52 protein-coding genes (1 of these 52 only partly in view) are annotated in these 56592 nt (G+C 62.5%); 29 read left to right on the top strand and 23 right to left on the bottom strand.

Features of this window, described 5'->3' with window-relative positions:
- Window positions 1-220, top strand: a 220-nt coding sequence (locus BT179_RS26860) for a hypothetical protein (RefSeq protein WP_256343849.1), incomplete at its 5' end; no start/stop codon positions are given.
- A 196-nt stretch (window positions 221-416) separates the two neighbouring features.
- Here the strand turns inward: BT179_RS26860 and BT179_RS16490 are convergent.
- Together BT179_RS16490 and BT179_RS16495 are read right to left on the bottom strand one after the other, a co-directional pair.
- Window positions 417-1910: a CoA-acylating methylmalonate-semialdehyde dehydrogenase gene (locus BT179_RS16490; RefSeq protein ID WP_072397784.1), complete on the bottom strand. Its 1494-nt coding sequence runs from the start codon at window positions 1908-1910 to the stop codon at window positions 417-419.
- 72 nt (window positions 1911-1982) lie between these two features.
- On the bottom strand, window positions 1983-3332 hold the full coding sequence (locus tag BT179_RS16495; protein WP_072431746.1) for an omega-aminotransferase AptA: 1350 nt from the start codon (window positions 3330-3332) through the stop codon (window positions 1983-1985).
- Window positions 3333-3454: 122 nt separating this feature from the next.
- Here BT179_RS16495 and BT179_RS16500 point away from each other — a divergent pair, with 122 nt between their 5' ends.
- The 3 genes from BT179_RS16500 to BT179_RS16510 all read left to right on the top strand — a co-directional run bounded on the left by BT179_RS16500 (window position 3455) and on the right by BT179_RS16510 (window position 5770).
- Window positions 3455-4375: a LysR family transcriptional regulator gene (locus tag BT179_RS16500; protein ID WP_072397786.1), complete on the top strand. Its 921-nt coding sequence runs from the start codon at window positions 3455-3457 to the stop codon at window positions 4373-4375.
- A 133-nt stretch (window positions 4376-4508) separates the two neighbouring features.
- Window positions 4509-5159, top strand: coding sequence for a TetR/AcrR family transcriptional regulator (locus tag BT179_RS16505; protein WP_072397787.1), 651 nt, complete (start codon window positions 4509-4511; stop codon window positions 5157-5159).
- Window positions 5160-5167: 8 nt separating this feature from the next.
- Window positions 5168-5770 (top strand): IMPACT family protein, encoded by a 603-nt coding sequence (locus tag BT179_RS16510; RefSeq protein WP_072431745.1) that lies wholly within the window; start codon window positions 5168-5170, stop codon window positions 5768-5770.
- A gap of 301 nt (window positions 5771-6071) precedes the next feature.
- On the opposite strand, the gene BT179_RS16515 is transcribed toward BT179_RS16510, so the two are convergent.
- Window positions 6072-6500: a hypothetical protein gene (locus tag BT179_RS16515; RefSeq protein ID WP_072397789.1), complete on the bottom strand. Its 429-nt coding sequence runs from the start codon at window positions 6498-6500 to the stop codon at window positions 6072-6074.
- An 80-nt stretch (window positions 6501-6580) separates the two neighbouring features.
- On the opposite strand from BT179_RS16515, the gene BT179_RS16520 reads away from it, so the two are divergent.
- The 3 genes from BT179_RS16520 to BT179_RS16530 all read left to right on the top strand — a co-directional run bounded on the left by BT179_RS16520 (window position 6581) and on the right by BT179_RS16530 (window position 9239).
- Window positions 6581-6931 carry a MerR family transcriptional regulator gene (locus BT179_RS16520; RefSeq protein ID WP_072397790.1) on the top strand — a complete coding sequence of 117 codons (351 nt, stop codon included), beginning with the start codon at window positions 6581-6583 and terminating at the stop codon, window positions 6929-6931.
- A 24-nt stretch (window positions 6932-6955) separates the two neighbouring features.
- The gene (locus tag BT179_RS16525; RefSeq protein WP_072397791.1) at window positions 6956-7642 is read left to right on the top strand and encodes an SDR family oxidoreductase; all 687 of its coding nucleotides are present in this window, start codon (window positions 6956-6958) and stop codon (window positions 7640-7642) included.
- Between the two features lie 238 nt (window positions 7643-7880).
- Complete coding sequence (locus BT179_RS16530; protein ID WP_072431744.1) at window positions 7881-9239, top strand: 8-oxoguanine deaminase; 1359 nt, start codon at window positions 7881-7883, stop codon at window positions 9237-9239.
- 43 nt (window positions 9240-9282) lie between these two features.
- Here the strand turns inward: BT179_RS16530 and BT179_RS16535 are convergent, their stop codons facing one another.
- Window positions 9283-10374 (bottom strand): calcium:cation antiporter, encoded by a 1092-nt coding sequence (locus BT179_RS16535; protein WP_072397793.1) that lies wholly within the window; start codon window positions 10372-10374, stop codon window positions 9283-9285.
- A 196-nt stretch (window positions 10375-10570) separates the two neighbouring features.
- Here BT179_RS16535 and BT179_RS16540 point away from each other — a divergent pair, with 196 nt between their 5' ends.
- Window positions 10571-11524: an adenosine deaminase gene (locus BT179_RS16540; RefSeq protein WP_072431743.1), complete on the top strand. Its 954-nt coding sequence runs from the start codon at window positions 10571-10573 to the stop codon at window positions 11522-11524.
- A 76-nt stretch (window positions 11525-11600) separates the two neighbouring features.
- On the opposite strand, the gene BT179_RS16545 is transcribed toward BT179_RS16540, so the two are convergent.
- The 3 genes from BT179_RS16545 to BT179_RS16555 form a co-directional block, all read right to left on the bottom strand.
- The gene (locus BT179_RS16545; RefSeq protein WP_072431742.1) at window positions 11601-12977 is read right to left on the bottom strand and encodes an MFS transporter; all 1377 of its coding nucleotides are present in this window, start codon (window positions 12975-12977) and stop codon (window positions 11601-11603) included.
- An 86-nt stretch (window positions 12978-13063) separates the two neighbouring features.
- Window positions 13064-13798, bottom strand: a complete 735-nt coding sequence (locus BT179_RS16550; RefSeq protein WP_072397796.1) for an ArsR/SmtB family transcription factor — start codon at window positions 13796-13798, stop codon at window positions 13064-13066.
- A gap of 243 nt (window positions 13799-14041) precedes the next feature.
- The gene (locus BT179_RS16555; RefSeq protein ID WP_072431741.1) at window positions 14042-14971 is read right to left on the bottom strand and encodes a LysR family transcriptional regulator; all 930 of its coding nucleotides are present in this window, start codon (window positions 14969-14971) and stop codon (window positions 14042-14044) included.
- 112 nt (window positions 14972-15083) lie between these two features.
- On the opposite strand from BT179_RS16555, the gene BT179_RS16560 reads away from it, so the two are divergent.
- Entirely contained in the window at window positions 15084-16097 is a 1014-nt protein-coding gene (locus BT179_RS16560; RefSeq protein ID WP_072431740.1) for a zinc-binding alcohol dehydrogenase family protein, read from the top strand.
- A 192-nt stretch (window positions 16098-16289) separates the two neighbouring features.
- Window positions 16290-16460 (top strand): hypothetical protein, encoded by a 171-nt coding sequence (locus BT179_RS26780; protein WP_165887848.1) that lies wholly within the window; start codon window positions 16290-16292, stop codon window positions 16458-16460.
- Between the two features lies 1 nt (window position 16461).
- Here BT179_RS26780 and BT179_RS16565 read toward each other — a convergent pair whose 3' ends face one another.
- Complete coding sequence (locus BT179_RS16565; protein ID WP_072397799.1) at window positions 16462-17655, bottom strand: multidrug effflux MFS transporter; 1194 nt, start codon at window positions 17653-17655, stop codon at window positions 16462-16464.
- Window positions 17656-17751: 96 nt separating this feature from the next.
- Window positions 17752-17949 carry a heavy-metal-associated domain-containing protein gene (locus BT179_RS16570; RefSeq protein ID WP_072397800.1) on the bottom strand — a complete coding sequence of 66 codons (198 nt, stop codon included), beginning with the start codon at window positions 17947-17949 and terminating at the stop codon, window positions 17752-17754.
- 149 nt (window positions 17950-18098) lie between these two features.
- On the opposite strand from BT179_RS16570, the gene BT179_RS16575 reads away from it, so the two are divergent.
- The 3 genes from BT179_RS16575 to cueR all read left to right on the top strand — a co-directional run bounded on the left by BT179_RS16575 (window position 18099) and on the right by cueR (window position 21442).
- Complete coding sequence (locus tag BT179_RS16575) at window positions 18099-18482, top strand: hypothetical protein (protein WP_072431739.1); 384 nt, start codon at window positions 18099-18101, stop codon at window positions 18480-18482.
- Window positions 18483-18647: 165 nt separating this feature from the next.
- Entirely contained in the window at window positions 18648-21029 is a 2382-nt protein-coding gene (locus BT179_RS16580; protein WP_072431738.1) for a heavy metal translocating P-type ATPase, read from the top strand.
- Entirely contained in the window at window positions 21029-21442 is a 414-nt protein-coding gene (gene cueR, locus BT179_RS16585; protein WP_072431737.1) for a Cu(I)-responsive transcriptional regulator, read from the top strand. Before BT179_RS16580 ends, cueR begins: the two co-directional genes overlap by 1 nt.
- Window positions 21443-21568: 126 nt before the next feature.
- Here the strand turns inward: cueR and BT179_RS16590 are convergent, their stop codons facing one another.
- Together BT179_RS16590 and BT179_RS16595 are read right to left on the bottom strand one after the other, a co-directional pair.
- On the bottom strand, window positions 21569-22462 hold the full coding sequence (locus BT179_RS16590) for a PA4780 family RIO1-like protein kinase (protein ID WP_072397804.1): 894 nt from the start codon (window positions 22460-22462) through the stop codon (window positions 21569-21571).
- A 212-nt stretch (window positions 22463-22674) separates the two neighbouring features.
- Entirely contained in the window at window positions 22675-23466 is a 792-nt protein-coding gene (locus tag BT179_RS16595; RefSeq protein WP_072397805.1) for an AraC family transcriptional regulator, read from the bottom strand.
- A gap of 78 nt (window positions 23467-23544) precedes the next feature.
- Between BT179_RS16595 and BT179_RS16600 the strand changes: the two genes are divergently transcribed.
- The gene (locus BT179_RS16600) at window positions 23545-24573 is read left to right on the top strand and encodes a bile acid:sodium symporter family protein (RefSeq protein ID WP_072431736.1); all 1029 of its coding nucleotides are present in this window, start codon (window positions 23545-23547) and stop codon (window positions 24571-24573) included.
- On the opposite strand, the gene BT179_RS16605 is transcribed toward BT179_RS16600, so the two are convergent.
- Window positions 24560-25837, bottom strand: coding sequence for an acetyl-CoA C-acetyltransferase (locus BT179_RS16605; RefSeq protein ID WP_072431735.1), 1278 nt, complete (start codon window positions 25835-25837; stop codon window positions 24560-24562). The genes BT179_RS16600 and BT179_RS16605 overlap by 14 nt on opposite strands.
- A 258-nt stretch (window positions 25838-26095) precedes the next feature.
- Here BT179_RS16605 and BT179_RS16610 point away from each other — a divergent pair, with 258 nt between their 5' ends.
- The gene (locus tag BT179_RS16610) at window positions 26096-27448 is read left to right on the top strand and encodes a 3-oxoacyl-ACP reductase (RefSeq protein WP_072431734.1); all 1353 of its coding nucleotides are present in this window, start codon (window positions 26096-26098) and stop codon (window positions 27446-27448) included.
- A gap of 2 nt (window positions 27449-27450) precedes the next feature.
- On the top strand, window positions 27451-28305 hold the full coding sequence (locus BT179_RS16615; RefSeq protein ID WP_072431733.1) for a MaoC family dehydratase: 855 nt from the start codon (window positions 27451-27453) through the stop codon (window positions 28303-28305).
- Window positions 28306-28477: 172 nt separating this feature from the next.
- Here BT179_RS16615 and BT179_RS16620 read toward each other — a convergent pair whose 3' ends face one another.
- From BT179_RS16620 to BT179_RS16635, 4 genes are read right to left on the bottom strand one after another with little or no spacing between them, the layout of a single operon-like run.
- A complete protein-coding gene (locus BT179_RS16620) occupies window positions 28478-29035 on the bottom strand; it encodes a DUF4136 domain-containing protein (protein WP_072431732.1) in 558 nt (185 codons plus the stop codon).
- 20 nt (window positions 29036-29055) lie between these two features.
- Complete coding sequence (locus BT179_RS16625) at window positions 29056-29673, bottom strand: DUF4136 domain-containing protein (RefSeq protein ID WP_072431731.1); 618 nt, start codon at window positions 29671-29673, stop codon at window positions 29056-29058.
- A 12-nt stretch (window positions 29674-29685) separates the two neighbouring features.
- Window positions 29686-30435, bottom strand: coding sequence for a methyltransferase domain-containing protein (locus tag BT179_RS16630; protein WP_072431730.1), 750 nt, complete (start codon window positions 30433-30435; stop codon window positions 29686-29688).
- On the bottom strand, window positions 30435-30737 hold the full coding sequence (locus BT179_RS16635; protein WP_072431729.1) for a MazG-like family protein: 303 nt from the start codon (window positions 30735-30737) through the stop codon (window positions 30435-30437). The genes BT179_RS16630 and BT179_RS16635 overlap by 1 nt, the downstream gene beginning before the upstream one ends.
- Before the next feature lie 164 nt (window positions 30738-30901).
- Here BT179_RS16635 and BT179_RS16640 point away from each other — a divergent pair, with 164 nt between their 5' ends.
- Entirely contained in the window at window positions 30902-31195 is a 294-nt protein-coding gene (locus BT179_RS16640; protein ID WP_072397814.1) for a hypothetical protein, read from the top strand.
- Between the two features lie 124 nt (window positions 31196-31319).
- Window positions 31320-32669 (top strand): MATE family efflux transporter, encoded by a 1350-nt coding sequence (locus BT179_RS16645; protein WP_072397815.1) that lies wholly within the window; start codon window positions 31320-31322, stop codon window positions 32667-32669.
- A gap of 4 nt (window positions 32670-32673) precedes the next feature.
- Here the strand turns inward: BT179_RS16645 and BT179_RS16650 are convergent, their stop codons facing one another.
- The 6 genes from BT179_RS16650 to BT179_RS16675 all read right to left on the bottom strand — a co-directional run bounded on the left by BT179_RS16650 (window position 32674) and on the right by BT179_RS16675 (window position 39299).
- On the bottom strand, window positions 32674-33471 hold the full coding sequence (locus BT179_RS16650) for a DUF4123 domain-containing protein (protein WP_072397816.1): 798 nt from the start codon (window positions 33469-33471) through the stop codon (window positions 32674-32676).
- Window positions 33468-34781, bottom strand: a complete 1314-nt coding sequence (locus BT179_RS16655) for a type VI secretion system Vgr family protein (protein ID WP_072397817.1) — start codon at window positions 34779-34781, stop codon at window positions 33468-33470. The genes BT179_RS16650 and BT179_RS16655 overlap by 4 nt, the downstream gene beginning before the upstream one ends.
- A 303-nt stretch (window positions 34782-35084) precedes the next feature.
- A complete protein-coding gene (gene speA / locus BT179_RS16660) occupies window positions 35085-36998 on the bottom strand; it encodes an arginine decarboxylase (protein WP_072397818.1) in 1914 nt (637 codons plus the stop codon).
- A 130-nt stretch (window positions 36999-37128) separates the two neighbouring features.
- Window positions 37129-37500, bottom strand: coding sequence for a translation initiation factor Sui1 (locus tag BT179_RS16665; protein ID WP_072397819.1), 372 nt, complete (start codon window positions 37498-37500; stop codon window positions 37129-37131).
- A gap of 170 nt (window positions 37501-37670) precedes the next feature.
- On the bottom strand, window positions 37671-38228 hold the full coding sequence (locus BT179_RS16670) for an NUDIX hydrolase (protein WP_072431728.1): 558 nt from the start codon (window positions 38226-38228) through the stop codon (window positions 37671-37673).
- Window positions 38229-38231: 3 nt separating this feature from the next.
- Window positions 38232-39299 carry a DUF2333 family protein gene (locus BT179_RS16675; RefSeq protein ID WP_072397821.1) on the bottom strand — a complete coding sequence of 356 codons (1068 nt, stop codon included), beginning with the start codon at window positions 39297-39299 and terminating at the stop codon, window positions 38232-38234.
- Window positions 39300-39573: 274 nt separating this feature from the next.
- Here BT179_RS16675 and BT179_RS16680 point away from each other — a divergent pair, with 274 nt between their 5' ends.
- From BT179_RS16680 to accC, 5 genes are all read left to right on the top strand, one after another.
- Entirely contained in the window at window positions 39574-41244 is a 1671-nt protein-coding gene (locus tag BT179_RS16680; RefSeq protein ID WP_072431727.1) for a diguanylate cyclase, read from the top strand.
- Window positions 41245-42474: 1230 nt separating this feature from the next.
- On the top strand, window positions 42475-43242 hold the full coding sequence (locus BT179_RS27230) for a methyl-accepting chemotaxis protein (protein ID WP_371264406.1): 768 nt from the start codon (window positions 42475-42477) through the stop codon (window positions 43240-43242).
- A gap of 185 nt (window positions 43243-43427) precedes the next feature.
- A complete protein-coding gene (gene aroQ, locus BT179_RS16690; protein ID WP_072397824.1) occupies window positions 43428-43880 on the top strand; it encodes a type II 3-dehydroquinate dehydratase in 453 nt (150 codons plus the stop codon).
- A 48-nt stretch (window positions 43881-43928) separates the two neighbouring features.
- Window positions 43929-44393: an acetyl-CoA carboxylase biotin carboxyl carrier protein gene (gene accB / locus BT179_RS16695; protein WP_072397825.1), complete on the top strand. Its 465-nt coding sequence runs from the start codon at window positions 43929-43931 to the stop codon at window positions 44391-44393.
- Between the two features lie 17 nt (window positions 44394-44410).
- A complete protein-coding gene (accC, locus tag BT179_RS16700) occupies window positions 44411-45766 on the top strand; it encodes an acetyl-CoA carboxylase biotin carboxylase subunit (protein WP_072397826.1) in 1356 nt (451 codons plus the stop codon).
- A gap of 76 nt (window positions 45767-45842) precedes the next feature.
- Here the strand turns inward: accC and BT179_RS16705 are convergent, their stop codons facing one another.
- Window positions 45843-49673, bottom strand: coding sequence for a dermonecrotic toxin domain-containing protein (locus BT179_RS16705; protein WP_256343850.1), 3831 nt, complete (start codon window positions 49671-49673; stop codon window positions 45843-45845).
- A gap of 321 nt (window positions 49674-49994) precedes the next feature.
- Here BT179_RS16705 and prmA point away from each other — a divergent pair, with 321 nt between their 5' ends.
- The 6 genes from prmA to purD all read left to right on the top strand — a co-directional run.
- Window positions 49995-50873, top strand: a complete 879-nt coding sequence (gene prmA, locus BT179_RS16710; RefSeq protein WP_072397828.1) for a 50S ribosomal protein L11 methyltransferase — start codon at window positions 49995-49997, stop codon at window positions 50871-50873.
- Between the two features lie 30 nt (window positions 50874-50903).
- Window positions 50904-52133, top strand: a complete 1230-nt coding sequence (locus BT179_RS16715; RefSeq protein ID WP_072431725.1) for a DUF3426 domain-containing protein — start codon at window positions 50904-50906, stop codon at window positions 52131-52133.
- A 184-nt stretch (window positions 52134-52317) separates the two neighbouring features.
- Window positions 52318-53325 carry a tRNA dihydrouridine synthase DusB gene (gene dusB / locus BT179_RS16720; protein WP_072397830.1) on the top strand — a complete coding sequence of 336 codons (1008 nt, stop codon included), beginning with the start codon at window positions 52318-52320 and terminating at the stop codon, window positions 53323-53325.
- A complete protein-coding gene (fis, locus tag BT179_RS16725; protein WP_025211617.1) occupies window positions 53322-53642 on the top strand; it encodes a DNA-binding transcriptional regulator Fis in 321 nt (106 codons plus the stop codon). Before dusB ends, fis begins: the two co-directional genes overlap by 4 nt.
- Before the next feature lie 83 nt (window positions 53643-53725).
- On the top strand, window positions 53726-55333 hold the full coding sequence (gene purH, locus BT179_RS16730) for a bifunctional phosphoribosylaminoimidazolecarboxamide formyltransferase/IMP cyclohydrolase (protein ID WP_072397831.1): 1608 nt from the start codon (window positions 53726-53728) through the stop codon (window positions 55331-55333).
- 154 nt (window positions 55334-55487) lie between these two features.
- Window positions 55488-56592 carry the 5' portion of a phosphoribosylamine--glycine ligase gene (gene purD / locus BT179_RS16735; RefSeq protein WP_072397832.1) on the top strand. Its footprint extends 191 nt past the window's final position, so only the first 1105 of its 1296 coding nucleotides appear in the window; the start codon lies at window positions 55488-55490; the stop codon falls past the right edge of the window.

Below are 56592 nucleotides of genomic sequence, written 5' to 3' on the forward strand. Positions count from 1 at the left end.
CCCCGTACATCTGTCAAGTGGTTATTTTCAGAAGTTTTCAAAGTTTCCTTTGCAACTTCAACCACTTGCGCTTTCGATCTCTCGTCAGCGGGAGGCGAATTCTACAGCGTTAGCCGCTGCTGTCAACACCTCTTTTCCAGCGTCTTCGATCGTGAAGATCGAAGTGCCGACGGGACTTGACTGCAACCCTGTCGACCCCTTCCGGACTTCGATGATTTGAAGCCCTGCACACCCGAAAACTTCATAACTTATTGAATCTCAAGAAGTTTTCCGTTTCGACTGCGCCGGAAGTGGGGCGAATTATAGAGACTCAGAATCTGCCGTCAACAGCTATTTTCATAATTCTGTCATATCGGTTAAAAAGCCGTGAAAACACAGAGGCCGGCGCCCTGCGGCGCCGGCCTCTGTGTTTTCAATTACAAGCTGGGAAACGCGAACTGCGAAGCCTCATGACTGGCGCGCTGCGGCCAGCGCTGAGTGATGGCCTTGCGTCGAGTATAGAAACGCACGCCATCCGGGCCGTAGGCGTGCAGATCGCCAAACAGCGAACGCTTCCAACCGCCGAAGCTATGGTAGGCCACTGGCACAGGCAACGGTACGTTGACGCCCACCATGCCGACCTCGATCTCATCGCAGAACAGCCGCGCCGCCTCACCATCACGGGTGAAGATGCAAGTGCCGTTGCCATATTCGTGATCATTGATCAGTTGCATGGCCTCTTCCAGGCTATTGACCCGAACAATGCACAGCACCGGCCCGAAGATCTCTTCCTTATAGATGCGCATCTCGGGCGTCACGCGATCGAACAGGCAACCTCCGAGGAAGAAACCTTCTTCGTGCCCGGCCACACTCAAGCCACGACCATCGACCACCAGCGTCGCACCCGATGCCACACCGTCCTCGATATAACCGCTGACCTTGTCGCGATGCTGTCCAGTCACCAACGGCCCCATGTCCAGACCGCACGAGGTGCCGGCGCCAATCTTCAGCGCTTGGATCTGCGGAACCAGCTTGCTCACGAGCGCATCCGCCACCTGGTCACCGACACAGACAGCCACCGAAATAGCCATGCAACGTTCGCCGCAGGAACCATAGGCAGCCCCCATCAAGGCACTGACCGCATTGTCCAGGTCCGCATCCGGCATCAGCACCGCGTGGTTCTTCGCTCCGCCCAGCGCTTGGACGCGCTTGCCACGCCGAGTGCCCTCGGCATAGATGTATTCGGCAATCGGCGTCGAACCGACAAAACTCAGCGCCTTCACTTCCGGCGCTTCGATCAGCGCATCCACCGCAACCTTGTCGCCATGCACCACGCTCAATACGCCCTTGGGCAGCCCGGCTTCCAGAAGCAGTTGCGCAATCAGCAAGGTCGAGCTCGGATCGCGCTCGGAGGGTTTGAGGATGAAACAGTTGCCGCAAACGATCGCCAGCGGGTACATCCATAGCGGGACCATCGCCGGGAAGTTGAACGGAGTGATGCCCGCCACGACACCCAGCGGTTGAAAGTCCGACCAGGCATCGATGTTCGGGCCTACGTTGCGGCTGTATTCGCCCTTCAGAATTTCCGGTGCGGCGCAGGCGAACTCGACGTTTTCGATACCACGCTTGAGCTCACCAGCCGCATCTTCCAACGTCTTGCCATGCTCCTCGCTGATCAGTTGCGCGATACGCGACTCGTTCTGCTCAAGCAGTTGCTTGAAACGGAACATCACCTGGGCACGCTTGGCCGCCGGCGTCTTGCGCCAGGCAGGGAATGCCGCATTGGCTGCGTCGATAGCCTGTTGGATGGTGGCACTGTCGGCCAATGGCACTTTATGGATCGCCTGGCCGGTGGATGGGTTGAATACATCGGCCGTACGAGCACTGTCACTCAACAACTCGCCATTGATCAAATGCGGGATGAGGCTCATGGAGATCTCCGAAAATTATCCACAGGCGCCCGTGCCCGGGCGCCCATCATTGAATGTATAAAGAAGAGAATGTCAGTCCAGCTTGTTCAGCACTTCACCAACCGCATCGAATAGACGATCCAGGTCCTGAGGCTTGCTGTTGAACGTCGGCCCGAACTGCAGGGTATCGCCGCCGAAGCGGACGTAGAACCCGGCCTTCCACAGCGCCATACCCGCCTCGAACGGACGTACGATTGCATCGCCATCCCGCGGTGCAATCTGGATCGCTCCCGCCAGGCCGAAATTGCGAATATCGATGACGTTCTTCGCCCCCTTGATGCCATGCAGGGCATTTTCGAAATGCGGCGCGACCTCGGCCACGCTCTGCACCAGGTTTTCCTTCTGCAGCAAATCCAGCGCCGCCAGGCCCGCAGCGCACGCCACTGGGTGTGCCGAATAGGTATAACCGTGGGGAAATTCCACCGCGTATTCGGGGGTCGGTTGGTTCATGAAGGTCTGGTAGATCTCGGAACTGGCGATGACCGCGCCCATGGGAACAGCACCGTTGGTGACTTGCTTGGCAATGCACATCAGGTCGGGGGTCACTCCAAAGCTATCTGCACCGAACATCGAACCGGTACGGCCGAAACCGGTGATAACCTCGTCGAATACCAGCAGGATATTGTGCTGGTCGCAGATGTCCCGCAGGCGCTTGAGATAACCTTCAGGCGGCACCAGCACACCGGCGGACCCGGCCATCGGTTCGACGAATACTGCGGCGATATTTGAAGCATCGTGCAGCTCGATCAGCTTGAGCAGCTCATCGGCCAGAGCGATACCGCCCTCCTTCGGCATGCCACGGGAATAGGCGTTGCTTGCCAACAGGGTATGGGGCAGATGGTCGACATCCTGCATGGGCTGGCCGAACAACTTGCGGTTGCCGTTCACGCCACCCAGGCTGGTGCCCGCGATGTTGACGCCGTGATAACCACGGGCTCGGCCAATCATCTTGGTCTTGGTCGCCTGACCCTTGAGGCGCCAGTAGGCACGTACCATTTTCACGGCGGTATCGGCGCACTCGGAACCCGAGTCAGTGAAGAACACGTGGTTGAGGTTGCCTGGCGTCAGGCTGGTGATTTTTTCCGCCAACTGGAACGACAGCGGGTGGCCGTACTGGAAACCTGGCGAGTAATCGAGAGTTCCCAGCTGTTTGGCGACCGCCTCCTGGATCTCCTTGCGAGTGTGCCCGGCGCCACAAGTCCACAGCCCCGACAGCGAGTCGTACACCTTGCGCCCCTTGTCATCGACCAGCCAGCTGCCTTCGGCCGCGACGATCAGACGAGGATCGCGCAGAAAATTGCGGTTGGCGGTGTAAGGCATCCAGTGGGCATCGAGCTTGAGCTGGCTGGCCAGTGAAGCACCAGCGTGTTCGGGCATGTTCATCGACAAAACCTCGCAAGGAATAGACTGCATGAAGACGGAAGTGTGGTTGCGACTACGTTGCCACGGGGATAAAGTCGGTGAAATTCAACTTTTCTAACCTTCAGTCAGCGGTTCACTAAACTATGAGCGTTCGCCGCCCCGATCCGTTGGCCCAGGTCAGCGATTTCGATATCCGCTTGCTGCGCATCTTTCGAAGCGTAGTGGAATCCGGAGGATTTTCTGCGGCGGAAACCGTGCTGGGTATTGGCCGCTCGGCCATCAGCCAGCAGATGAGCGATCTTGAGCAAAGGCTGGGGCTGCGCCTGTGCCAGCGCGGAAGAGCCGGCTTCTCGCTGACGGAAGAAGGTCGCGAGGTGTATCAATCGGCGCTGCAGCTACTGAGCGCGCTGGAAAGCTTTCGTACCGAGGTCAACGGCCTCCACCAGCACCTGCGTGGCGAACTGATCATCGGCCTGACCGACAATCTCGTCACCCTGCCTCACATGCGCATCACCCATGCCCTGGCTCAGTTGAAGGAGCGCGGGCCCGACGTACAGATCCAGATTCGCATGATTGCCCCTAACGAAGTCGAGCAGGGCGTACTCGACGGGCGCCTGCATGTCGGCGTAGTGCCCCAGGCCAGCCCCCTTTCCGGGCTGGAGTACCAGCCGCTCTACAGCGAACGCTCGCTGCTTTACTGCGCCGTCGGGCATCCGCTGTTTTATGTGGATGACCTGCAGCTCGACGAAGCGCGCCTGAACAGCCAGGATGCCATCGCGCCGACGTTCCGCCTGCCTGCTGAAATCCAGGCCCGTTACCAGGCACTCAACTGCACTGCCAGCGCATCGGACCGCGAAGGGATGGCGTTCCTGATTCTCACCGGGCGCTACATCGGCTATCTGCCGGATCACTACGCCAACCTCTGGGTCCAGCAAGGCCGGTTGCGCGCCCTGAAACCCAGGGAACGCTTTTATGACCTGAGCCTGGTGACGGTGACGCGCAAGGGCCGACGTCCTCATCTGGTGCTGGAGAGTTTTCTCGAGAATCTCGCGGCTACCCGCTGACACCTCGCAGATGCGTGGACAGGGTTTGCCCAGCGATAACTGAAAGGCTTTTGTCACAACGGCACTTGTCGGATCATCGCCGGTGCGCTATCAACGCATTTGCTTGCCCCACAGACCCAGTTCGGAAACGTCCATGACCTTCGAAGTCCCTGCCCACGGTGGCAAGCCCACCGGCCGAATTCGTCAAAAGAACGAAGAGACCATCCTCAAGGCCGCTGAAGATGAATTCGCCCGGCACGGATTCAAAGGCACAAGCATGAACACGATCGCCCTGAATGCCGGACTGCCCAAAGCGAACCTGCACTATTACTTCACCAATAAACTCGGGCTGTATGTCGCAGTCCTGAGCAACATCATCGAATTGTGGGACAGCACCTTCAACACCCTCACGGCTGAGGATGATCCGGCCGAAGCCTTGACCCGTTACATTCGCGCCAAGATGGAGTTTTCCCGCCGCCACCCCCAGGCCTCGCGGATCTTCGCCATGGAAGTGATCAGTGGCGGCGAATGCCTGACCGAATACTTCAACCAGGACTACCGTGCCTGGTTCAAGGGTCGTGCAGCGGTGTTCCAGGCCTGGATCGATGCCGGCAAGATGGATCCGGTCGATCCGGTACATCTTATCTTCCTGCTATGGGGCAGCACCCAGCACTACGCCGACTTCGCCACCCAGATATGCCGCGTGACGGGACGTAGCAAACTGACCAAACAGGACATGATCGAGGCCGGCGACAACCTGATCCGCATCATTCTCAAAGGCTGCGGCCTTACCCCCATCCTCTGAGTTCCAGCATGCCTTTTACCCTTGTCGGCCTTTGCGAGTACCGCGAAGAAATTCGCAAAAGCCGCTTCATTACATTCGCCGCCCCCATCACCAGTCCCGCCGAGGCCCAGGCCTTCATCGAGCAGCACAGCGACCTGGACGCAACGCATAATTGCTGGGCGTGGAAACTGGGCGATCAATATCGCAGCAACGATGATGGGGAACCGGGTGGAACCGCTGGAAGGCCGATCCTGGCCGCCATCGAAGCCCAGGCTTGCGATCAGGTCGTGGTGCTGGTGATCCGTTGGTACGGCGGGATCCAGTTGGGCACGGGCGGGCTGGCGCGGGCTTATGGCGGCGGCGCGAACAAGTGCCTGCAGAGTGCCGACAAGACAGAATTGATCAGCCGCGTGGCGCTGCATTGTACCTGCGCGTTCGCAGAGCTGGCCCTGTTGAAGCTGCGTGTCGCCGAATCTGGCGGACTGATAAACAACGAATCATTCACCGCCAACGGTGTGGAGTTGCAGCTGGCGGTAGCCGAAGCCCAGATCCAGACCTTGCAGGCACAACTGGCCGACTTGAGTCGCGGCCGAATTGTGCTGGTGCGAACCGACGGCGCTGATAATACCTGATCAAAATTGCCCACAACCACTTTGCAGCCGGCTGTGGATAACCTGAGCACATTCCTTTGCAACCCTTCTGTCATGCGGCTTTGCGAGGGTTGCTCATTTTTCGTCCAAGCGCCTGGCCAATCCAAATTCCATCCATAAAACAAACGCTTGCAGGGGGTTATCACTTTTGGAAGAAAGCCGGCCAACGCTTATGCCCGAGTCTCGGGCTTTCACACAATAACTGTGGAGCAAGCTGTGGATAACCCGTTCATGTCTCCCGCGACCCCAGGAAATGCATGGTTCTCAAGCGCTTGCTCACTTTTTAACCATTCCCCCCATGGACAAAACGAGCTTGCTCGCCACGTACAGGCAACAGCTGGACGACGGCCCACATCAACTCGAAAAACAGAAATACCCACACCAGCGCGCTGGCGCCATGCAGCAGCGCGTAAAGCATCCAGGTCGCAAACAGCAACCGCCCCACGGCGTCATACCGCCCGTACAGTGGCCGCGGATCCCGAATCCGCAGTACCGACCATACACAAACGATCGAGCCCAAGAGATTGGCCACCAACAGGTGCATGACCCCAAACGGGGGCAACTCTCCAGGCAGGCCGAGCATCTGGGTCGCGCCCAGCAACCAGCCGTGCAGAGCGGCGAAACTCCATGGCGTGGCGAATGCCGCAGTGACGATCAGGTCGTACCAGGCGCCACCGAGCACCACGCGACGAAATTGCAGTGAAGTCCACATAGGCATTGCTCCAGATAATCAAGGAGCGAAAAGACTAAAGCCTGGGGTAAGCTCCAGGGTCAAGCTTTCCGGAGATTGCCATGCGAATCGGTGAACTAGCCCAGGCCTGTGCCGTGAGTCGTGACACGCTGCGCTTCTACGAGCAGCGCGGACTGATTGCGGCGGGCCGCAGCGCCAATGGGTATCGCGACTACCCCGCCGACATGGTGCAACTGGTGCTCTATATCAAGACAGCTCAACGCCTGGGCTTTACCCTCGGCGAGATCGGCAGCAGCGTCGCCGCCCTGCGGCAGGCACCTGACCCGGACCGCGCCGTGGCTCAACTGCTGCAGAACAAACTGAACCTGATCGAAACCCGCATGAACGAACTCGACGCTTTGCGTCACGAGCTGAAACAACGGCTCGGGCAACGTTGTCCATTAAATCCGTGACCATTTCTTTCTAGGATGCTCCCCATGAATTCGGCAAAAAACGCACTGATCATTGGCGCCTCTCGGGGGCTGGGCCTTGGCCTGGTGAAAACGTTGCTGAGCGATGGCTGGAACGTGACCGCCACCGTACGCAATCCGCAGAACGCGCAGGCATTGAAGGCGCTGGGCCCGGTTCGAATAGAAAAACTCGACATGGATGACCAGCAAGCCGTAATCGCCCTGAGCCAACAGCTCAAGGGCGAAACCTATGATCTTCTGTTCGTCAACGCGGGCGTCAAAGGCCCGGACAACCAGAACCCCGGCGGCGCGACGCTGGCCGAAGTCGGCCAGTTGTTCTTTACCAACGCAGTGGCACCGATCAACCTGGCCCAACGGTTCGTTGGCCAGATCCGCGAAGGCAGCGGCGTCCTGGCATTCATGAGTTCGGTCCTGGGCAGCGTGACCATGCCCGACGCGCCGGAACTGGCGTTGTACAAGGCCAGCAAGGCCGCGCTCAATTCCATGACCAACAGCTTCGTTACCCAACTGGGCGGACGGCCATTGACGGTACTGTCATTGCACCCGGGCTGGGTGAAAACCGACATGGGCGGTGAAGGGGCGGATATCGACGTCGAAACCAGTACTCGTGGATTGATCGACCAGGTCAACGCCTTTGCCGGCAAGGGTGGACATCACTTCGTCAACTACAAGGGCGAAACCATCCCCTGGTAATGACGGACATTGGCAATAGGCTTGCTTGCCAAGACAACGGGCCAGCCGGCATCAACGCCGGGTGCCCTTGCACATTCGCGAGTAAGCCCGCCTGCCCAGGAGCACGCGGCCCGGCACTGGAAATGTGTCCGGCAACCTGAGTAAACTCGCGCTTCGCCCCCAACGGCGACCCTGGATCAGCAGACAGGGCATCACTGAGCTGGCTAACCTGAACCCACTTTCAGAGGAGCCGGCCACCATGCCTGCGACCCGTACCTGGTTGAAAAATCCCCTCGCCATCTTCACGGCCAACGACCTCGACGTCCGTGGCGGCCTCGTCCTGCAAGGCGGTGTGATCGTCGAACTGCTGAGCGCGGGCCAATCCCCTTCCCTTCCCTGGGACAACGTCTTCGATGCACGCGACCATGTCGTGCTGCCGGGCTTGATCAATACCCATCACCATTTCTACCAGACGCTGACCCGCGCCTGGGCGCCGGTGGTCAACCAGCCATTATTCCCGTGGTTGAAAACCCTGTATCCGGTGTGGGCGCGGCTGACGCCGGAAAAACTTGCCCTGGCGACCCGAGTGGCACTGGCTGAATTGCTGCTGTCGGGCTGTACCACGGCCGCCGACCATCATTACCTGTTCCCCGAAGGGTTGGAAAACGCAATCGACGTGCAAGTGCACAGTGTCCGCGAACTGGGCATGCGCGCGATGCTGACCCGCGGTTCCATGAGCCTGGGCCAAGCCGACGGTGGCCTGCCGCCGCAGCAGACGGTGCAACAGGGCCAGGTAATTCTCGATGACAGCCAGCGCTTGATCGAGCGTTACCATGAGCGCGGCGACGGCGCGCAGGTCCAGATCGCCCTGGCGCCCTGCTCTCCATTCTCGGTCACCCCCGAAATCATGAAAGCCAGCGCCGACCTGGCGGACAGCCTCGATGTCCGCCTGCATACACACCTGGCAGAGACCCTCGACGAGGAAGACTTCTGCCTGCAGCGTTTCGGCCTGCGTACCGTGGACTACCTTGACAGCGTCGGCTGGCTCGGTCCTCGCACCTGGCTGGCCCACGGCATTCATTTCAACACCGACGAAATCGCTCGCCTTGGCGCCGCCGGCACCGGCATCTGCCATTGCCCCAGCTCAAACATGCGCCTGGCCTCGGGTATCTGCCCCACCGTCGAGCTGACCGCCGCCGGCGCCCCCCTTGGCCTCGGTGTGGACGGTTCGGCTTCCAACGACGCCTCGAACATGATCCTGGAAACCCGCCAGGCGCTGTACATCCAGCGCCTGCGCTACGGCGCACAGGCAATCACGCCAGAAAGGGTGCTGGGCTGGGCAACCCGGGGCTCGGCGCAGTTGCTCGGACGCAGCGACATCGGCGAACTGGCGGTGGGCAAACAGGCTGACCTGGCCCTGTTCAAGCTCGACGAGCTGCGCTTTTCCGGCAGCCACGATCCGATTTCAGCCTTGTTGCTGTGCGGCGCGGACCGGGCCGATCGGGTGATGATCGGCGGACGATGGCGCGTCATCGACGGCCAGGTCGAGGGGCTCGATCTGAAGGGGCTGATTGCCGACCACAGTCAGGCGGCGCGGGAACTGATCGCGGGTATCTGACCTGAAGCCTGCTCGCGATGCACACTGCTGTCGCGAGCAGGCCTTAGAGGCCCAGCAGCGACAACATGATGAAGGTCGCGAACAGGACGAAGTGAGTCATGCCTTCGATGGCATTGGTTTCGCCATCGTTGAGGTTGATGGCGCTGACGATCAGGGTGATGAAGATCATCACTGTCTGCACCGGGGTCATCGCCATCTGGAAAGGCTGGCCGGAGTAGAGCGCCATGGCCTCCATCACCGGCACTGTCAGGATCACCGTCGATAACGAAGCCCCCAGGGCAATGTTCACCACCGACTGCATCCGATTGGCGAGAGCGGCGCGCAGGGCGGTGAGGATTTCCGGTGCGGCGGAAATGGCCGCCACCAGTATCGCGGTGACCACCGGCGGTGCGCCTGAGCCCTCCAGGCCCAGGTCGATGGCCTTGGACATGACCTCGGCCAGCGCGCCGATCAGCACGACGCCAAACACCAGCGCACCGATGGAAAACGCCAGGCTGATGGGCTTGGGCTCGTTCTCCAGCGGTTCTTTCCGGCGGCGCTTTTCCGGATAGCTGTAGCTGAAGAAATAGCTGTGAGGTCCGACCTGCATGCGAAGAAAAAGGGTGTACAGCACGATCATCGCGCCGATGGTGAATGCCGAATAGTGCTTCCAGTTTTCCTGGGGAATAAATTCGGGCACCACCATCGAAACGCCCATGGCGGTGAGAATCATCACGCTGTAGGTGCGTGCCGAATCGTCGTTATAGACCTGCTCGCCATGCTTGAGCCCACCCATCAGCGCGGCGAGCCCGAGGATGCCATTGATGTCGAGCATCACTGCGCTATAGATCGTGTCCCGCACCAGAGTGGGAGATGCCTGGTTGCTCATCATGATCGCCAGGACCACGACCTCTACCAGTACCGCCGACAGGGTCAGGATCATGGTGCCGTATGGATCGCCGACCTTTTCCGCCAGCAGTTCGGCGTGATGGGCCACGCGCATGGACGCCGCGATAATGAAGCCGATCAGGACCAACCCACCCGTCAGCGCAACGATCCGGCCACCGCCCAACAGCCAGTGTTCCAGCGGATAGGCGACGAGCGCCGCCAGAAGCGCCAGCAACAACAGTTTTTCTTGCTTGATCAATGAGGACATCCCAGGCCTGCACTGTGCGCGGAGTCATGAGCTACTAGACTGTGGGGGGCTACGAACGTTTCCTCCGATTCATCGACCCGCGAGGCTCGCGGTGCGCAGCCTTGCCCAGACAGTGGATCGGCCGGTCAGGTTTTACCAGACATTACGGCCAGCCTCTGTAGAATGGCTGCCATCGATTCGCTGATGAGAAAAGAACATGTACGACTGGCTGAACGCCCTGCCCAAGGCTGAACTACACCTGCACCTGGAGGGCTCGCTGGAGCCCGAGCTGCTGTTCGCCCTGGCCGAACGCAACAGGATCGCCCTGCCGTGGAGCGACGTCGACACCCTGCGCAAGGCCTATGCCTTCAACAACCTGCAGGAGTTCCTCGACCTGTATTACCAAGGCGCCGACGTCTTGCGCACCTCGCAGGATTTCTACGACCTGACCTGGGCCTACCTGCTCCGTTGCAAGGAGCAGAACGTGGTCCACACAGAGCCGTTCTTCGACCCACAGACCCACACCGACCGTGGCATTCCTTTCGAAGTGGTGCTCAACGGTATCGCCGCCGCCCTCAAGGACGGTGAACAGCAACTGGGCATCACCAGTGGCCTTATCCTCAGCTTCCTGCGTCACCTGAGCGAAGAACAGGCCGAGAAAACCCTCGACCAGGCGCTGCCCTTCCGCGATGCCTTCGTGGCCGTGGGCCTGGACAGCTCCGAGATGGGGCATCCACCGAGCAAGTTCCAGCGGGTATTCGACCGCGCGCGTCACGAAGGCTTCCTGACCGTGGCCCACGCAGGCGAGGAGGGCCCGCCCGAATACATCTGGGAGGCCCTCGACCTGCTGAAGATCCAGCGCATCGACCACGGCGTGCGGGCCATCGAAGATGAGCGGTTGATGCGGCGGATCATCGACGAGCAGATTCCGCTGACGGTCTGCCCGTTGTCCAATACCAAGCTCTGTGTGTTCGACGACATGTCGCAGCACAATATCCTCGACATGCTCGAGCGTGGCGTGAAGGTGACCGTCAACTCGGACGATCCGGCGTACTTCGGCGGCTACGTCACGGAAAACTTCCACGCGCTGCACACTCATCTGGGCATGACCCAGGACCAGGCCAGGCGTCTGGCGCAAAACAGCCTGGATGCACGCCTGGTCAAGCCTTAAGCCTCACAATGAGCGACTCGCCACAGAAAAAGACCTGTGGCGAGTACTCTTGCTCCCCTCGCCACGGTCGTGTTCGTTACCTGGTGGCTTCGCTCAATTCTTCCAGGGTCCTGCCCCGGGTTTCCATCCCGAACAACCACACCACTCCGGCCGCCACGGCGAAGCACAGCGCGCCCAAAGCGAATACACCGCCCTGTCCGGTGATGGGAAATACCAGACCGGTCACCAGTGGCCCGAGCAACGAGCCGATGCGACCGACCGCGGAGGCAAAGCCCGAGCCCGTGGCCCGCGCCGAGGTGGGATACAGTTCCGGCGTGTAGGTGTAGAGCACCGCCCACATGCCGAACAGGAAGAACTGCATCAGCAGACCGGTGCCGATCAACAGGCCAACGTTGCCGCCGAACACCGCGCTCTGCCCATAGAGAAACGCCATTACGCCACCGCCCAACAGGGTCATGACACACACGGGCTTACGTCCCCAGCGTTCCACCAGCCAGGCCGCCATCAGGAACCCCGGGATCCCGCCCAGGGAAATCAGTACGGTGTAATACACCGACTGGGTCACGGCAAACCCCGACTGCTGCAGGAGCGCGCTCAGCCAGGATGTCAGCCCGTAGAATCCCAGCAGGGCGAAGAACCAGACACTCCAGATCATCATCGTGCGCTGGCGATACAACGGTGACCAGATCCGCGTCAGCGCCGAAAAGAACGTGCCCGGCGCATCCACCTGCCTTGGCAGCCGGATCGGCTCCGGCAGTGCCTGGCTCCCCAGGGAGCGCCGGACCTTGTCCTCGATTCGTCCCAGCACGGCGTCCGCCTCGCCATCCCGCCCGGCTTGTTCCAGCCAGCGCGGCGACTCGGGAATGAAGAAGCGAATCACCAGGACGAACACCGCCGGTACCGCCAGCACCAGAAAGATGTCGCGCCAGCCGATCACCGGCAGCAGGAAATACGACAGCGCCCCCGCCGCCACGAAGCCCAGCGGCCAGAAGCCATCCATCAAGGCAATGTAGCGTCCCCGCTGCCTGGCCGGGATCAGCTCAGAAAGCATGGACTGGGCAATCGGAAATTCCATGCCCATGCCGATCCCCAGCAGGATGCGAAACAGCGTCAGTGTCTCGATGTCCTGGGCGGTGGAGCACAGGTAACTGGCGACGCCCCACAACACGATGCTCCACTGGAACACCGGTTTGCGCCCGAACCGATCAGCCAGCATGCCCGACAGCGACGCCCCCACCACCATGCCGAAGAAGCTGGAGCTGGCCAGCAGTCCCGCCTGGGCAGTGCTCAAGCCGAACTCGACTTTGATCGAGCCCAGCAGGAAGGTCATCATGGCCAGGTCCATCGAGTCGAAGAAAAACGCCAGGGCGATGATGATGAAGATAACCCGGTGATATCCGCTGATGGGCAGCCGCTCCAAGCGTTCTGCCGCACTGTAACGGTGAGTGTCCATATTGCGTCCCCCAGTCCGATGATCGTCGGCCCGAGTGTGCGCGAACCTCGCGGCTGGCTATTGCTGAATACGACCTGTCGATAGCCCTAGAGCGCCATTTCCAGGGCATCCTGCCTGGCGAAACGATGGATTTCCTGCTGGCCGAGCACCGTCACCTGCAAGGCGCGTGAGTCGTTGGGCAGGCTCAACCAGCCGGACTGCATGAACAATTGCAGCAACGCAGCCCCCAGGGCGCCTCCCAGGTGCGGACGGCGTTCGCTCCAATCGGGGCAGGCGCAGGCGGTGCGGGCGTTGCGATGGGCCAGGGCCTGGATGAACAGGCCATGACCGGCCAACTGGCTGGAACCCTTGTGGGTGACGATGACACGCTGGTCGCACTGCTCGATCCAGCCGGCATCCAGCAGGCGCTGGTACAGGTCGGCCGCCAGGGTGCCTCCCAAGTGATCGTCACACAGCCTGGCCCGCAACAACGAGGCCGGGGCCGACGGCGCCTTGGTTGGCATCACCCCTCGCTTGAAGACCTCCGGGATCTGTCGCGGTGTGCTGGCGAGCGTGGCGCTGGCCAGGGCCTCGACAGCCGCGCCGATCTCGGGTGCCGCGAGGCGGAAAAACCGTTTGCGTCCCCGGGCTTCGACTTTCAACAGGCCACCGGCGGACAGGCGCCCCAGATGAGCACTGGCCGAGGACGGCGATAACCCGGCCAGCAAAGCCAGCTCTTCAGCCTGCCGCGCCGTGCCGTCCATCAGCGCCCACATCATTGCGCTGCGCTTTGGGTCGGCCAGCAGCGTGGCGATCTGGCTGATGCAAGGTGCATGTTCCATGTATTCACTCCCTGTTGAATCATTCGTCTACTGCTCTGGGGCCTGGTGACCCGTCATGAGGCGCCGCCCAAGGCGGCCCGACCGCGGGAACCGACGGCATCGATGCATCGACGGGACAATGCTTCCCCCGTGCCGTGTCGATTCAGGCGGCCGTTAGTATAAGCGTGGCGACCAAGCTTTCCTGTCCTCCGGAAACCTTTGGAGGCGATTGTTCATGAGGGAAAATTCTCTATTTGCCCGCGACTATTGGTCATCCTCTGTCGAGCGCGGAAATTGCGCGGTCAAATGTCCACAGCGGGCCTGGAGCATTTCCCGCAACAGGTTGATGGGCTTGCTCAACTGTGCCCGATGAGCACACAGCAGATTCAGCGGCGCACGCTCGCATTGCAGGTGCGGCAGCAGGATCTTCAAGCGTCCGGCCAGCACATCGGTCGAGACATCCAGCCACGACTTGTAGGCGATGCCCGCCCCGGCCACCGCCCAGCGTCGCACCACGTCGGCATCGTCGCTGAAGCGGTCCCCGCTGACGGTGAGACTCACTTCCCGCTTACCGTCATGAAAGCACCAGCGGTCATGGACTCGGGTACCGAGCATGTACAACAGGCAATTGTGCTGGGCCAGTTGTTCCAGCTGACGAGGTTCGCCATGGCGGGCCAGGTAGTCCGGCGCAGCACATAGCACCCTGCGGTTATCCGCCGCGACCGCAAGGGCCACCAGGCTAGAGTCCTCCGGTTCGCCATAACGCAGCGCGATGTCCACGGGTTGCTTGAACAGGTCGGCGATCCGATCCCCCAGCAACAGCCGCACCGTCAGCCCGGGATGCTCGCCCTGGAATTCGTCCAGCCAGGGCAGCAGCAGGTTGCGCCCCAGATCCGAGGGTGCGGACAGCTGCAGCACACCACTGACCCGGTCCTGGCCACTGGTCAACAATCGCCGTCCCTCGTCAAGGCTGCTCAGTGCGGCCCGGGCATATTCGAGGAAGCTCTCCCCTTCGGCGGTCAGGCGCAGGCTGCGGGTCGAACGGGCCAACAGCCGGGCCCCAAGATGCTGCTCGATCCGCTTCAATGCGGCACTGGCCACCGCTGCCGACAGGTCCATGACCCTGGCCGCGGCAGAAAGGCTGCCCAGATCCGCCGCCCGGACAAAGAGCTGCAGGTCATCGAATCGAAGCATGGCGACTCCGTTATCAAAAAAATATTGAAAGAGCCTGTTCTTTTAGCCGGTTTTATCGCGTCGATAAATAGCTAACCATTGGTGGCATCCAATCATCTGACGGAGCCGCTCCATGAAAGCCATTGCCTACTACCATTCGCTGCCGATCACCGACGTGAAATCGTTGCAGGACATCGAGTTACCCGAACCTGTCGCAGGTCCCCGGGACCTGCTGGTGGAAGTCAAGGCCATTTCGGTCAACCCGGTCGACACCAAGGTCCGCCAGAATGTCTCGCCTGAAGGTGGCGCCGCCAAGGTGCTGGGCTGGGACGTGGCCGGTGTGGTCAAGGCCGTGGGCAGCGAAGTGTCCTTGTTCAAGGCCGGTGACAAAGTGTTCTACGCCGGTTCCATCACCAGGGCGGGTGGCAACAGTGAATTGCACGTGGTGGACGAGCGCATCGTTGGCCACATGCCTGTGACCCTCGGTTTTGCCGAGGCGGCCGCACTGCCATTGACGGCCATCACCGCCTGGGAGCTGTTGTTCGAACGGCTGCAGATCCGCGAAGGCCAGGACAACAGCGACCAGAGCCTGCTGATCGTCGGTGCCGCGGGAGGCGTGGGTTCGATCCTGACGCAACTGGCTCGCCGGCTCACCGGGCTGAAGGTCATCGGCACCGCTTCCCGGCCACAGACCCAGGAGTGGGTACGGGGCCTGGGGGCCGATCTGGTGATCGATCACAGCCAACCGTTGAGCCAAGCACTGAAAGCAGCGGGCCAGTCCCAAGTGACCCACGTTGCCAGCCTGACCCAGACCGACCAGCATCTGGAGCAATTGGTCGAGGCCCTGGCCCCCCAGGGCAAGCTGGCGCTGATCGACGATCCCAAGGCGTTGGACGTAACCAAACTCAAGCGCAAAAGCCTGTCGCTGCACTGGGAATTCATGTACACCCGCTCGCTGTTCGAAACGCCAGACATGATTGAACAGCACCGCCTGCTCAACCGTGTCGCCGCGCTGGTCGACGCCGGCACCCTGAAGACCACCGTCGGGGAACACTTCGGCATCATCACCGCCGAAAACCTGCGCCGCGCCCATGCGCTGCTGGAAAGCGGCAAGGCCAAGGGCAAGATCGTACTCGAAGGCTTCTAGCGATCGGCATGGCAGCTTGCTTGCGATGAATATGAGGAGGCACGGCACAGCGTGCCGCTCTCATCGCAAGCCTGCCCCTGGACGGAAATAGCCACCGTCAGTCTGACAATTGACCGTTGTCACAATTGCGATCGTATTCCGGTCTACACTCGAGGCCTTTGCAACGCAATCTTTTACGTGAGGAGGTCAGCAATGAAGATCCTGATAAAAGAAGTGGCAAAATCCCAGTGGCAAGTGCGTCTTGACCAGCATGTCGTCACCTTCCGTACCGAGGCCGAAGCCAAGGCCTTCGCCACCACCCTCCAGGCTCGAATTCTCGCGCCGCACCAATTCCCTGAACAGCAACAGCGCGCGGCCGGCTGAATCAGTCCTGACGACCGACGACCCGGGCATCCTGCAAGCGCCGGGTCAGCATGGCCGTGCCAACGACCAACAGTCCGCAAAGGCTGATGACCAACGCCATCGGCACGGCCGTACCGTCATGCAACGCCGCCACCAGCGCGGCAGAACCAGCGGCCACGGAGAACTGCAGGCACCCCAGCATGGCTGAAGCACTGCCAGCCCGGGCACCTTGGCCGTTCATGGCACATGCAGACGCGTTGGGAATGATGCATCCCAGGCTGGAGATGCAAACGAACAGAGGCACCAGCAACGGCCACAAATGCGCAGGCTGCAAGGAGCAAACACCCAGGAGGCTCAGGCCGGCGGCCAGGTAGACCCATACCGCGCGGACCAGCAGGAAGGCCGGGCCACGCTTGGACAGCAACCGAGCGTTGAGCTGCGCCACCAGGATAAAACCGGCTGCGTTGGTCCCGAACAGCCAACCGAAGTGCTCGGCCGGCACGCCGTAGAGCTTGATGAATACGAACGGCGAGCCGGCGATGTAGGCAAACATCCCGGCCATCGCGATCCCACCTGTCAACGCATGCCCCAGGAAGACCCAATCGCCCAACAACCGACCATATTGGCGCAAGGCGCCGGACAATGGTTGTCGGGGCATGTGGGGCGGCAGGCTCTCGGGCAGCCACAGGGCCACGGCCGTTGCGGCCAGTGCGCTGAACAGGGTCAGGCCGATGAAAATCGATTGCCAACCGTACAGGTTCACCAGCAGGCCGCCGAGCATCGGGGCCAGGATCGGCGCCAGTCCCATCACCAGCATCAGCTGGGAAAACACTTTGGCCGAGCCGACCGCATCGCATTTGTCGCTGACCACCGCGCGGGAGATCACCATACCGGCACATCCGCCCAGGGCCTGGACGAAACGGGCCCCGATCAGCCATTCCAGGCTCGGTGCGTAGGCGCAGGCCACGGACGCCAGGGTGAACAACCCGACGCCCGTCAGCAATGGAATGCGCCGACCGAAGCGATCGGCCACGGGCCCGTAGGCCAGTTGCCCGATGGACAGTCCAAGGAAATAGGCGGCGAGCGTCAGCTGGATATGTTTTTCGTCAGTGCCGAAGGCGGCAGCCATGGCCGGAAAGGCAGGCAGGTAGAAATCGATCGCCAAGGGACCGAAGGCGCTCAAGGCGCCGAGAATCAGAATGATACGAAGGTTCATCGGGCGTCCCGTTCAGGCGTCAGTCGGCAGCCCGACAGTCTATCCGTGCCGGGCGCCCTTGAACATTCCGATAGGTCGCTAACGATTAAAAATAATTCAGGCGGGAGTGACCTCGTACCCCTCCTCCTGGATGGCCTCGACCAGCGTCTCGACCGGCAAGGAACTCTGGACCCGTACCGTCTTGGCGCCGAGGTCCACCTGCACGTCGGCGGATGGATCCCTGGCCTGTACAGCCTGGGTGATGGCCCTGACGCAATGACCGCAGGACATTCCCTGGACATTGAGTGTTTGCATGAAATGACTCCTAGGCAGTTGAGGTTGTCGGCAGTTTCAAGCTTGCCATCATGGCAAGGTCAAGTTCTGGCGAAAACTGCCGGGCTGGCAATCGGCAACGCGCTCAGCCAAGCTGCACACATCAAGGATTTCACACCGGAGGTTCAGTCATGCGCTGGTCAGCGTTCAGCCTGTTTTGCATGCTCGGTTTGTCAGCAGTGGTTCCCCAGGCTTCGGCCGCCGGCGAAGACTACGGCGTGCTGATCATTTCCCGCGAGCGCCTGGAAGTAGCGACTTCCTGCGAGATTGGCATCTATATCGACGACCAACTCACGGCCAGGCTGTTTCAGGAAACGAGTACCTCCTTCAACCTGCCGCCAGGACGATTCTCCTTGCGTCTGAAACTACTGCCAGGCCAGGTGCCGGGATGCAGTCCAGGCATGCTCGCGCCAGGCTCGCAAGACGTCACCCTCAAGGCCGGGGACATTCTGAAGTTCCGTATAGCCGCCAATCAGCAAGGCATGTACCTCAAGCAGGCAACGCTGGGTTATTGATCCCCAGGATCGAATGAAGCGCTGCCTGCAGGCGCGAGCCAGCTCGCGATAGGGTCGCGCCTTCAGCCGCTCGCTTCCAGATGACTGGATAGTTTGAACTGGCTCTTGACCTTGCCAGCATGGCAAGGTTGATCCTGTAGTCATTCACTACAGGGAGCCTGACCAATGTCCGAATCCACCACGTTCAATCTGCCGATCGCCGGCATGACCTGCGCCAGTTGCGCCGGTCGGGTCGAGCGGGCGTTGAGCAAAGTCGCCGGCACCCGCGCCGTCAGCGTGAACCTGGCGACGGAACAGGCCCGGGTCGAGGCCCCGGCACAGAGCCTGCCGGCCTTGATGCAGGCCGTCGAACACGCCGGCTACAGCGTGCCCGTCCAGACCCTTGAACTGAAGATCGAAGGGATGACCTGCGCCTCATGCGTCGGCCGGGTCGAACGCGCCCTGGGCAAAGTCCCCGGCGTGAACCGCGTCAGTGTCAACCTGGCCAACGAGCGCGCCCACCTTCAATTGCTCGGCCAGGTCGATTCGCAAGCCCTGATCGACGCAGTCAAGCGTGCCGGTTACGACGCCAGCGTCTGGCAGGCCGAGCCCCCCCAGGACAGCCAGATCCGTCGGCTGGACCGAGAACGCCTGGTGCTGATACTGGCGATCATGCTGTCGTTGCCGCTGGTGCTGCCGATGCTGTTGCAGCCATTCGGCGTGCACTGGATGCTCCCGGCCTGGGTGCAGTTCGTCCTGGCGACGCCGGTCCAGTTCATTTTCGGGGCGCGTTTTTATGTCGCGGCCTTCAAGGCAGTGCGTGCTGGGGCGGGGAACATGGACCTGCTGGTGGCCCTGGGCACCAGCGCCGGCTACGGCCTGAGTATCTATGAATGGGTGCTCGCCGGTTCGTCGCATCTGTATTTCGAGGCTTCGGCGGTGGTGATTGCCCTGGTATTGCTGGGCAAATACCTGGAGAGCCGTGCCAAGCGCCAGACCGCCAGCGCCATTCGCGCCCTCGAAGCCCTGCGCCCGGAACGGGCAACGCAGGTGATCGACGGCCAGGAACGGGACGTCGCCATCAGTGCCCTGCGCCTCGATGACGTGGTGCTGGTCAAGCCTGGAGAGCGCTTTCCAGTGGACGGTGAAGTCCTGGAGGGACAAAGTCATGCCGACGAGGCGCTGATCAGCGGCGAGAGCCTGCCGGTCCCCAAACAGCCCGGCGACAAGGTCACCGGCGGCGCCATCAATGGCGAAGGCCGCCTGTTGGTACGCACACGGGCCCTGGGTACCGAGACAGTCCTGGCGCGCATCATCCGCCTGGTGGAAGACGCCCAAGCGGCCAAGGCCCCCATCCAGAAACTGGTGGATAAGGTCAGCCAGGTATTCGTGCCCGTGGTGCTGGTGCTGGCCCTGGCCACCCTGGCGGGCTGGTGGCTGTATGGGGCGCCGCTGGAGACGGCATTGATCAATGCCGTCGCCGTACTGGTGATCGCCTGCCCTTGCGCCCTGGGCCTGGCGACACCTACAGCAATCATGGCCGGTACCGGCGTGGCGGCGCGCCACGGGATTCTGATCAAGGATGCCGAGGCTCTGGAGCGCGCCCATGAAGTCAGCTCGGTGGTCTTCGACAAGACCGGTACCCTCACCTCCGGCACACCACGAATCGCCCACCTGGCGGCCCTCGACGGCGACGAGGCTACCTTGTTGCAACTGGCTGGTGCCCTGCAACGCGGCAGCGAACATCCCCTGGCCAAAGCAGTGCTGGACGCTTGTGCCGAGCGTGGCCTGGATGTGCCGAACGTCAGCGACAGCCAGGCCCTGGCCGGACGCGGCATCGCCGGCAGCCTCGATGGTCGGCGCCTGGCCCTGGGCAATCGTCGCCTGCTGGACGAACTGGGCCTGGCCCCCGGATCGCTGGCCGAGTCGGCCCAGGCCTGGGAAACCGAAGGCCGGACTCTGTCCTGGCTGGTCGAACAGAACGCCACGCCCCGCGTGCTGGGCCTGTTCGCGTTCGGTGACACCCTCAAGCCTGGTGCTCTGGCGGCTGTGCAGGCGCTGGACGCACGGCATATCACCAGTCACCTGCTCACCGGCGATAACCGGGGCAGCGCCCGAGTGGTTTCCGAGGCGCTGGGTATCGCCAATGTGCATGCCGAAGTGCTGCCGGGAGACAAGTCCGCCATCGTCGTTGAATTGAAGAAAAACGCCGTGGTGGCCATGGTCGGCGACGGGATCAACGACGCCCCGGCCCTGGCCGCCGCGGACATCGGTATCGCCATGGGCGGCGGTACCGACGTGGCCATGCACGCCGCCGGCATTACCCTCATGCGCGGTGATCCACGGCTCGTGCCGGCGGCTCTGGACATCAGCCGCAAGACCTACGCCAAGATCCGCCAGAACCTGTTCTGGGCCTTTGTCTATAACCTGATCGGCATTCCGCTGGCGGCATTCGGCTTGCTCAACCCCGTATTGGCCGGCGCCGCCATGGCGCTGTCGAGCGTCAGCGTGGTGAGCAATGCGCTGCTGTTGAAATTCTGGACACCCGGGCACCTGGAGGACAAGTGATGAACATCGGCCAAGCGGCCCGCCAAAGCGGCCTGAGCGCGAAGATGATCCGGTATTACGAAACCATCGGCCTGCTCAAGGCCGCCCATCGAACCGACAGCGGCTACCGGATCTACGGCACCGAAGACCTGCACACCCTGGCGTTCATCAAGCGCTCCAGGGATCTGGGGTTTTCCCTGGAAGAAGTCGGCAAACTGTTGACCCTCTGGCAGGACCGACAACGGGCCAGCGCCGACGTGAAGGCCTTGGCGCGACAGCACATCGACGAACTGAACCAGAAAATTCGTGAGCTGGCCGGGTTGCGCGACACCCTTCAGGACCTGGTGGAGCACTGTCACGGCGATCACCGCCCGGACTGCCCGATTCTCAAGGAGCTGGCATCGGGGTGCTGCGAAAAGACCGCGGATGCCTAGACCCGCGTCCCCTTGAGGATTTGAATGCCCCAGGACATCAATGCGGGAGCGAACCGGCACCGACGATGCCGATACATCCGGCATCACCGCGAACTGACTCGCTCCCACAGAGCTCGAGCAACCGAATCACTGCATCCAGGGCGGAGGCGGCTCTTCGGCCTTGCCAGGCGGTGCATCCTCGGCCGCACGCAGGGCCTGGCGACGTTCTTCTTCCCGACGGGCGGCCTCGATCTCGCGCATGACCCCACCCACATCCGCCAGTTGCTCCGGCTCAGCGAACTCACCGGTCAATACACTGCCAGGATGCAAGGTGCCGGCCTCGTAAAGCGCCCACATCTCCTTGGCATATCGGGTGCGCTTGAGCTCCGGGGCGAACCGGCCGAAATAGGACGCCATGTTGCCTACGTCCCGCTCCAGCATGCTGAAGGCATGGTTGTTACCGGCGGCATCCACGGCCTGTGGCAAGTCGATGATCACCGGACCGGTCGGCGCGAGCAGCACGTTGAACTCCGACAGGTCCCCGTGCACCAGTCCGGTACACAGCATCAGCACGATCTGGGAGATCAGAAACGCGTGGTACTCACGGGCCTGTTCTGGCTCCAGTACCACATCGTTCAGCCGTGGGGCTGCGTCGCCGTACTCGTCAGCCACCAACTCCATCAACAGCACGCCCTCGAGGAAGTCGTACGGCTTGGGCACGCGTACCCCGGCATTGGCCAGGCGGAACAGCGCCGCCACTTCGGCGTTCTGCCAGGCGTCTTCAGTTTCCTTGCGTCCGAACTTGGAGCCCTTCGCCATGGCCCGGGCCTGGCGGCTGTTGCGCACCTTGCGGCCCTCCTGGTATTCGGCGGCCTGACGGAAACTTCGCTTGTTCGCCTCCTTGTAGACCTTGGCGCAACGTAGCTCATTGCCACAGCGCACCACATAAACAGCTGCTTCTTTACCACTCATGAGTGGGCGCAGCACCTCGTCGACCAGACCGTCCTCGATCAGGGGTTCAATGCGTTTTGGAGTCTTCATCAGCTTTTATTCTGGGTCCTTTGTGACCAAACACGCGAATGACAGCCGTTATACGGCAATACAACCTCCACGGGGAGGGGTTGCCGACCTGTGTAGAGGCAATGCACACAATGTGCCGATATCGACAGAGTCGAATCATAGCCGAGAGCAGTACCGGTGTTGCCAAGCGATGCCCTGGTTATTGCGACAAGAACTGACAACCCTCGCCAGGCTCAACGCTTGAACAACTCGCCCGGCGTGAACCCGAACATGGTCTTGAATGCCGCAATGAAAGCGGAGGTGGAATCATACCCACACGACAACGCCGCGCCGGTCACGCTGTCCCCCTCTTCCAGCGACCCCAGGGACGACAACAACCGCATGCGCTGTCGCCAGGCTCGGAAGCTCAGACCGGTCTCACGCTGGAACAGACGCATCAAGGTCTTTTCCGACATGCCCAGGCGTTCGGACCAGGCCTGCAGGGTGGCGTTCCGTTCGGGCTGCCCGATCAGTTCGTTGCACAATCCCAGCAAACGCACGTGACGGGGCAGCGGCAGGGAGAATTCCACTTCCGGCAACGTTGCCAGCTGGTCCAGCAGCACCTGCACCAGCCGCTCCTGCGGCGTGTCTCCCTGGGGATAATCGGCCGGCCACTGGCAGAACACCTTGATCAGTTCCCGGGCCAGCGGCGTGACTTCCAGCACCCGACAATGGCCATCGGCCCAGGGGCAGGCGTCGCGATGGACATACAGGCTGCGCATTTCCGCCCGGGTGGAGGTCACGACCTGATGTTCCAGGTCCGCCGGGATCCAGATGCCCCATTGCGGCGGGGCGAAGAAACTGCCAGCGGCGGTATGCACCCCCAGGACACCGCTGATGGCATAGGAAAACTGCACCCAGTCATGCCGATGGGCCTGCGTCCATGAACCGGCGTTCAAACTTTCGACACGGGCGTACAGCGGCCTGGGCAACTGAATCAGGTCGGGAATGCGGCGTTCCAGCTGCTGGTGTCCGTTAGTCGGCATTGAATGGCCTTATGTCGCAAGACGGTGGCAGGGGCCGACGTTAGGCTAAGTCATCGTTTCCTACAACTGTGGTGCACTATGGCAATCTTCAGACACCTCAAGCGCATGGTGACCGACTGGTTCCTGTGCGGCATGCTGCTCGCCACATTGCTGGCGTACTTTTTTCCCACTTTCGGCGCCACCGGTGGCGCAATGCATGCCGAATGGGTCGTCAATATCGGCATCTTCGTAGTGTTCTTCCTGCACGGGGTGAACCTGTCCGGCGAGCAGGTCCGTCATGGCCTGAAAAATATCCGGCTGCACCTGATGGTGCAGATCTTCACCTTCGCGGTATTCCCACTGATCTGGCTGGCCTGCAATGCATTGCTGGGCAGCCATGTTCCGCCACTGCTGATGCTGGGGTTCCTATACCTGTGCGCCCTGCCCTCGACCATTTCCTCTTCCGTGGCCCTGACCGGTAGCGCGGGCGGCAACGTCCCGGCGGCGATTCTCAACGCGAGCCTGTCCAGTGTGCTGGGGATTTTTCTTACGCCACTGCTGGTCAGTTTCGTCGTCGGGCGGGGCGCCGGGGGTATCGACCTGGGCTCCACGCTGCTGGATCTCTGCCTGATGCTGCTCCTGCCGCTGGTGCTCGGGCAGTTCCTGCGGCGCTGGCTGGCCGGTTTCTTCGGCCGCTACAAGCGCTACACCGCCATCATCGACAAGCTGGTGATCCTGCTGCTGGTCTATGCAGCGTTCTGCAATTCCATGGTGTCCGGGATCTGGCAGCAGCAAGGCCATGGCGTGCTGCTCAGCGCCGTACTGGGCAGCACCGTGCTGCTGGCAGTCATCCTGTGGACCACCACTCGCACCGCCCGTGCCCTGCGGTTCAGCAATGCCGATGAAATCGCCGCGGTGTTCTGTGCCAGCAAGAAGTCCCTGGCCGCCGGCGTCCCGATGGCGGCGCTGATCTTCGGCGACCATCCCGGCCTGGGACTGATCCTGTTGCCGATCATGATCTACCACCCGCTGCAGCTGATCGTTTGCTCGATCCTGGCCGAGCGCTATGCAAGCCGCCGGCGGGTCTCGGCCACCCAGCCAGCCAAGGCAGTGCTCAACGCTCGATGATGGCCGTCACGCCCTGGCCGGCCGCTGCGCAGATGGAAATCAGCCCTCGTCCCCTGCCCGCGGCATCCAGCAGCTTGGCGAGGTTGGCGACGATTCGCCCGCCCGTGGCGGCAAACGGATGCCCGGCGGCCAGGGAACTGCCCTTCACATTCAGCCGGCTGCGGTCCAGGGCACCGAGCGGGGCGTCGAGGCCCAGGCGGGTCTGGCAATAGTCCGCATCCTCCCAGGCCTTGAGGGTGCATAACACCTGGGCGGCGAACGCTTCGTGGATTTCGTAGTAATCGAAATCCTGCAGAGTCAGGCCGTTGCGCGCCAGCAGCCGCGGTACCGCATAGGCTGGAGCCATGAGCAACCCTTCGGCACCGTTGACGAAATCCACCGCCGCGGTTTCGCCGTCACGCAGATACGCCAAAATCGGCAGTCCCCGGGCCCTGGCCCATTCTTCACTGCCCAGCAACACCAGCGAAGCGCCGTCGGTCAGCGGCGTGGAATTGCCAGCGGTCAGCGTCCCCCTGGCGCTTTTTTCGAAAGCCGGTTTGAGAGAGGCAAGCTTTTCCAGGGTCAGGTCCGGGCGCAGATTGTTGTCCCGGGTCAAACCGAGAAACGGCGTTATCAGATCGTTCTGCCAGCCCTGGGCGTAGGACGCGGCCATTTTCTGATGACTTTCCAAGGCCAACTGATCCTGGTCCTCTCGGGAAACCTGCCAGGTCTGGGCCATGAGTTCGCAATGCTGGCCCATGCTCAGGCCCGTGCGCGGCTCATTGATGCGAGGCAGGTCGGGGATCAGATGACGGGGACGCAGTTGCAGGAAGGTCTTGAGCTTGTCGGCGGTGCCCTTGGCTCGATTGGCTTGCAGCAGGATCTTGCGCAGCCCTTCGTTGACGGCAATCGGAGCATCCGAGGTGGTGTCCACGCCACCGGCGATAGCGCTGTCGATCTGGCCAAGGGCAATCTTGTTGGCCACCAGCAACACAGTCTCCAGCCCTGTGCCGCAGGCCTGTTGCACATCGTAGGCCGGGGTGCTGGGAGACAGTCTCGAGCCCAGCACGCATTCGCGGGTCAGGTTCATGTCCCGGGAGTGCTTGAGCACCGCCCCGGCAGCCACTTCGCCGAGGCGCAAGCCATGCAGGTTATAGCGCTCGATCAGCCCCTCGAGGGCGGCTGTCAGCATCGCCTGGTTGCTGGCGGTGGCGTAAGGCCCGTTGGAACGGGCGAAGGGAATGCGGTTTCCACCGATGATGGCGACGCGGCGTGGCTGTGTCATGAAGAACCCCCGTGTATGTTCGGATGTGCCCGGATAAAACCACAGGCGCTGTATCGCGAGCAGGCTCGCTCCCACATCAGCCCAGCTTAGGCCTTATACGAAAAGTCGCCGAGCTGCGATCAGACAGGCCTTTTGCTGCGTTGCATGCTCGTTGCCCTGGCACTTTCGACACTCAAGCCTAGGCTTTATTTGGTCGATCGAACGACCGATTGCCAATCATGGTCCACACTTGGAAGCTCATCAGCCGGAGAGTGTTCCATGTCTGACCGTTATATCGACTTCGCCAACTCGGCCCTTGGCCTGCGCCTGGTGGGGGCGCTCGGCTTGCCCTCGCCGGTACGCCTGGAGCGCTGGCAGGCCGGTCGGCTGCGGCCGATCGAGGGCGCGCTGCTGCTGGGCGGTGGCCCACTGACCGAACAGGTCGGTGCGTTCGCCAAACGCCTGACCGACGCGATTTTCGTCTACGGGGGCGAGTCGACGCTGGCCACCGAGTGGATCCCCGGCCATGGTCCGAAAATCAAGGCCGTGGTGTACGACGCCAGTCATCTGGTCCAGGTGGATCAACTCAAGCAACTGCGGGAGTTCTTCCAGCCGCTGATGAAGAACCTCGACCACAGCGCCCATGTCGTCATCCTCGGGCGCGCCCCGGAAAGCCTCGGCGAGCCGTTCGCCGCCAGTGCGCAACGGGCGCTGGAGGGGTTCAGCCGGTCACTGGCCAAGGAGCTGCGTCACGGCGGCACCTTGCAACTGCTGTATGTCGGCGACGGTGCCGAAGCCCAGTTGGAGGGCGCGCTGCGGTTCTTCCTGTCACCCAAGAGCGCTTACATTTCCGGGCAAGTGATCCGCCTCCAGGCCTGCGAGACCCAGGTCCAGGACTGGACCCGGCCACTCACGGGGCTCAAGGCGCTGGTCACCGGCGCCGCCCGTGGAATCGGCGCGTCCATCGCCGAGACCCTGGCCCGTGACGGCGCCGATGTGATCCTGCTGGACGTCCCGACCGCCAAGACCGATCTCGACGCCTTGGCGGCACGCCTGGGCGGGCGTAGCGTCACGCTGGATATCTGCGCCGAAGAGGCCGCCGCCCAATTGATCGAACACTTACCCGATGGCGTCGATATCGTGGTGCACAACGCCGGCATCACCCGGGACAAGACCCTGGCCAACATGACCCCGGAATTCTGGGACGCCGTGCTGGCGGTCAACCTCAACGCACCGCAAGTGCTGACCAAGGCCCTGCTCGACAGCGGCACCCTGCGGGACAATGGCCGGGTAATCCTGCTGGCGTCCATCAGCGGCATCGCCGGCAATCGCGGCCAGACCAACTATGCGGCCAGCAAGGCCGGGCTGATCGGCCTGGCCCAGGCCTGGGCCCCGGTCTTGAAGACACGAGGGATCAGCATCAACGCCGTGGCCCCGGGTTTCATCGAAACCCGCATGACCGCCGAAATCCCCTTCGCCCTGCGCGAAGCCGGGCGACGCATGAGTTCCCTGGGCCAGGGCGGGCTGCCCCAGGATGTCGCCGAAGCCGTGGCCTGGCTCGCACAACCGGGCACTGGGGCCGTCACCGGTCAGGCATTGCGGGTATGTGGGCAGAGCCTGCTGGGAGCATGACCATGACGACTCAATGGCATGAAGTCAGCAGCGCACCGAACATGTCCGGGCTCTACACAAAAGCCGCGACACGACGCAAGGTCACTGGAACGACCTTGCCGGACGACGGACTGCGCCAGGTGCTCCAGGTCGATCAACAACGCCTGGCGGCCTACCGCAAGGTCTGCGGCTTCGTCGAAAACGGACTGTTGCCGCCGACCTATCCTCATGTGCTGGCGTTCCCCTTGCAGATGCAACTGCTCACCGCCAGCCACTTCCCCTTCCCGCTGCTGGGGCTGATCCACCTGAGCAACCGCATCCGGGTGCTGCGTCCCATGGGCGGCGTCAGCCAGGCGAGGGCCAGTGTCCATGTGGAAAACCTGCGCCCTCACCCCAAGGGCGCGGTATTCAGCCTGGTGACCCGTCTCGACGATCAACTGGGCCCCTTGTGGGAGGCCGAGAGCGAGATGCTCTGCAAGGGTGTGCAACTGGATGGCGCCCTGGTAGAGCCGCCTTTACCGGATACCCCGGCATTGACCGAGGTGGCGCACTGGGCCGCTCCCGCCGACATTGGCCGGCAGTACGCCAAGGTCTCCGGCGATTACAACCCGATCCACCTGAGCGGCATCAGCGCCCGGCTGTTCGGTTTCCCCACTGCCATCGCCCATGGGCTGTGGAACAAAGCCCGGACCCTGGCGGCCCTGGACGATCGCTTGCCCAAAGCCAATGTGGAAATCGAGGTGACCTTCAAGAAACCGGTGCGCCTGCCCAGCGAAGTGACGTTGCTGGCGAGCGCCGCAGGGTCCAGCGGCGACTTGCAATTGGTGGGATCGGATGAGTTGCAACATATGGTGGGAAGTTGGCGGCCAGTTGTCTGAACGGTCCCAGACCAATAGACCTACCCCGGCACACCCGCCACACGGACGTTTTCGGGGCGTCCAATCCTGGTCACCCGGAAAAGCGGGCTTGCGCGAAGCCGTTGCACCAGCCTGACCCTATGCCAGGCGAGACTGTGTTTGCGCGTCCGACATCCGGTCCACCACCAGCCAATCATCGCGGCGGGTAATTGGACAGGATCCGCGCCACGGTTTCACGTACCGCCGCGCTACGGTCGGCCGGGTTGGGCGAGGTGCTGAGCAGTTGCTCGTCACTGCCCCGCCATACCAGCTTGCCGTCCTTGCCATCGAGCAGGTCGATCTGCACCGTGGCGACCTTATAGCTGATGTTGCGGGTTTCGTTGTACATCGGGCCTCCTCCATAGCCATACCATGGACTCCCCCAACCGCCACCGTAGCTCGTGGTGACCTGCTGTTGGCGGTCTTCCACGATCAGGTAGGCCTGGACCTGCACATCGCTTCGCCCACCGGCAGGAGCCGGACGCAGGCCGCGCTGGTCGAGCTGATCGGCCACGGCCTGGCGGATCCGCTGTTCGGTCAGGTCACTTTTTATCCGCGGATCGTCAGGGCGGTATTGCAGCGCCGGTTCTTTCCAGCTCCAGCTTCGGTAGGTCGCGAAATCGCGGCTGGTGTCGAAGTCATGATTGACCTGGGTGCCCGCACAAGCGCCAAGCAGTGCAGCAAAAGCCAGTAGAACGAGACGGCGAAACATGGTTTTTCTCCGTTACATGATCAACTTGGCGGATAAGCCGACAGGGCTTTTTCCACCGCTTCGCGAATGGCATCGGTGCGTTCGCCCTGTGTGCCGCGCTGGCTGGTTTCGGCACTGGAACTCCACACGGGCTGGCCCGTGCGGGCATCGAACAGGTCCAACCGGACCACCACGACCTGCTCCTGATACGTGCGCACTATCGGTACCGTGTGATACATGCCATAGCCTGAACCGTAGCCGTGATAGCGGTTGTAGCCACCGTAATACCCCGTGTCGTAGTCGTCCCGGACCTGACGCACGCGGGTCTCCAGATGGAGATTGGCACTGACGAACAGGTCGGCTGCACGGTTGTCCTGCAACGGCCGCAGCCCCCTTTGGTCCAGGGCGTTGCTCACCGCCTCGGCCACCTGGGCCGAATCCGCCCAGGCGGTACCCGGTGGCAACTGCCCGTTGCGCCAGGTCCAACTGCGATAACGCCCATAGTCACGAGGGGGTGCCGGATAGGCGCTACGATCGAATACCGTGGCGGCTTCCGGAGGCGCCGGGGGCAGCGGCCTGGACGTCGCGACATACGGATTGCTGGACTGGCAGGCCACCAGCCCCAGGCACAACACCAATAATCCTGAACGGCCTTTCATCTCGCCCTCCGATCACACCGGTCGGCAGATCCAGTGCAGATAACGTCCCAGCCCGGCGAACGCCGGATGACGGCGGTGAGCCAGCTCCATTTCCAGCAACTGTGCAAGCTCTGCGCGCGCCTGGAATTCCACCGGCATGTAGTCATGGAAAACCCGCACCCCACTCTCGGTTTCGACCTGCCACAGACCTTCAAGTTGCGCCGCCAATTCCCGCGGATCAAGGGGTTGTTGCGGGGTCAGGCTCTGTTTTTCGCCCGCCATGTCGTTTTTGCGCAACTTGCGGAAGTGGCCCTTGAGCAGGTTGCGGTAGACCAGTGCATCGCGGTTGTAGAACGCCAGGGACAGCCATCCGCCCGGTGCCGTCAGTTGGTGCAGCACCGGCAGGATCGCATGGGGCTGCGCCAGCCACTCCAGCACCGCATGACACAGCACCAGGTCATACGGTCCGGTGAGCTGACCGGGCAGGTCCTGCCACTGTGCCTGGATGAAGGTTGCACTCCGACCGGCCTCGGCGAACCGCTGGCGGGCCCCCTCTATCATGGGTTCGGCCGGCTCGGCCAGGGTCACCTGGTGGCCTCGCTCGGCCAGCCACAACGACATGTGGCCCAGGCCGGCGCCGATGTCCAGCACGCGCAGCGGACGCTCTGGCAAGGCCTCGAGCAGATCCGCCTGGAGCACCGCCAGGCGGATCGCGCCTTTGGCCCCTCCATAGATCTTTTCGGCGAAACGCGTGGCGAGCTGATCGAAATGACGGTCGCTCATTAGCCGAACCGCCGCTCGCTGTCGGCCAGCTTGGCACGCACGACGCAATCCATGTCCAAGCCCAATTCGCTGCACAACAGCAGCAGGTACAACACGATATCGCCGATCTCCTGCCCGGCGTGGGCCAGTTTGTCCGCGGGCAGTTCACGCGACTGGTCCTCGGTCAGCCACTGGAAGATCTCTACCAGCTCGGCCATTTCCACGCTGGCGGCCATGGCGAGGTTTTTCGGGCTGTGGAATGGGCGCCAATCGTTACGGTCTCGAATGGCGTGCAGGCGTTCGGTCAGTTCAACAAGGTTCATCGGGCTCTCCTGAATGCCCATAGCTTCGGGGGGATGACGGGGGAAGGCAAGCGTCTCGGTACGAAGCGGCGATTTGCCTCATAATCGAACGATCCAGGCCTCGGGCAACTCCTACAATCAGGGCCAGCGGCTCGATTCCAACTTCTTTCCATCAGGATGCACACATGCAGGTAGAAAGCTTTTTCGAATGGCTCGGCCAGGCACTCGGTTCGATGATCCGTTTTATCGTCGATCTGCTCAGCGGCCTGTTCAACACCCTCGCCAATGCCGGCGGCAACTTCGTCGAAGGCCTGTCGCGAGCACTGGGCATGGACACCTCGATCATCAGCATCATCGCGCTCATTCTTGGCCTGTTGATGCTGTATTCGGCGATCCGCGCCTTCATGCGGGCGTCGATCATCCTCGGCATCATCTGGCTGGTGCTGGGGCTGTGGTTGCTGAGCTGGATCATCCACTGAAGCACTTGCCCTACCCCGTTAGCATCGTGGCAAGGAAGCTTGCTCCTGCGCCACGATGAGTCCCGTGACCCGAAGAACGCCGGCGCAAGAACCCGCTACAATCGCGCTCCATCAAGGAGCCCGCATGTCCAACCTGATCACCGACTGGCGCGACCGCCTGACCCATCGCCGGGTCTGGGCACTGGCTGCGCCGATGATTCTCTCGAATATTTCCGTCCCCCTCGTGGCGCTGGTGGACAGTACCGTCATCGGTCACCTGCCTCATGCGCATCAGTTGGGCGCGGTGGCGGTCGGGGCCAGTCTGTATACGGTGCTGGCCTGGGCCATGGGCTTCCTGCGCATGGGTACTACCGGGTTCGCGGCCCAGGCTGCCGGACGCGGGGACGGGGCGGCGTTGCGGCAGGTGCTGCTGCAAGGCCTGCTGCTGGCAATGGGATTGGCGGTGATGCTCGGCGCGGTAGGCGTGCCGTTGAGCGACGTGGCGCTGCACTTCATGCAGCCGTCGGCGGAACTCGATCAACTCACCCGGGATTTCTTTCATACCCGGCTTTTCGGCCTGCCGGCGGCGCTGGCCGCCTATGCGCTGGTGGGCTGGTTCCTAGGGGCGCAGAATGCCCGGGCACCGCTGGCGATCCTGCTGACCACCAACCTGGTGAACATCGTCCTGAACCTGTGGTTCGTGCTCGGCCTGGACTGGGGCGTGATCGGCTCGGCCCGGGCCTCGGTGCTGGCGGAGTGGACCGGTGCGCTGGTGGGCCTGGTGCTGGCCCGCCAGACCCTGCACGCCTGGCCGGGACGGATCGCCTGGGCAGTCCTGGGAATTTGGCAGAGCTGGCGTCCGCTGCTGGCAGTGAACCGGGACATCTTCATCCGCAGCCTGGCCTTGCAATCGGTCTTTTTCCTGATCACGGTCCAGGGCGCGCGGCTGGGAGACGCGACGGTGGCGGCCAATGCGCTGCTGCTCAATGGGCTGCTGTTGACCGCCCATGCCCTGGACGGCCTGGCTCATGCCGTCGAAGCGCTGTGCGGCCACGCCATCGGTGCTGGCGATCGCCTGGCCCTGCGCCGCTCGCTGGTGGTGGCCTGTGGCTGGTCGCTGATTGCCAGTGTCGGATTCGCGCTGCTGTTCCTGATTGCCGGGCATCTGTTCATCGATATGCAGACCGACATCCCCGACGTACGCACCACCGCCTACCGCTACTTGCCCTATCTGGCGCTCCTGCCGCTCATCGCGGTGTGGAGCTACGTGCTCGACGGCCTGTTCATCGGCGCCACCCGCGCCCGGGAAATGCGCAACGGCATGCTGCTGACCCTGCTGCTGGTGTTGCCCTTCGCCTGGGCGCTGCAAGGCCTGGGCAACCATGGGTTGTGGGTGACCTTCCTGCTGTTCATGTCGCTGCGCAGCCTGACCCTCGGCGGTTTCGCCTGGCATCTGCATCGACACGACCGCTGGCTCGGTGCCCGCGCCGACTGACGCTTCAGCCTTCGCCGTTCTGCCACGACCGACGCAGATATTCCAGACGCTCGTGCTGCGACTCGCCCCTGAGTTCCGGCACGGGCCGGGCATCGGGGTACTGCAGGCGCAGCCACAACCAGCCATCGAGCACTTCGCGTTCGGTAAACCCCAGTTTCAATCCTTGCTCCAGGTATTCCCAGAGCACCCGGTAATCGCGTCGGGTGGCGCACGACCATTGCCAGGCATGACGTTCCAGCAGGCACTGTTGCAGCTTGTTCTGCTGCCGGATGCTGAGGCTATGCTCGTTTTCCAACGCGCCAACCGGTAGACCGGGATTGGAAAGTTGCTGCCAGCCCTGGCTGCCGATGGCCCGGTCGGCCCATGTTCCGCCGAACCAGCGCATCAGGCTGATAGGGCCCAGCCAGCAACTGAGTTCGGCCGGGTCGCAACCGTCGAAGAAATAGCTGGCGGTGTGGGGGTTGTAATAGCTCAGCAACGCTTTGTGATGCAGGCCCAGCGTCACCGCCAGCATTCGTCGCAGATGGGCCAGCAACTGCGCGACTGGCGAAGCACTCACCAGCAGCAACCCCGGCCAGGCGTCCGGATCCAGATGGCACAGCCCGGCCAGGGCCGGCGATTGCTGCAAGTCCACCAGTAGCGGGCCATGCTCCCGAAGCCCATGCCATTCGGTCTGCTCGAACAAGGCAAAACGCCGAACCTCTGCGAACTGCTCGTGCAGAAGGCGCGCCGCACCCGGTGCGCCCGGCAGGTCGAGCAGCAACCATTGAGGCGTGGACCCGGACATGGCGACAGCACTCATGGGGCGGAGCTCGCGCCGCCTTGAGTGATCAGCCGGCAGGTGCACACCGGCTGGCCACAGGGACTGAAGCTGCCGCCCCCAGGCAACAGACACAACAGGATCAACGGCTCGGCCGCCTGGATCGCAGCCAACAACACAGGATCGACTCCGAACGAGCTGGCCGGCTCGTGGAAGGCTCCCCCAGCCGCCTCATTCTCCATTGGCATGGATAACCGACCGCCGAGAAAGGCACTGACCATGGGACGATCCGGGTCGCCTTCGATAAAGCTCACCAGCACCTCGGTCCCTTCATCGATTGCGCCCGGCCCGCAAGCGGCGAGCTCCGGCGCCAGGGGCAACCAACAATGACTGGGGCTGGCTCCCTCGCCTTGGTAGACCCAGTCGAACTGCACCGCCACCCGCCCCGCCATCTGCAACGCTGACTCGTCCACCGCCGCCACCCACCCGCGTTGCTGGCCCAGCATGCGCGGCTTCGAAGGCCTGTCAGCCGCAAGCGGCTGCCCATCGGCAACGGCGTGAAAGTGATTGCCGTACCCACCGGCATCGCCGCGATGCTCGACCCGGGTCAATAGCCAGCGTCGATTCCAGGCCTCGAACGGATGAGCGGACAGCACCAGAGCCTGCCCGCAATGCAGATTCATCAGGTCGCTATGGCCCTCGGCGAGCTGCGCCTCGCAAGCGGCGGTTTGCACGTTGAACAGGTGGACGCCAGGGGCCTGGCATCCGGCGCCATAACTCGCCTCCCGGACTGGCGAAAAACTGCGCGAACCGTCCGCAATGACCAGGCAATGTCCTGCGCGCCCGTGTTCGAAATGGAAATGCAGGCCAGCCTGGGCACACAGGCGCTGGAGAAATCGCAGATCCGATTCCCGGTACTGGGTACAGTAATCCAGCGGGGGATAATCCTTTTCCAGATCCAGGCACAGGTCGTGCCCGCCGATGCCGTGGGCCTTGAGCACCTCGCGGATGATCTGAGGCACGGTGCGAGCGCTGAATACCCGCTGGTTGAAGCGTTGCGCGAGGCACCCCAGCTTCGGCCCGATACGCACCCGGTAAGCGCCGTCATGCCGGTGTTGCACAAGTTCATGAAGCTGACCATGGATACCCCGGCCCGAGTCCCCGAAGCTCAACCAGACGCTGCGGTACAACATTGCCGCCAGGTCCAGGTGGGCATCACCGGGCAACAGCTCCACGTCATAGCTGAACGGCTCGTTGATGGCTTCGCTACCCATGAAGGCCGACACGACAAAGGGTTCGGGCAGACCGGCTATCTCCAGACGAAAGAGTGGCTCGTTGGCTGGATCGGACATCGGCGTATCTCTACAGGAGGGGCGGCCGGGGATTCTCGCTGAGAGCCATGGCCGAGTAGAGGGCCCAAGTACAAGTTAGGAAAGGGACTACATGAAATAAGGACAGCACGGGTTAAATGGACCGGTGTGTGGAAATAACAACGGCACAAATAAAAACGCCCTCCGGGACTATCCGAAAATCCCCGCAGCACACGGCGTATTTTCTGACAGCTCGAAAGGGCGATGCCAATCGGTCGTGGGGCCGCCGAAAAGCTTTCGGCGGCGAGGGAATATTCCCCCACCACCGGGCGCTTCAGGCTCCGCTCAGGAAGACAGGTAGGACGAACGGGTCAACCCCAGGCGCAAGGCGTCGAGGAACTGGGTCCGCTCGGCGGCGCTGATGCGGGCGCTGGCGCACTTGTCGCGGTAGTGGGTCATCAACTCCTCCGGCGACAGGTGCACGTAGCGCAGCATGTCCTCGATGGTGTCGTGGGTTTCGATACCGGCGTGGTACACGCTGCCGTCGGCATTCTGGTAGATGTTCACCGAGTCGGTGTCACCGAACAGGTTGTGCATGTCGCCGAGAATTTCCTGGTAGGCCCCCACCAGGAAGATACCCAGCAGGTAGTCTTCACCCGGGTTGAGGGAGTGCACCGGCAGGCTGGTCTCGATGCTCTGCTCGTCGACGTACTGCTTGATCTTGCCGTCGGAGTCGCAGGTCAGGTCTTGCAGCACGGCACGACGCAGCGGCTCTTCGTCTAGGCGGTGCAGCGGCAGGATCGGCAGCACCTGGCCGATGGCCCAGGTGTCCGGCAGGCTCTGGAAGACCGAGAAGTTGCAGATGTACTTGTCCGCAAGCTTGTCATTGAGCTCGTCCAGCACCTGGCGGTGGGAACGCTGGCGGGCCTTGAGGGAGTTGTGCAGGCGACGGCACACGGCGAAGTAGCACTGTTCGGCGAGGGCTTTCTCCGCCAGGGTCAGTTTGCCGTCGGCGTACTGGGCGGCCACGTCGCTCATGTAGTGGGTGGCGCGCCAGTAGGTTTCGGTGACCATCTCGATATCGGTCGGCCCCAGCAGATCGACCAGCCATTGCACGGTTTCGGGCAAGGCTTCCTTGTTTTCGATCACCGGCACGTCGTCGTGATGCTTCTCGACATCAGTCACCTGCACCACCAGCATCGCGTGGTGGGCGGTCAGGGAGCGACCGCTTTCGGAGAAGATGTGCGGATGCGGCAAGCCCTGGGCGTCGCAGAATTCCTTGAGCATGCCGACCACGACACCAGCGTAGTCGTCCATGTCGTAGTTGATCGAGCTGGCGTTGCGCGAATGGGTTCCGTCGTAGTCCACGCCCAGGCCACCGCCGACGTCGATGTGATCCACCGGCAGGCCGAGGTTGCGCAGCTCGCCGTAGTAACGGATCGCTTCCTTGAAGCCATGCTGGTAGTCCGCCAGGTTGGCGATCTGCGAACCCATGTGGAAGTGCAGCAGGCGGATCCCCTGGTCCAGGCCGGCGCCGCGGAAACGCTCCACCACCGACAGCAACTGGGCGGCAGAGAGACCGAACTTGGATTTCTCGCCACCGGTATCGGCCCACTTGCTCGAGGCCAGGGACGACAGGCGAACCCGCAGGCCAACCTGTGGCTTGACCTTGAGGGACGCGGCCTCTTCGATCACCAGGCCGACTTCGGATTCTTTCTCGATCACGATGAACACGTTGTGACCCAGCTTCTGGCCCATCAGCGCCAGGCGGATGAACTCGCGATCCTTGTAGCCGTTGCAGACAATGGTCCCGCCCTTGGGCGCCAGGGCCAGCACCGCCAGCAGCTCCGGCTTGGAACCGGCTTCCAGGCCGATGGAAACGTTCTGGGTCGCGATGATGTTCTCGATCACCGCTTCCTGCTGGTTGACCTTGATGGGATAAAGCGCGGTGTATTGGCTCTGGTATTCCAGACGCGCGATGTTGCTGTCGAATGCACCGGTAAGCTGGCGCACACGGTCTTGCAGGATGTCTGGAAAGCGCACCAGCAGAGGTAGGGAAAGGCCACTCTGGCGCAGCTGGTCGACCTGTTCGAACAGGTCGATGGGTGAACTGTCGGGACCGTTCGGACGGACTTCTACGCGACCGGCGTCATTGATCGCGAAATACCCGGCCCCCCAATGGCGAATCCCGTAAACACTGCGGCTGTCCGCAACTGTCCATTGGCTGCCATCGTCTTTGCGTGTGCGTCGTACGGACATCGAAGTCCCCTATGAATGAAGTCGAAAATGCGCCATCCGGTCAGAGGCCGGCGCAGTCTGGAGAGTGAAGATGACGAATTGCCTGTCAGCAGGGTAGACCTTGCTCACCGGGCTGAGTTTAGAAAGCCGTTCAGCCGCCGGATTTTTTCGCCTTGAAACCGTGCCGGGCCAGTTCGGCCAGCAGCAGCTCGACGTGATCGCCCTGGATCTCGATGACACCGTCTTTCAACGCGCCACCGGTGCCACAGCGTTTCTTCAACGTAGTAGCCAGTTCCTTGAGCGCGTCCTCGGCCAACGGCACGCCGGTGATGGTGGTCACCGTCTTGCCGCCGCGACCTTTGCTTTCGCGGCGCACGCGGGCGATACCATCCCCGGCGGGGATGACGGTCTGTTTGCAGATGCAGGCATCCACCGGCTGGCGGCAATCAGGGCAATGACGACCGGCGTCGGTAGAAAATACCAGGCCACCCAGGGCGGCGAAGGATGCGGCTTTTTTGGCCACCGGCAATCCTCTCGGGAGGACAAAGACTGGCCGAGACAAGCAGTGCCCCGACCGCGAAGCCCCACTCAGGCAGGGGCAGCGCTACTGGACCGGCAGACGCCGGTCCAGCTTGAAAAGTCGCGCAGTGTAACGGCAAAAAGCCGACTTGCTAAGAGCCAATCGGCGCCAATTTACTGCTTCTTTGCGACGCCCTCGCCATGGACCCGCAAATAGCGCTCCAGGGCCGCCAGGGAGTCCGGGCAATAAGGCTTGCACCGGATTTCTTCCAGCACCTGCCCGATGGGCAGGAAACGCGCCTCGAGCACCTCTTCCGGCTGCAGGACCAGAGGGCCGTCCCACACCGCCGAGAACACCGAGCACCATAGCCGGCTGCCGGGGTCTTCGAAGTAGAAATGGTCGTGGGCGATGAGTGGAACGCCGCTCACCCCCAGTTCTTCCGCCAGCTCGCGGGCCGCCGACTCGGCGTAGGTCTCGTTCGCCTGCACCATTCCGCCCGCAGCCACATCCCAGAAACCGGGATAGATCGCCTTGCTCAAGGTCCGGCGGTGAACGCACAACTCACCGGCCGAATTGAACAGCATGATGTAGGTGCCGCGTCCGATCAGGCCACGCTCCCGCAGTTCCGAGCGCACCAGGCTGCCCAGCAGGTTATCGTTTTCGTCGACCCAAGCGATCAGCTCGGCATCCGAAGCCACCCGATGGGCGGCCTCCCGGGCGCTTTCGTTCATGGATCAGCCCTGGTTCAGCAACTGCCGCAAGTCGATCACCGCCGCGTTGGCACGGGAAATGTAGTTGGCCATGACCAGCGAATGGTTCGCCAGGACGCCGAAGCCACTGCCATTGAGGATCATCGGGCTCCAGATCGGCTCCTGGGACGCTTCCAGCTCGCGGATGATCTGGCGCACGCTGACCGTGGCGTTCTTCTTCGCCAGCACATCGGCGAAGTCCACCTCGATGGCCCGCAGCAGGTGGGACAGCGCCCAGGCCTGGCCGCGAGCTTCATAGAACACGTTATCGATCTGCAGCCACGGGGTTTCGACACGTTCTTCGTCGACTTCCGGCACCTGGCCCGGCGCAGGGGCCTCGGTTTTCAATGCGGTATTGAGCTTGACCCGACCGACACTGGCCGACAGCCGCTGGGACAGCGAGCCCAGGCGGGTGCCGACGTCACCCAGCCAGTTGTTCAGGTTGTCGGCACGGGCGTAGAACAGGGCGCTTTTCTGGCTGGGGTCGGACAGGCGTGCCTGGTATCGGCTCAAGGAGTTGATGCCCTCCTGGTATTCCGACTCGCTGGAGGGCAGCACCCAGCTGCGATTGTCGAAGTTGAAGCGCGGCTCGGCCTTGGCCAGGTCGGCGTCCTCGGCGGACTGGGACTGGGAACGGGCGAAGTCCTTGCGCAAGGCACGGCTCAGGTCGCGGACCTGGACCAGCACGCCGTATTCCCAGCTCGACATGTTGTCCATCCACAGGCCTGGAGGGAACCGGTCGTTGGAAATATAGCCGCCCGGCTTGGTCAGCAGGGTTCCAGCGACGCTCTTGAGGGTCTCGACAGTGGTATAGCCCACCACCATCTGCCGGCCGTCCTTCTCGGCGGCCGCCTGGGCATTCTGCTGTACCGGGAACAGGGACGGCTCCTGGCTCCAGTACCAACCGATGGCGATGGTCACCAGCAGGTACAGGCCCACCAGCGTGGCCAGCGCGCGGCTGAAGAACAGCCCGCCCAGGTAGCTGCGGGTGGCCGATTTCGGCTCGGCGGCACGTTCAGGCGCGCTGCCCGCGCGGTTTTTCCAGTCCAGCATGGCGATGTCCCTTCAATCACTTGAGTTCACGGTTCGACCACAACCCTACGCCATCGTGCCTGACTTGAAACGCGGAATCACGCCAGCCAGGGCGAGGCAATCGGACCGCCACTATAAAGGAAGCGCCGTCATCGGCCTATGATGACCATTGGGTCAGAAACTGAATTTCATCCCGAGGCAGATTATTGACGTATGACACTCATGCGAGGGAAAAGAGGTGCTAGCATAGAGCCACCAGTCGACCTCAGCATGCACCCTAACTAGTAGTCAGGATATGACCGAGCCAGAAGACCCCAGCCGTGAGCGCCTCAAGCACCACTTTGCCCAGCGGGTAATTCATCAGGCTCGCCAGATCCTGGAGATATGGCAGCGCCTGCAACGCAGCGAATGGTCCAGCACCGATCTGTCGGAGCTCAGCGAAGCCACCCTGCGCCTGCAGCGTTTCGCCGAGCGCTTCGAGCAACCGGAGCATACCCAGTTGGCCCAGGGCATCAGCCAGTCGCTGCAAGCGGTGGATGCCAATCGCGGACGACTGAGCAGCCACCTGATCACTGAAATCAATCGCTTGATGCAGCGCCTGTCCCGCACCGGCCTGCGTCATGGCGATCAGCTCGAACAAACCTTCCTGCCGCCGCTGCGCAAGCCTATCTATGTGCTACTGCAAGACCATGACCGTGCCGAACGACTGGCCAAGCAGCTGGAATTCTTCGGCCTCAGCGCCCAGGCCCTGGAAAGTGTCGCGGCGTTTCGCGCCTCGATGGTGGAGCGCCTCCCCGCAGCGATCGTCATGGATGTGGATTTCAGCGGCCCCGGTATCGGCCTGAAACTGGCCGCCGAAGCCCAGCAAGGCCTGGAGCAGCCGTTGCCGCTGCTGTTCTTCAGCTTGCTGGAAACCGACACCCCGACCCGCCTGGCGGCGGTGCGGGCCGGTGGACAGGAGTTCCTGACCGGAACCCTGGAAGCCTCGAGCCTGCTGGAAAAGATCGAAGTGCTGACCTGCGTGGCCCAGTACGAGCCCTATAAAGTGCTGATCATCGACGACTCCCGCGCCCAGGCCCTGCACACCGAGCGCCTGCTCAACAGCGCCGGCATCGTGACCCGCACGTTGATCGAGCCGATCCAGGCCATGGCCGAACTGGCCGATTTCCAGCCAGACCTGATCATCCTCGACATGTACATGCCTGCCTGCACCGGTACGGAACTGGCGAAGGTGATCCGTCACAATGACCGCTATGTCAGCGTGCCCATCATCTATCTGTCCGCCGAAGATGACCTGGACAAGCAACTCGATGCCATGAGCGAGGGCGGCGACGACTTCCTGACCAAGCCGATCAAGCCGCGGCACCTGATCACCACCGTGCGCAACCGCGCGGCCCGGGCGCGCAATCTCAAGGCGCGGATGGTTCGCGACAGCCTTACGGGGCTGTACAACCACACCCATATCCTGCAGTTGCTCGAAGACTGTTGCTTCCGCGCTCGTCGCGAAGGCAAGCCCCTGAGCTTCGCCATGCTGGACATCGACCACTTCAAGCGAGTCAACGACAGCCACGGCCACCCCATGGGCGATCGGGTCATCAAGAGCCTGGCGCTGTTCCTCAAGCAGCGGCTGCGCAAGACCGATTTCATCGGCCGTTATGGCGGCGAGGAGTTCGCCATTGTCATGCCCGACACTGATATCGACGCCGCATGCACGGTACTGGATGAAATTCGCCAGCGCTTTGCCGAAATCCACTATCCGGCCCAGCCCCATGACCTCTGGTGCACATTCAGTGCCGGGGTGGTGGAAATGAGCGAAACGTCCGACAGCCTGATGATGGCCAGCCAGGCGGATGCAGCGCTGTACCGCGCCAAGCATGCCGGCCGTAATCGGGTGCAGAGCGCGCACCAATCAAAGCAAAGTGCCACTTTTTCATCGGAATCCACCGATTCAGTCATAAACCTGTAACCAAGGCGCAATAAATTCAGGCACTTACGATTCTGCCCCCGGTAGACCCCGATGCGCCTGAAGCTGCTGACGAACCTCAATACCCTCCTTTTGGTGGCCGTGTGTCTTGGCCTCGGCGCCACGCTCTGGTGGTCTCAGATCGCCCTGGAGCGCCCCTATTTGCTGATGGAGCGTTACCTGGGGCTGTCACGGCAATTCCAGGGCGAGGTGGCTCGCAACATCGAGGACTATCTGGCCAGCGGCGACGCCCTGCGCCTGAGCGCCGCCACCCAGGCCCTCGAAACCTTGCAACAGGATCTGGACCAGTTCCCGCCGGAACTGGCACAGGGCCTGCGCCCGAGCCTGTCGAGCCTCGATGGCTTCAGCAAGAACGATCTGCTGGCCGCCGGCAAACTGGCCGCAGATCCCCAGGCCCTGCTGCTGCAGGCCGAACGTGAGCTGAGCGCCAACCTGGACCGCCTCGCCCAATACGCCAACGGTGCACCCGCCTACCTGGCCCCACTGTTCGCCGCATCGCAGCATTTGGGCCGGCTGTCGCTGACCCGGGAAAAAATGGTCAGCGGCGGCCGCAGCGAACTGGCCGCCGACGTCGAACGGGAATTGGCCAATATCCGCACCCAGGCCGAACAGATCGATAGCCTTCCGTTGCTCGGCGTAACGGCCAGCAGCGAATCCGGCAGCGATGACTTCGCCGCACTGATGGGTCTGGAAACCCAGGAAAAGACCGCCGCCGAAGACGCCGGCATTGCCCTCAAGCGTGAACTCAACAGCCTGCTTGGCCGTTATCCGGCAGAGCTGGGACGCACCCAGGCACTGATCCAGAAGCGCACCGAGTTGAGCAACGCCACGCACCTGAAAACCGCCGATGTGCAGCAGGCCATTGATGCCATGGAGCCCGCTGTGCGTGCCCAGCACGGACAGATCCAAGGAGAGGTCCGCTTGATCCAAGGCGTGATGATCGGCCTGATCCTGCTGATCGCCCTGCTTATCGATACCCTGCAACGACGCCTGGCCCGGACCCTGACACACCTGGCGCCCGCGCTATCGACCTGGGCCGAAGGCGACTTCAGTCGCGATATCCATGTCGGCGCCAGCAACCGTGAGTTGCGGGACATCGAGGCATCGCTCAATCGACTGCGCGCTTATCTGACAGACCTGGTAGGGGCCATCCATTTGAATGCCGAGCAGGTCGCCGGCAGCAGCCGGGCCCTGGCCGAGCTGAGTGCGCAAATGCACAGCGGCGCGGAGCACCAGGCCGGCGACACGGCACTGATCCGCGATTCCCTCAGTGAACTGGAGGCGACCATCCAGCAAGTGGCCGGTGACGCCAGCCAGGCCGCGCAGGCCAGCCGCAGCGCCGGACACGCTGTGGAACAGGGGCAGAAAGTCATTGGGCTGAGCCTCACCGGGCTGCATGCACTGGTGGGCGAGGTGCAAGGCAACGCGCAGATGATCGAACAACTGGCCGAGGAATCGGCCACCATCGGCGGCGTGCTGACGGTGATCCGCTCGATCGCCGACCAGACCAACCTGCTGGCCCTCAACGCCGCCATCGAAGCCGCTCGAGCCGGGGAAATGGGCCGGGGTTTCGCGGTGGTGGCCGAGGAAGTGCGCTCCCTGGCGCAGCGTACCGCAGGGGCCACGGCCGAGATCCAGGCCCTGATCGCGCGCCTGCAACTGGCCGCGCGCCAGTCCGTGGACGGCATGCGCGCCCAGGTCGAACACGCCGAGGCCACCGCCAACCAGGCCCAAGCGGCCGACGGTGCACTGGACAAGATCGTCGATGCCATCCAGACCATCGCCGACACCGCGGTGCGCATCGCCGACGTCACCGCCCAACAGAGCGGCGCGGTCAGCGAGATTCGCGATCACAGCGAACGCATCCACCAACTGGGCGGGGAAAACCTGCTGCGCATCGGCCAGGGCCGGGAACAGGGTGACAACCTGTTGGTCCTGGGTGGGCGCCTGCACACCGCCGTGCAAGCCTTTCGCGTCTGACTCGCGGCACAGCCTGCCAATCCAGGCTTTTGCGCCACGGATGACCGGTTTTTAGAGCACGGTCACAAATTTCGCGCAAACATCGGTCATCGTGCTGGCTATTGCCGAGAACTGGACAGTCATAAAGGCTTTGCGGCATAGTCGCCGGGTTCTGACACCTGCTCACGGATAACAAGGAACAGCAGATGGCGACCCTATTGGTCCTGCATGGACCCAACCTGAACCTGCTTGGCACCCGCGAACCGGGCGTCTACGGGGCCGTCACGCTCGCTCAGATCAACCAGGATCTGGAGCAGCGGGCCCGCACCGCCGGCCATCATTTGCTCTATCTGCAAAGCAACGCCGAGTACGAACTGATCGACCGCATTCATGCCGCCCGCGACGAAGGCGTGGACTTCATTCTGATCAATCCCGCAGCTTTTACGCATACAAGTGTCGCATTACGTGACGCGCTGCTGGCGGTGAGCATCCCATTCATCGAAGTGCATTTGTCCAACGTGCACAAACGCGAACCTTTCCGCCATCACTCCTATTTCTCCGATGTAGCGGTAGGAGTGATCTGCGGCCTTGGCGCCAGCGGTTACCGACTGGCCCTGGAGGCCGCCCTAGAGCAGCTTGAAAGACAGGCAACAGCTTGAACAACAAGCGTTAAACGCCCCTGACCGACCCTTGGGAGTTGATGATTCATGGATATCCGTAAAGTTAAGAAACTGATCGAATTGCTGGAAGAGTCCGGCATCGACGAGCTCGAGATCAAGGAAGGCGAAGAGTCCGTACGTATCAGCCGTCACAGCAAGACTCCGGCCCAGCAGTACTACGCCCCGGCCCCTGTGCAGGCTCCGGCCGCCGCACCGGCTCCGGCCGCACCTGCTGCAGCTGCTGCTGCTCCAGCCGCTGCCGCCGCGCCTGCGCTCAACGGCACCGTCGCTCGGTCGCCAATGGTAGGCACCTTCTATCGCAAGTCGTCCCCAACCTCGCCGTCCTTCGTTGAAGTGGGCCAGACCGTGAAGAAAGGCGACACCCTGTGCATCGTCGAAGCCATGAAGATGATGAACCACATCGAAGCTGAAACCAGCGGTGTGATCGAGTCCATCCTCGTTGAAGACGGCCAGCCGGTTGAGTATGACCAACCGCTGTTCACCATCGTTTGAACCGCGGAGAGCCTTTGATGACTGCGAAGCTGGAAAAAGTCCTGATCGCGAACCGCGGTGAAATCGCCCTGCGAATCCTGCGCGCCTGCAAAGAGATGGGCATCAAGACCGTCGCCGTTTATTCCAAGGCCGACAAGGAACTGATGCACCTGGGCCTGGCAGACGAGTCCGTCTGCATCGGTCCGGCATCGGCCGCGCATTCCTACCTGCACATCCCGGCGATCATCGCCGCGGCCGAAGTGACCGGCGCCACCGCCATTCACCCAGGCTATGGCTTCCTGGCGGAAAACGCCGATTTCGCCGAACAGGTCGAGAACTCCGGTTTTGCCTTCATCGGCCCGAAAGCCGAAACCATCCGCCTGATGGGCGACAAGGTTTCGGCCAAGCACGCGATGATCGCGGCCGGCGTACCCACCGTTCCAGGTTCCGACGGCCCGCTGCCTGAGGACGAGGAAACCGCCCTGCGCATCGGTCGCGAAGTCGGTTATCCGGTGATCATCAAGGCCGCTGGCGGCGGCGGTGGTCGCGGCATGCGCGTAGTCCACAAGGAAGAAGACCTGATTTCCTCGGCGAAGCTGACGCGCTCCGAAGCGGGCGCGGCGTTCGGCAACCCGATGGTCTATCTGGAAAAATTCCTGACCAACCCACGCCACGTCGAAGTCCAGGTACTGTCCGACGGCCAGGGTCACGCCATCCATCTGGGCGACCGCGACTGCTCGCTGCAACGTCGTCACCAGAAGGTCCTCGAAGAAGCGCCTGCACCGGGCATCGACGAGAAGGCACGCCAGGAAGTGCTGGCCCGTTGCGTCAAGGCCTGCATCGACATCGGCTATCGCGGCGCCGGTACGTTCGAGTTCCTGTACGAGAACGGTCGTTTCTACTTCATCGAAATGAACACCCGTGTTCAGGTGGAGCACCCGGTTTCGGAAATGGTCACCGGTATCGACATCGTCAAGGAGATGCTCAGCATCGCCGCCGGCAACAAGCTGTCGTTCACCCAGGATGACGTGGTCATTCGCGGTCACGCACTGGAGTGCCGGATCAACGCCGAAGACCCGAAAACCTTCATGCCAAGCCCAGGCACGGTCAAGCATTTCCATGCCCCGGGCGGCAACGGCGTTCGTGTCGACTCGCACCTGTACAGCGGTTATGCCGTTCCGCCGAACTACGACTCGTTGATCGGCAAGCTGATCACCTACGGGGCGACCCGCGACGAAGCCATGGCGCGCATGCGCAATGCGCTGGACGAAATCGTGGTGGACGGGATCAAGACCAATATCCCGCTGCACCGCGACCTGACCCGCGACGAAGGCTTCTGCGAAGGTGGCGTCAACATCCATTACCTGGAGCACAAGCTGGCCAACCAGCATTGATGCCCGTGTGATGTAAAAAAGACCCCGGTCCGTTGGCCGGGGTCTTTTTTTTCCTTTCCCAGTGACAATGAACGGGTCAGCTCAGCGCCACCGTGGGGAACGCGTGTGCCTCGATCTGGGCCGAGGTCGCAGGTCGGCCCTGGAAGGTGAGCACCGCACCGTTGGCACTGGCCGCCAGCGGTTCGCTGCGTACGCGCGCCATGAATTCACGCGCCCGCGCCGACACCGGGTCGGAACTCTTCTTCGCCCTGGCCAGCACCGGGATGTAATAGCGCTCGACCTGGCTGCGCGAGGTCTTGAAGACCGAGGTCATACCGCTGCGCAGGTCCAGCGAGACTCCATAGGTATTGCCGAAGCAGGATGAATACGACCAGTGATCCCAGGTGGGTCGCAACCCCTTGCGCCTCATCGCCGACCTCACCCGACCGCCAATGTCAGCCCCCGTCAGCCAATCTCCCCCCGCCAGCGTGGCGCGGATATCCTTGGCCGCACCGCCCAGGCGCCGGATCACATCCCCCAGGCTGCGCTCGATGAGGGCACGGATATTGTGATCGAAATGGATGACAGCCCCCACCCTGGTGCTCGGGTTATACAACGAAGCGATTACGCATGTCTGGGCGTTCAGCGAGAACAGATAGTTGTCCGCCACCGATTCGCTGAACCTTGCCACCACCGCCTCGCCCTGCAACGCGCCCCTCGATACATCCGGGTAGACATGGCCAGGAAACGCTTCGCGCAGGTCCTTCACGCGCCCGAGGACCAGCACATCGTCGGCGCCGCCCCTCAAGCCGACTTTGTCGTGCACCCACTTGCCATCCCCCATCCTGCGGATGGGCAGTTTGTACAAGGCATCGGGACGACTGGCGTCCACCAGGCACAGGCCACCGAAGTAAGGGTCCTCTTTCACCTGGTAGTACTTGCCCTTGCTGCGTATGTAGTACTTGTTTTGCGGCTGCGACGCGCTGGAGGGGCTGCGATAGGTACCCTGGAAGAGGCCTTCATCGGTCACCCGCTTCAGATTCCCAGGGGGTTTGCCGACCGCCTGCCTTGGCTTGAAACGGATGGGCTGGACGACCGGCCCGGTGTCCTTGGCGATGACCGGCGCCACGCGCCGCAAACGCTGCGCGGACAATGACATCGGCGTCATGACCTGTTTCAGGCTCCTGGCTCCATTGCCCACCAGGGAGGCAAGGGTTCCGGCTCCCAGCGCGGCGAAGAATACGCCCCAGGAGGCCATCAGCCAGTAAGCCAGGGCGCGATCCGTGTCGCCTTGCCCATGCGCCTCGGCGGCCTGCCTGACGCTGGCGGCGATGAAGACCGCATCCAGCAGCAGGGCAAAGGGCGGGTACACCAGGCACACGGGGGCAGACGCAAACAGCAGCCCCTTGATCACCTGCTCCCTGATGACCTCGGCGCGGCTTTTGGTGACATCTTCCACATCGCTGATGGCGCGCTCTACCCAGGCATCGAACTCGGTCCGGATATCGATCACCCGATTGAACTCGCGCAAGGTATCGAGGCCACCTTTCGATGCCTGCAGGACCAACAGCGAGCGCCTGACGGCCGTGCGCGCAGCGAGTGCGACTCGCGCCAGCACGTAGTCATGCAGACGCGCGACGACCTTGCCGGTGAAGTCGCGGTACGGGCGGAACGTGACGCCGTCCGGAGCGTCAGGCGTGTACAACCAGGAAAAACCCTTCGGATCGAAGTAGGTAAAGACGTAGACACCCATGACGATATGGCCACCCACGGAGAACCTGATCACGCCTTCGCGCTGCACCAACGAGCCCGAGTAGACCGGGCCGACCGTGGGCACCGACTCGCTCAGCAGGGTGACCTGGCGTGTAAGCCACCAGAATTCGTCGGCGCTGAGCTGGGACTTGCCTGTTGCGACACGCAGGTCGCGGTCCATCCGGGTCAGCAGCAGATTGCGGTAGGCACTGCGCCGCCTGGCGTACTGCGGGGTGCTGGCGTCGAGAAACCGGGTACGGACCTGCGCCGCATATTGCTCGCCCAGATACGCCCGCCGCAGATACGACGCCAGCTCCGCACTGCGAACCTGGCTCAGGTCCTGCCCCACCGATGAGCGCACACCTTTTGCGGGATGGTCGATCCCTGAGTTGTCGTCATAGCCGTAGATGGCGAGATCCAGCAGGCTGGCGACCTGCGTCTTGCCAGCCGCCAGCCCGGGGCTGTAGTCGATGAGCACCGTCGCGGGGTCCACCGGCTCCTGGACACCCTTGCTGCGCATGTAGGGTGCGATCGCCTGGGTGACGACGCGCCTGGCGAAATCGGCGAACACTTCATAGCCCGCAAGCGCTTTGTCGAACACCTGCTGATGCCTCAGGAGCTCCTGGCTCAAGCTGCTGATGTTACGCCGTGACTCCAGGGGTAGCGCGCTGTACCAAAGAGGCGATTCGTCCTGCTCCACTTGCGCGAGGTTGTGGGCAAGGCCGGTTGCGACGATGTCACCCACGCAGGCCTGGAAGCCGGTCACCGTGGCCCTGGGATCCTTGCTGGCGCTCCAGAACGATGGCTTGTCCGCCACCTTGGCAAAGTATTCCCGGGCCACACTCCGATCGGCTGGAGAAATCCGCTGCAACAAATATTCGCGACCCGCTTCACTTCGGGTCCAACCGCCGATCTCCACGCTGACCGCCCACAGCGATGGCAGCTCGATCCACTCCTGGCCATCCGGCTTGTCCGGGGCATACAGCAGCAGATCACCTTGCAGGTCATGGCGATAGAACAGCAAGACGTCGGTGCATTTCAATGCGTTTGGCAGCACTACCCCGGCCACCTGGAAAAGGCTGCCCGCCTGTACCATGGGGCCGCCTGTGCACAGGGCTTTCACCGCGTCATGGTGGGCAGGTTTCAAATGGCCCGCGCAACGGGCGACGAACGCGCTATGCAGAAGCCGCGCCACGAACCAGTCGAACAAGGCGTCCTTCAGGTCGTCGCGGCCATAGCGGCTGACCAGCGCCTGCCGGTAGCCGGCCGGAGCGTCCACCTGGGTCAGCAACTGAGTAATGAAGGCGGATGAAAGAGGCTGGTTGCGCAACATGCCGCCGTTTTCCACCAGGAACACCGAGACGCTGTCCTGCCTCAACGGCCCCACCGTCAACAGCTCGCTCAGGCTGTGGGCCCGCACCGGCTGGTCGATGACGGTTCGCCACAGCAACTGCACGCGAATACTGTCCGGCTCGACTTCCATGTCCAGCTCATGCCTGACGTACTCCCTGGCCAGTTGCCGCGCAAAGGCCCGTAGCGAACCCAGGCCATCGAGCAATTCATCCACCAGCGCCGCCGCTTGGGTGGACAGCTCCTGCAACGTCTCCAGTTGCGTACGCTCGGCCTCGCCCAGGGTTCGCAGCCAGTCAGGCAACTGCCCGCGAGTCATTGCCTCAAGACTCCGTCGCTCCAAAGGCGTAGCCAAGGCGGTCAATCGATTGCCGCGACGCCATGAGTCCTGGAACAGCTCGATCGTCTCTCGGAGCTCATCGACGTCCAGGCCCGCCAGTCGGGCAGGCTGGAAAGCCAGGTCGATGAGAGCCATGTGCTCGTTGAGTCGCTGCCCGACCCTCTCTCCAAGCTCTGGGTCGAGACCAGTCATCCGCCAATGGCGCCGCAGATAATCCTTGTAGTGATCGACAAGACCCGATGCGACCCCTTCGACTGTCTGGGCGATGACCTCCTGGCGCTCGGCCGCGAATCCCCGGTCAGCCGCCCCCTCCCAACGGTAGGGCGCATCCTGCTCTTCATCGATGACCACCAGTTCCCGGTCGATCAATCGCTGCAGCACCGTGTCCATCAGGGTGCCTATGAAATGCGGATCGATGTTGCCTTCGTAAAAGTGTGTGCGCAGCTCGACTAGCAGACGCTCCTCCAGCACCTCCAGAAAAGTCATCTGGCTGTTCCATCGAGCATCGAGCGCAGCCTGCCATCGAGTCAGTTTCTGCAAAATGCCCTGTGCAGTTTCCCCCTGGGGGGAAGGCACCGGCCCCGTGCCGTTCGCCTTCCCTTGCCGTTCGGCAGTGTTGTCCATCACATTCCTCCCTGTCGTGTGGACCCGCACCTTATCCGCCCCGCGTCGTGCCGGGGCCATACATATGTATATCGGCCAGGAGACGAGCCACGCTTATCCACTTTGACCTCGACCTGGCGTACACTGCGCAGCTTTCGCAGCCCTGGGGCTGCTCCTGTAGATTTATTTCCAAAGGTGCCCGCCATGCCTTGGCTGCAAGTACGCCTGGCCATCCGCCCGGAACAAGCCGAAACCTACGAAGACGCGTTTCTCGAAGCAGGCGCCGTGTCGGTAACGTTCATGGATGCCGAAGACCAGCCGATCTTCGAACCGGAACTCAATACCACCCCGCTGTGGGCCCACACCCACTTGCTGGCGCTATTTGAAGGCGGCACCGAGGCGGCTGGCGTACTGGCCCATCTCGAAGAGCTGACCGGCAGCCCGCTGCCGGAACATCACAGCGAAGTGATCGAAGACCAGGACTGGGAACGCAGTTGGATGGACAACTTCCAGCCGATGCGCTTCGGCCAGCGCCTGTGGATCGTGCCAAGCTGGCACGCGGCGCCCGAACCCGACGCGGTAAACCTGCTGCTGGATCCGGGGCTGGCATTCGGCACCGGTACCCACCCGACCACCGCGCTGTGCCTGGAATGGCTCGATGGCCAGGACCTGAAAGGGTGCAACGTGCTCGATTTCGGCTGTGGCTCGGGCATCCTGGCCATTGCCGCGCTCCTGTTGGGCGCCAGGGAAGCGGTGGGCACCGACATCGACATCCAGGCCCTGGAAGCCTCTCGCGACAACGCCGGGCGCAACAACATCGACCCTGAGCATTTCCCGCTTTATCTGCCGCAGGACTTGCCACAGGTCCAGGCCGATGTGCTGGTGGCCAACATCCTGGCCGGCCCGCTGGTCTCCCTGGCCCCGCAACTGTCGAGCCTGGTCAGGCCGGGTGGGCGCCTTGCGTTGTCGGGCATCCTCGCCGAACAGGGCGCGGAAGTCGCCGCCGCTTATGCCGCGGACTTTGACCTGGACCCGATCGCCGATCGTGATGGCTGGGTGCGCATCACCGGACGTCGGCGCTAGAATGACCGCCTGTATCCACCGGATTGCCGCATGACCGACAGCTTCGTCACCCAGTGCCCGCATTGCCACACCAGTTTCCGCGTCAGCCATACTCAATTGAGCGTGGCGCGCGGGGTGGTTCGCTGCGGCTCGTGCCTGCAGGTGTTCAATGCCGCACGGCAATTGCTGGAACAACGCGCCGCCAAGGAAACCGCTGTCCCCATTGCCCCACCGGTCAAGCCTGTCGCCACCGAAGCGCCGCCCCGTGCCATCAGCCAGAAACAGTGGACCGCCGCCGAGCTGGACCTTGATGACCTGGACAAGGAGCTGGCTCGCCTGGAACGGCGCGACAAACGGGCGCCGGGCACTGCCGGTCGACGCCGCGAAGACAATCTGAGCGCACAACGCGATCCCCTGTCCGACGAGCAAGAGGCTTGGTCCGACAGCCTGTACAGCGAATCCCCCGCCGAGCGCTTCGAGGCCGTCACCCAGGCGCCGATCGAGCCGTTCTCGCCTCATGAGCCCGCCCGACCGCCGCGCACCGAGCCTTCCCTGTCCCTGACCCTAGAGCCCCTGGAGCCGGACGACGAACCTGTCGCCCCGCTACGCCTGGAGCCCGTGGACGAGCCCGGTGAACATCTCGAACGCCTGTCTGCCACCGACGACCTCGACGAAGAGCCGGAGCCGGCGACGCCGCCGCGCAAGAAACGCGAGCGCCAGGAACCCGGGATTCGCGCCGAAGTCCTGCAGGACCTGGACGACGACCCGTTGCGGCTGGACTGGCGCAAGCGTCGCTCGCCATGGGGCCGACGCTTGCTGTGGAGCCTGTTGATCCTGCTGGCCACCGCGGCCCTGGCCGGACAATACATCGCCTATCACTTCGAAGAACTGGCCCGCCAGGATCAATATCGCCCCTGGTTCCTGCAAGTCTGCCCGGTCATCGGTTGCGACGTTCCATCCAAGGTCGATATCGCGAAGATCAAAAGCAGCAACCTGGTGGTACGCAGCCACCCGGAGTTCAGTGGCGCCCTGGTGGTGGACGCGATCATCTACAATCGTGCGCCCTTCTCCCAGCCGTTCCCTCTGCTGGAACTGCGGTTCGCCGACCTTAACGGTCACCTGATCGCCAGCCGTCGTTTCAAACCCGGGGAGTACCTGGGCGGCGATGTCGAAGGCCTTGGGGAAATGCCCCCGCAGACACCGATCCACATCGCACTGGATATCCTGGACCCGGGTCCCAAGGCGGTGAACTACAGTCTGAGCTTCCATTCGCCCGAGTGAGGCGACCCGCGTCAGGCGAATGACGACGGCTTTCTGGGCGACCCCACCCAGACCAAACCGCTGGCGATAACGAATCAGCTGTTCAGATTTTATCCAATTCGATCTTTATCCAGTCATCGAGAGCGGGTATCATGCCAACCCTTTTTCGAAGTCTCATGATCCGGCCCCACTTCAGGGAAGTCCTATGTCGGCGGTACGCATCGGCCCATATACATTGCAGAACGGTCTGGTTCTCGCCCCCATGGCGGGCGTCACCGATCAGCCCTTTCGTCAGCTGTGCAAGCGACTGGGTGCAGGTTTAGTGGTTTCGGAAATGGTCACCAGCGACATGACGCTGTGGAACACCCGCAAATCGCGTCTGCGCATGGTCCACGAAGGTGATCCCGAGCCCCGCTCGGTACAGATCGCCGGTGGCGATGCGCAGATGCTGGCGGAAGCGGCCCGGGCCAACGTGGCGTTGGGGGCACAGATCATCGACATCAACATGGGCTGCCCGGCGAAAAAAGTCTGCAACAAGGCTGCCGGTTCCGCGTTGTTGAAGGATGAGGCCCTGGTTACCGAGATCCTGCAGGCGGTCGTCGCCGCGGTCGATGTGCCGGTGACCCTGAAGATCCGCACCGGGTGGGACCGGGAAAACAGGAATGGCCTGACGGTGGCGAAGATCGCCGAACAGGCGGGGATCACGGCACTGGCAGTCCATGGCCGCACCCGTGCCGACCTGTACACCGGCGAGGCCGAGTACGACACCATCGCCGCGATCAAGCAGGCGGTGTCGATTCCGGTCTTCGCCAATGGCGATATCGATTCGCCCGAGAAGGCCCGGTACGTGCTGGACGCGACCGGTGCCGACGGCCTGTTGATCGGCCGGGCCGCCCAGGGGCGGCCGTGGATTTTCCGTGAGATCGAACATTTCCTGCGCACCGGCGAAAAGCTCGCTGCGCCGCAATTGTCCGAGGTGGAACGAATTCTGCTGGAGCATCTGGCCGCGCTGCATGCCTTCTACGGAGAAGTCATGGGCGTACGCATCGCTCGCAAGCATGTGGGCTGGTATCTCGCAACCCTGCCGGGCGCCAGGGAGTTTCGCGCCCGCTTCAATCGTTTGGATGGTACGCAAGCACAATGCGCCGACGTTCAGGCCTTCTTCGCTGAACGTTACAAGAGCCTGACAGGGGACGAAGGGGTGGCCGCATGACGATGATGACCGAGACTTTAGTGAGTGGAATAACACCCGTGAGCGACAACGTGAATTTGAAACAGCACCTCAATACGCCCAGCGAAGAGGGTCAGACCCTTCGCGGGAGCGTCGAGAAGGCGCTGCACAATTATTTCGCCCACCTTGAGGGCGCTGCCGTCACGGATGTGTACAACCTGGTGCTTTCGGAAGTCGAGGCACCCCTGCTCGAAAGCGTGATGAACTACGTCAAGGGCAACCAGACCAAGGCCAGTGAGCTGCTGGGCCTGAACCGCGGCACCCTGCGCAAGAAACTCAAGCAGTACGATCTGCTGTAAGCATTCAATCAAACCAGAAAGGCGCCCGCGTAAAAAACGGTCGCCTTTTTTGCTGACTTCCCTTGCTTTTGATGGAAATTGAAATGACCGACCAGACCACCCGCCTGCCGATCCGCCGCGCCTTGATCAGCGTCTCCGACAAGACCGGGATCCTCGAATTCGCCCGTGAGCTGCAACAGCTGGGCGTCGAGATTCTCTCCACCGGCGGGACCTTCAAGCTGCTGCAGGACAACGGCGTCGCCGCAGTGGAAGTCGCGGACTACACCGGTTTCGCGGAAATGATGGACGGTCGGGTCAAGACCCTGCACCCGAAGATCCATGGCGGGATCCTGGGCCGTCGCGGCATTGACGATGCCATCATGAACGAACATGGCATCAAGCCGATCGACCTGGTGGCGGTCAACCTCTATCCGTTCGAAGCCACCATCAACAAGCCAGGCTGCGACCTGCCGACCGCCATCGAGAACATCGACATCGGCGGCCCGACCATGGTTCGCTCCGCAGCCAAGAACCACAAGGACGTGGCCATCGTGGTCAACGCCAGCGACTACGCCAGCGTGCTGGAGAACCTCAAGGCCGGCGGCCTGACCTATGCCCAGCGTTTCGACCTGATGCTCAAGGCCTTCGAACATACCGCCGCCTATGACGGCATGATCGCCAACTACATGGGCACCGTGAACCAGGCCGCCGACACCCTGAGCACCGAAGGCCGCAGCGAGTTCCCCCGCACCTTCAACAGCCAGTTCATCAAGGCCCAGGAAATGCGCTACGGCGAGAACCCGCACCAGAGCGCGGCATTCTACGTCGAAGCCAAGCCTGCCGAAGTCGGCATCGCCACCGCCACCCAGCTGCAAGGCAAGGAGCTGTCGTTCAACAACGTGGCCGACACCGATGCCGCGCTGGAATGCGTGAAGAGCTTCGTCAAGCCGGCCTGCGTGATCGTCAAGCATGCCAACCCGTGTGGCGTAGCGGTCAGCCCGGACGCCGAGGGCGGTATCCGCCAGGCCTATGAACTGGCCTACGCCACCGACACCGAATCGGCCTTCGGCGGCATCATCGCCTTCAACCGTGAACTGGACGCCGAGACCGCCAAGGCCATCGTCGAGCGTCAGTTCGTCGAAGTGATCATCGCCCCTTCGGTCAGCGAAGAAGCCCGCGCCATCGTCGCCGCCAAGGCCAACGTGCGCCTGCTGGCCTGCGGCCAATGGTCGGCCGACCGCGCACCGGCCTGGGATTACAAGCGTGTCAACGGCGGCCTGCTGGTTCAGAGCCGTGACATCGGCATGATCGGCAGCGACGATCTGAAAGTCGTGACCCAGCGCGCCCCCAGCGAGCAGGAAATCAACGACCTGATCTTCGCCTGGAAAGTGGCCAAGTACGTCAAGTCCAACGCTATCGTCTACGCCAAGAACCGCCAGACCATCGGTGTCGGCGCCGGTCAGATGAGCCGTGTGAACTCGGCCCGCATCGCCGCGATCAAGGCTGAACACGCCGGCTTGCAGGTCAAGGGCGCTGTCATGGCCTCCGACGCGTTCTTCCCGTTCCGCGACGGCATCGACAATGCCGCCAAGGTGGGTATTACCGCAGTGATCCAGCCGGGCGGTTCGATGCGTGACAACGAAGTGATCGCAGCCGCTGATGAAGCCGGCATCGCCATGGTATTCACCGGCATGCGCCACTTCCGTCATTGATACACCGATCAACTGTGGGAGCGAGCCTGCTCGCGATAGCGTCGGATCAGTCAACATTGAAGTCCACTACACGCCGCCATCCGAGCAAGCTCGCTCCCACAGAAAAGCATCTGCGCGATGCTCAACAGAATCAGCGTCATCCGAGGTTTTTGAAATGAATGTTTTGATCATTGGCAGTGGCGGCCGTGAACACGCCCTGGCCTGGAAAGTGGCCCAGGATTCGCGTGTGCAGAAGGTCTTCGTGGCACCGGGCAATGCCGGCACCGCCATCGAAGCCAAGTGCGAAAACGTCGCCATCGACGTGCTGGCCCTGGAACAGCTGGCCGATTTTGCCGAGAAGAACGTCTCCCTGACCATCGTCGGCCCGGAAGTGCCGTTGGTGGCCGGTGTCGTCGACCTGTTCCGCGCCCGTGGCCTGGATTGCTTCGGTCCGACCGCCGGTGCCGCCCAGCTGGAGGGCTCCAAGGCGTTCACCAAGGATTTCCTGGCACGTCACAAGATCCCGACCGCCGACTACCAGAACTTCACCGAAATCGAACCGGCCCTGGCCTACCTGCAGGAAAAGGGTGCTCCGATCGTGATCAAGGCCGATGGCCTGGCGGCCGGTAAAGGCGTGATCGTGGCCATGACCCTGGCCGAGGCCGAAGCCGCCGTGCGCGACATGCTGGCCGGCAATGCCTTCGGCGATGCCGGCTCCCGCGTGGTGATCGAAGAGTTCCTCGACGGCGAAGAAGCCAGTTTCATCGTCATGGTGGACGGCAAGAACGTCCTGCCGATGGCCACCAGCCAGGATCACAAGCGCGTCGGCGACGGCGACAGCGGTCCGAACACCGGTGGCATGGGCGCATACTCCCCAGCCCCGGTGGTCACCGCCCAGGTGCACCAGCGCGTGATGGACCAGGTGATCTGGCCGACCGTGCGCGGCATGGCCGAGGAAGGCAACGTCTATACTGGTTTCCTTTATGCCGGCTTGATGATCGACAAGGCCGGTAACCCAAAAGTCATCGAATTCAACTGCCGCTTCGGCGATCCTGAGACCCAACCGGTGATGTTGCGCCTGCAGTCGAGCCTCGTGCTGCTGGTCGAAGCCGCCCTGGCCCAGGCGCTGGACAAGGTCGAAGCCCAGTGGGACCCGCGCCCGAGCGTCGGCGTCGTACTGGCTGCCGGAGGTTATCCGGGCGACTACGCCAAGGGCAGCGTGATCCATGGCCTGGACGCAGCGGCCCAGCAGGAAGGCAAGGTCTTCCACGCCGGTACTG

It is taken from the genome of Pseudomonas sp. NFACC43 (assembly GCF_900119645.1).
GTDB lineage: Bacteria > Pseudomonadota > Gammaproteobacteria > Pseudomonadales > Pseudomonadaceae > Aquipseudomonas.

Bases quoted from the DNA above. Each gene is read 5' to 3' on its own strand.
- BT179_RS16490 (WP_072397784.1), bottom strand. From the start codon at position 1,910: ATGAGCCTCATCCCGCATTTGATCAATGGCGAGTTGTTGAGTGACAGT.
- BT179_RS16495 (WP_072431746.1), bottom strand. From the start codon at position 3,332: ATGAACATGCCCGAACACGCTGGTGCTTCACTGGCCAGCCAGCTCAAG.
- BT179_RS16500 (WP_072397786.1), top strand. From the start codon at position 3,455: ATGAGCGTTCGCCGCCCCGATCCGTTGGCCCAGGTCAGCGATTTCGAT.
- BT179_RS16505 (WP_072397787.1), top strand. From the start codon at position 4,509: ATGACCTTCGAAGTCCCTGCCCACGGTGGCAAGCCCACCGGCCGAATT.
- BT179_RS16510 (WP_072431745.1), top strand. From the start codon at position 5,168: ATGCCTTTTACCCTTGTCGGCCTTTGCGAGTACCGCGAAGAAATTCGC.
- BT179_RS16515 (WP_072397789.1), bottom strand. From the start codon at position 6,500: ATGTGGACTTCACTGCAATTTCGTCGCGTGGTGCTCGGTGGCGCCTGG.
- BT179_RS16520 (WP_072397790.1), top strand. From the start codon at position 6,581: ATGCGAATCGGTGAACTAGCCCAGGCCTGTGCCGTGAGTCGTGACACG.
- BT179_RS16525 (WP_072397791.1), top strand. From the start codon at position 6,956: ATGAATTCGGCAAAAAACGCACTGATCATTGGCGCCTCTCGGGGGCTG.
- BT179_RS16530 (WP_072431744.1), top strand. From the start codon at position 7,881: ATGCCTGCGACCCGTACCTGGTTGAAAAATCCCCTCGCCATCTTCACG.
- BT179_RS16535 (WP_072397793.1), bottom strand. From the start codon at position 10,374: ATGTCCTCATTGATCAAGCAAGAAAAACTGTTGTTGCTGGCGCTTCTG.
- BT179_RS16540 (WP_072431743.1), top strand. From the start codon at position 10,571: ATGTACGACTGGCTGAACGCCCTGCCCAAGGCTGAACTACACCTGCAC.
- BT179_RS16545 (WP_072431742.1), bottom strand. From the start codon at position 12,977: ATGGACACTCACCGTTACAGTGCGGCAGAACGCTTGGAGCGGCTGCCC.
- BT179_RS16550 (WP_072397796.1), bottom strand. From the start codon at position 13,798: ATGGAACATGCACCTTGCATCAGCCAGATCGCCACGCTGCTGGCCGAC.
- BT179_RS16555 (WP_072431741.1), bottom strand. From the start codon at position 14,971: ATGCTTCGATTCGATGACCTGCAGCTCTTTGTCCGGGCGGCGGATCTG.
- BT179_RS16560 (WP_072431740.1), top strand. From the start codon at position 15,084: ATGAAAGCCATTGCCTACTACCATTCGCTGCCGATCACCGACGTGAAA.
- BT179_RS26780 (WP_165887848.1), top strand. From the start codon at position 16,290: ATGAAGATCCTGATAAAAGAAGTGGCAAAATCCCAGTGGCAAGTGCGT.
- BT179_RS16565 (WP_072397799.1), bottom strand. From the start codon at position 17,655: ATGAACCTTCGTATCATTCTGATTCTCGGCGCCTTGAGCGCCTTCGGT.
- BT179_RS16570 (WP_072397800.1), bottom strand. From the start codon at position 17,949: ATGCAAACACTCAATGTCCAGGGAATGTCCTGCGGTCATTGCGTCAGG.
- BT179_RS16575 (WP_072431739.1), top strand. From the start codon at position 18,099: ATGCGCTGGTCAGCGTTCAGCCTGTTTTGCATGCTCGGTTTGTCAGCA.
- BT179_RS16580 (WP_072431738.1), top strand. From the start codon at position 18,648: ATGTCCGAATCCACCACGTTCAATCTGCCGATCGCCGGCATGACCTGC.
- cueR (WP_072431737.1), top strand. From the start codon at position 21,029: ATGAACATCGGCCAAGCGGCCCGCCAAAGCGGCCTGAGCGCGAAGATG.
- BT179_RS16590 (WP_072397804.1), bottom strand. From the start codon at position 22,462: ATGAAGACTCCAAAACGCATTGAACCCCTGATCGAGGACGGTCTGGTC.
- BT179_RS16595 (WP_072397805.1), bottom strand. From the start codon at position 23,466: ATGCCGACTAACGGACACCAGCAGCTGGAACGCCGCATTCCCGACCTG.
- BT179_RS16600 (WP_072431736.1), top strand. From the start codon at position 23,545: ATGGCAATCTTCAGACACCTCAAGCGCATGGTGACCGACTGGTTCCTG.
- BT179_RS16605 (WP_072431735.1), bottom strand. From the start codon at position 25,837: ATGACACAGCCACGCCGCGTCGCCATCATCGGTGGAAACCGCATTCCC.
- BT179_RS16610 (WP_072431734.1), top strand. From the start codon at position 26,096: ATGTCTGACCGTTATATCGACTTCGCCAACTCGGCCCTTGGCCTGCGC.
- BT179_RS16615 (WP_072431733.1), top strand. From the start codon at position 27,451: ATGACGACTCAATGGCATGAAGTCAGCAGCGCACCGAACATGTCCGGG.
- BT179_RS16620 (WP_072431732.1), bottom strand. From the start codon at position 29,035: ATGTTTCGCCGTCTCGTTCTACTGGCTTTTGCTGCACTGCTTGGCGCT.
- BT179_RS16625 (WP_072431731.1), bottom strand. From the start codon at position 29,673: ATGAAAGGCCGTTCAGGATTATTGGTGTTGTGCCTGGGGCTGGTGGCC.
- BT179_RS16630 (WP_072431730.1), bottom strand. From the start codon at position 30,435: ATGAGCGACCGTCATTTCGATCAGCTCGCCACGCGTTTCGCCGAAAAG.
- BT179_RS16635 (WP_072431729.1), bottom strand. From the start codon at position 30,737: ATGAACCTTGTTGAACTGACCGAACGCCTGCACGCCATTCGAGACCGT.
- BT179_RS16640 (WP_072397814.1), top strand. From the start codon at position 30,902: ATGCAGGTAGAAAGCTTTTTCGAATGGCTCGGCCAGGCACTCGGTTCG.
- BT179_RS16645 (WP_072397815.1), top strand. From the start codon at position 31,320: ATGTCCAACCTGATCACCGACTGGCGCGACCGCCTGACCCATCGCCGG.
- BT179_RS16650 (WP_072397816.1), bottom strand. From the start codon at position 33,471: ATGAGTGCTGTCGCCATGTCCGGGTCCACGCCTCAATGGTTGCTGCTC.
- BT179_RS16655 (WP_072397817.1), bottom strand. From the start codon at position 34,781: ATGTCCGATCCAGCCAACGAGCCACTCTTTCGTCTGGAGATAGCCGGT.
- speA (WP_072397818.1), bottom strand. From the start codon at position 36,998: ATGTCCGTACGACGCACACGCAAAGACGATGGCAGCCAATGGACAGTT.
- BT179_RS16670 (WP_072431728.1), bottom strand. From the start codon at position 38,228: ATGAACGAAAGCGCCCGGGAGGCCGCCCATCGGGTGGCTTCGGATGCC.
- BT179_RS16675 (WP_072397821.1), bottom strand. From the start codon at position 39,299: ATGCTGGACTGGAAAAACCGCGCGGGCAGCGCGCCTGAACGTGCCGCC.
- BT179_RS16680 (WP_072431727.1), top strand. From the start codon at position 39,574: ATGACCGAGCCAGAAGACCCCAGCCGTGAGCGCCTCAAGCACCACTTT.
- BT179_RS27230 (WP_371264406.1), top strand. From the start codon at position 42,475: ATGCACAGCGGCGCGGAGCACCAGGCCGGCGACACGGCACTGATCCGC.
- aroQ (WP_072397824.1), top strand. From the start codon at position 43,428: ATGGCGACCCTATTGGTCCTGCATGGACCCAACCTGAACCTGCTTGGC.
- accB (WP_072397825.1), top strand. From the start codon at position 43,929: ATGGATATCCGTAAAGTTAAGAAACTGATCGAATTGCTGGAAGAGTCC.
- accC (WP_072397826.1), top strand. From the start codon at position 44,411: ATGACTGCGAAGCTGGAAAAAGTCCTGATCGCGAACCGCGGTGAAATC.
- BT179_RS16705 (WP_256343850.1), bottom strand. From the start codon at position 49,673: ATGACTTTTCTGGAGGTGCTGGAGGAGCGTCTGCTAGTCGAGCTGCGC.
- prmA (WP_072397828.1), top strand. From the start codon at position 49,995: ATGCCTTGGCTGCAAGTACGCCTGGCCATCCGCCCGGAACAAGCCGAA.
- BT179_RS16715 (WP_072431725.1), top strand. From the start codon at position 50,904: ATGACCGACAGCTTCGTCACCCAGTGCCCGCATTGCCACACCAGTTTC.
- dusB (WP_072397830.1), top strand. From the start codon at position 52,318: ATGTCGGCGGTACGCATCGGCCCATATACATTGCAGAACGGTCTGGTT.
- fis (WP_025211617.1), top strand. From the start codon at position 53,322: ATGACGATGATGACCGAGACTTTAGTGAGTGGAATAACACCCGTGAGC.
- purH (WP_072397831.1), top strand. From the start codon at position 53,726: ATGACCGACCAGACCACCCGCCTGCCGATCCGCCGCGCCTTGATCAGC.